The organism is Rhizobium sp. CB3090 (genome assembly GCF_029714285.1).
GTDB lineage: Bacteria > Pseudomonadota > Alphaproteobacteria > Rhizobiales > Rhizobiaceae > Rhizobium.
In genome coordinates, this window is the sequence record NZ_CP121662.1 from 3,537,501 (window position 1) to 3,594,446 (window position 56,946).

Genomic DNA, 56,946 nt, shown 5'->3' on the forward strand with positions numbered 1-56,946 from the left:
AGTAGGGCGGGACACGAGAAATCCTGTCTGAACATGGGGAGACCACTCTCCAAGCCTAAGTACTCGTGCATGACCGATAGCGAACCAGTACCGTGAGGGAAAGGTGAAAAGCACCCCGACAAGGGGAGTGAAATAGAACCTGAAACTGGATGCCTACAAACAGTCGGAGCCCGAAAGGGTGACGGCGTACCTTTTGTATAATGGGTCAACGACTTAGTGTAACAAGCAAGCTTAAGCCGGTAGGTGTAGGCGAAGCGAAAGCGAGTCTGAATAGGGCGATATAGTTTGTTGCATTAGACCCGAAACCGAGTGATCTAGCCATGAGCAGGTTGAAGGTTGGGTAACACCAACTGGAGGACCGAACCCGCATCTGTTGCAATAGATTGGGATGACTTGTGGCTAGGGGTGAAAGGCCAATCAAACTCGGAAATAGCTGGTTCTCCGCGAAATCTATTTAGGTAGAGCGTCTGGCGAATACTCCCGGGGGTAGAGCACTGGATGGGCTATGGGGACTCACCGTCTTACTGATCCTAACCAAACTCCGAATACCGGGAAGTACTACCAGGCAGACACACGGCGGGTGCTAACGTCCGTCGTGAAAAGGGCAACAACCCTAACCTCCAGCTAAGGTCCCCAAGTCATGGCTAAGTGGGAAAGGATGTGAGGATCCCAAAACAACCAGGATGTTGGCTTAGAAGCAGCCATCATTTAAAGAAAGCGTAACAGCTCACTGGTCTAGTCAAGGGTCTTTGCGCCGAAAATGTAACGGGGCTAAAGCCATGCACCGAAGCTGAGGATTCCTCTTTGAGGAGTGGTAGCGGAGCGTTCCGTAAGCCTGTGAAGGGACAGCCGTGAGGCATCCTGGAGGTATCGGAAGTGCGAATGTTGACATGAGTAACGATAAAGAGGGTGAGAGACCCTCTCGCCGAAAGACCAAGGGTTCCTGCTTAAAGTTAATCTGAGCAGGGTTAGCCGGCCCCTAAGACGAGGCGGACACGCGTAGTCGATGGGAACCACGTTAATATTCGTGGGCCTGGTGGTAGTGACGGATTGCTCAACTTGTAAGGTCTTATTGGATTGATCTTGCAGGGACGCGGTTCCAGGAAATAGCTCCACCGTATAGACCGTACCCGAAACCGACACAGGTGGTCAGGTAGAGTATACCAAGGCGCTTGAGAGAACTATGTTGAAGGAACTCGGCAAATTGCACGCGTAACTTCGGAAGAAGCGTGACCCTTTTTTACGCAAGTAGGAGAGGGTGGCACAGACCAGGGGGTAGCGACTGTTTACCAAAAACACAGGGCTCTGCGAAGTCGCAAGACGACGTATAGGGTCTGACGCCTGCCCGGTGCTGGAAGGTTAAGAGGAGGGGTGCAAGCTCTGAATCGAAGCCCCAGTAAACGGCGGCCGTAACTATAACGGTCCTAAGGTAGCGAAATTCCTTGTCGGGTAAGTTCCGACCTGCACGAATGGCGTAACGACTTCCCCGCTGTCTCCAACATAGACTCAGTGAAATTGAATTCCCCGTGAAGATGCGGGGTTCCTGCGGTCAGACGGAAAGACCCCGTGCACCTTTACTATAGCTTTACACTGGCATTCGTGTCGGCATGTGTAGGATAGGTGGTAGGCTTTGAAGCAGGGACGCCAGTTCTTGTGGAGCCATCCTTGAAATACCACCCTTATCGTCATGGATGTCTAACCGCGGTCCGTCATCCGGATCCGGGACAGTGTATGGTGGGTAGTTTGACTGGGGCGGTCGCCTCCGAAAGAGTAACGGAGGCGCGCGATGGTGGGCTCAGACCGGTCGGAAATCGGTCGTCGAGTGCAATGGCATAAGCCCGCCTGACTGCGAGACTGACAAGTCGAGCAGAGACGAAAGTCGGTCATAGTGATCCGGTGGTCCCGCGTGGAAGGGCCATCGCTCAACGGATAAAAGGTACGCCGGGGATAACAGGCTGATGACCCCCAAGAGTCCATATCGACGGGGTTGTTTGGCACCTCGATGTCGGCTCATCGCATCCTGGGGCTGGAGCAGGTCCCAAGGGTTTGGCTGTTCGCCAATTAAAGCGGTACGTGAGCTGGGTTCAGAACGTCGTGAGACAGTTCGGTCCCTATCTGCCGTGGGTGTAGGAATATTGACAGGATCTGTCCCTAGTACGAGAGGACCGGGATGGACATATCTCTGGTGGACCTGTTGTCCTGCCAAGGGCATAGCAGGGTAGCTATATATGGAATGGATAACCGCTGAAGGCATCTAAGCGGGAAACCAACCTGAAAACGAGTGTTCCCTATCAGAGCCGTGGTAGACGACCACGTCGATAGGCCGGGTGTGGAAGTGCGGCAACGCATGAAGCTTACCGGTACTAATAGCTCGATTGGCTTGATCGTTCCCATTGCTCATGCTCATCAAAGGATGAGCGTCCAAAGACGTGTTCAAATAGACAAAATGAAGTGATCAGCGTAAACCGCAAAGCGGTTTGTCGCGACTTCGCCAGCTTCTCAAGGGCATAAACCGCTGGCGCGGTTTAGCCCGAAGTTGCGCTTCGCTGACCTGGTGGTTATGGCGGGGTGGCTGCACCCGTTCCCTTTCCGAACACGGCCGTGAAACGCCCCTGCGCCCATGGTACTTCGTCTCAAGACGCGGGAGAGTAGGTCGCTGCCAGGTCTGCCAATCGCAACTTCAAAGCAAACCCAATAAGGTTTGTCCGATTACAATCTTCTCTGATCAACAAACGGCCTAGCCGTGCTACAATAGGCCGCTCAACAGCGGCCTTTGTCGCTTCCGAAAAGCAAGCAATTATACCCTCGGCCCCGAAATATCGGGCCACGGGAACACGGGACAAACCGCAAAGCGGTTTACGCTGGTAACGCGGGGTGGAGCAGCCCGGTAGCTCGTCAGGCTCATAACCTGAAGGCCGCAGGTTCAAATCCTGCCCCCGCAACCAAATGCAAAAAAGCCCGCCATCGCGCGGGCTTTTTGCATTGGGTAACGCGTCGAGGAGTTAACCCCTGCTCAGGGGGACCGCAACGAGCCAAAGCCGACGCACCACGACTGAAAACAAATCCTGCCCCAAAACCAACCATCCCTCCAAGGCAACATCGCTCGACCCAACACTTCAGCGCCGCTCGCGAAAGCCCCAAAAGGCCTCTTGCGCTTCTGGGCTCTGTTTCCGGGTAACGCCACCACTGCCCCTCAACATCGAGATCCCTCAACTATCCACGTCCATCGGCCAAGGATGCTGGTTTGTCGTGCAACACCGTTGGCAGCGCCGGCTGGCGTCCACCTCGTTGGCGTGAAAATATTGTGCCTTCCCTCAGTTGAAACACTTTTCGGGTGGGCCGTGGCCGGTATTTCGACTGATATGCAGATATCAGAGGAGCAGCGGATTCGCAGCGATCGGATGAAATAGAGGGATAGGATCGCTTCGCTGATCCGATTCCAGTAAAAGGATATCAACATGGCCAGGACGGCGCGAAGTGCGCAGAAGGATTATGTCTACAAGATCGTGAACTCACCTGTCGGCAAGTTGAAGCTCGTCGCCAGTCGCGAGGGCTTGGCTGCGATTCTCTGGGACAACGACCGGCCGAACCGTGTTCGGCTGAATATCGTCGCCGAGGATGCGAGCCATCCTGTTCTCATAGAGACGGAACGGCAGTTGCAGGAATATTTTGCCGGCGAACGACAAGTTTTTGATCTGCCGCTCGATTTCACCGGCACCGAATTTCAAAAGAAGGTTTGGCAGGCGCTGCTCACAATCCCTCTTGGAGAGACCCGCTCCTATGCTGAAATTGCCGCGCAGATCGGGGCTCCCAAGGCCATCCGAGCGGTCGGCGCCGCCAATGGCAGGATAGCGCCGTGCCATCGGGTCGTCGGACCGGCCGGTGACCTGAGGGGATTTGCTGGCGGCCTGGAGCGGAAGACCTATCTTCTGGAGTTCGAAGGCTCGGAAACAAAAAGGTTCAATTTCGCGGCGTGAGGGGTAAATACGTCCACCCGACAAGAGATTGATCTGATAGCAAAAAAACAGCCCGCTTGTCGGACCAAGCGGGCTGTTTTTGTTTTCTGCCTCATACCAACGCTCAATGATTAGAACTCATTGGCCCATTTTCTGTGGCCGATTGACATGACGCGCCAAGGCTGGCGTTGGAGCTTGTGCCAAGCATCGCAGCAGTGATCGACGATGTCCTCGTAAGATTTGAAGACGCGGTTGGAGAGCCAGTTTTCGCGCATGAACTGCCAGAGGTTTTCAACCGGGTTGAGTTCGGGCGACTTTGGCGGCAGCGGCAAGATGGTGACGTTTTCGGGCACGGTGAGATTGTTGGACATGTGCCAGCCCGCCTGATCCATGATGAGGATAGCGTGGGCGTCTTCGGCGACATGGCGGGAGATTTCCATCAGATGCTGGTTCATGGCATAGGTGTCGCACCACGGCATGACGAGTGCGGCGGCCTTGCCGAGCTTCGGGCAAATCGCACCGAAGATATAGGCCGATCTCGTGCGCTGGTCGTGCGGCGCTGAGGGCCGTGTTCCGCGCTTGGCCCAGCGACGGGTGATCTTGTTCTTCTGGCCGATGCGGGCTTCGTCCTGGAACCAGATTTCTATTCGTTTTCCTTTAGCGGCTCCGGCAGCGATTTCCGCCACTGCGGCGGGGAAGTTTTTTTAAATTCCTCGATCGCTTGCGGGTCTTGTGCATGGTGCTTGGGACGTGCGGTGAGTTTGCGATAGCCCATGGCATTCAACTCGCGCCCCAGCGTCTGGCGGCTCACCAAGACACGATGCTCCTGCCAAAGCCATTGCACCAGATCAACGAGCCTCCAGCGCACGACGCCATCGAGATAGGGAACAGGACCTTTCTCGACCGCCTCGGCAAGCGCCTTGCGCTGCTTGTCATCGAGCAAGGGCTCCCGCCCCGTCGCCTTGCCTGTCTTCAGACCATCAGGACCGTGCAGATTGAAACGCTCAACCCAATCGCGGATGATCTGCAAACCCACCCCGCCAATCGACGCCGCCTGGCTCCGCGAACCGCCCTCGTAAATGACCGACAAGGCAAGCAACCGGCGGGACCAATCTGCATCCCGGCTCTGCCTCGCCAGCCGACGCAATTCATCAGCCGTATAGTCCTCGCGGATCTTCAGTGCTGTTCCCATGGCGAAATCTCCTTCCGCCATGTTGAATCATGATTTGACCAAAAACGGAATCCGTTGAGTCAACATCATTGAGCCTCGGTATCAGTCGTGTGAGCGGTCAGCCCCGTTCCCCGAGCCGGCCACGGTCTTGCATCAGCCTTCAAGCCATTTCACCTGCTCCGGCGTCAGCTTGATGTCGAGCGCAGACAGGCTGTCTTCCAGCTCGGCGATCGTGCGCGGGCCGATCAGCGGGATGACGGGGAAGGGCTGGGCGACGACATAGGCGAGCGCGATATGGATCGGGTTGCGGCCGAGCTTCTGTGCCAGTTCGATCGCCCGGTCGCGGCGGCCGAAGTTGCGGTCGGAATACCAGACGCGGACCAACTCCTCGTCGCTGCGCTTGTCGCGGCCGGCGCGGTCGGTGAAGAAGCCGCGGCCCTGGCTCGACCACGCGAAGTTCGGAATCTGCTTGGCATTCAGCCAAGTCTTCCATTCCTCGTCGGAGGCGGCGATGCATCCGGCCCAGATCGGATCAAGCATCTCCGCCAGCGAGAAATTGTTGGAAAGAGCTGCCGGCGCCGCCTTGCCGTTCTTCTCGGCATAGGCAATCGCCTCGTCGAAACGGGCACGAGTCCAGTTGGAGCCGCCGAAAATGCCGCGAATGCGGCCGGCCCTGACTTCGGCGTCCATGGCATCGACGAATTCGCCGACCGGAATGGCCGTGTTGTCGCGATGCATGAAATAGATATCGACATAGTCGGTCTTCAGCCGGTTCAGCGATTGATCGAGCTGCTTGGTGATCATGTCCGGATAGCAGAGCGGCGAATGCGCGCCCTTGCCGATTAGCACGATCTCCTCGCGCGGAACCTTGCGGCTGGTGTGCCAGTCGCCGAATATGCTCTCCGTCTTGCCGCCGCCATAGACATAGGCCGTATCGAAGGCATTGCCGCCGGCTTCATAGAAGGCGTCGAGCGTCAGCGATGCGGCGGCGAAATTCGGGAAGAATTCGAAGCCGAGCGTGACGAGCGAGGCCGGCTTGGCAATGCCGGGAATGCTGCGCTTCGGAATGCTGTTGCCCATGGTGACCGGCGCACCGACGATATTCGTCGTCCGTCGCGTCGCCTTCTCGACCTCATATTCGAGACCGATGGTGGCGCGCCACTGATCGAGAGCGCGCAGGTTTCCGATCGAATCGGCCCAGTTGATGCCCGGATAAGCGAATTCCGTCTGACCGGCGCGAATGGCGTCGCCCGCGGCGTCGACTTCGAAGGAATAGAGCCAACGGTCTTCCTTGACCTCGATGACCTGCGTTTCCGCGCCTTTGATGAGCTCGATCCTGCCGATGCCACCCTTATGGCCGGAGGCGAACCAGAAATCCTTGACTTCCAGGCGGCCATCGGAACCGATGATACGCAGCGTATTGTCCTGATTTGCCATGATCGAGCAGGAGACTTCGGCGATGATATTGTTCGGGAATTTCAATACCGCCGAAGCCCATTCGTCGACGCCGGTCTGGCCGAGATGGGCAACGCCCGAGACTTTTTCCGGGTCGAGGAATGGCTTGCCTTCGACGGCACCGGCAATGAGCCGTGCCATCGAGACCGGATAGCCGCCGACATCCAGAATGCCGCCGCCGGCCGTGTCGTTGGCGAACAGCCGGTGTTCCGGCTTGACCGTGCCCATATTGAAGCCGAAGGACGAGCGGATGATGCGGATCTCGCCGATTACGCCGCTTTTCACCAGCTCGATCAGCTTGGCCGTCTGTGGATGCACGCGGTACATGAAAGCTTCGCCAGCGAAGACGCCAGCCTTCTTGGCTTCGTAATAGATCGCTTCGGCATCATAGGCGGACAGCGCGATCGGCTTTTCGACGAGGACATGCTTGCCGGCGCGGATCGCCTTGATGGCCCATTCGGCATGGCCGGTATGGGGCGTGGCGATATAGATCGCGTCGATTTCCTTGTCAGCCAGCAGAGCCTCATAGCCGTTAACGATGCGCGCACCGGGGAAATTATCGCCGAGACCCGGCTTATCGGGATTGCGGCTGGCGATGGCCACCAGTTTGCCGCTGCGGGAGTGAGCGACACCTTCGGCAAAAGTCTGTGCGATCCTGCCGGGGCCGATGATGCCCCAGCGGATGGATGTCTCGGTCGTCATGAATTGGTCCTTTCCTAGATCTGCATGCTGTCTTGGGAGTGGCGTGACTTGGGAGCGGTGGAACTGGGGAGCGGTGGTAAGAGGGCGCCTATCGCAATCGGTTGCCGGCGCCGTCGAACAGGAATGTCTTGGCTGCGGAGAGCGCGACGGTCAGCGTGTCGCGATTGCTGGTGTTGCGGGATTCCTCCCGCTCGATGATGATCTGCTCGCCGCCGGCGATATTGGCATAGATGTAGCTGGTATTGCCGAGATGCTCGGCGACATCGACATCGACGGTGACATCGATATCGCCACGGCCAGCCTCGAGAAAATGTTCCGGCCGCACACCGAGCGTCACCATCTGGCCGGTTTCGACTTGAGCCGTGGTGATCGGCAGCGACAGACGGACATCGCGCTTATTTTTCAGGGCCACCGTTACACTGCCATCCTGCTTGCTAATGATCTCGGCCGGTAGAAAATTCATTTTCGGTGATCCGACGAAGCCGGCGACGAACTGGTTGGCGGGATCGTCGTAAAGATCAAGCGGTGCACCCACTTGTTCGATATTGCCGCTGCGCAACACGACGATCTTGTCGGCCAGAGTCATCGCCTCGGTTTGGTCGTGCGTCACATAGATCATTGTCGTGCCGAGCTTCTTGTGGAGCCGCGAGATTTCGACGCGCATCTGCACGCGCAGTTCCGCGTCGAGGTTGGAAAGCGGCTCGTCGAACAGGAATATCTGCGGTTCGCGCACAATGGCGCGGCCGATAGCGACACGCTGGCGCTGGCCGCCGGAAAGCTGCTTCGGCCGGCGCTGCATCAGCTCGGTGATCTGCAGGATCTCGGCCGCCTGCTTTACGCGGCGATCGGTATCGGCCTTCGGGTTGCCGTTCATGCGCAGGCCGAAATTGAGGTTCTGCTCGACCGTCAGATGCGGATAGAGGGCATAGGACTGGAAGACCATGGCGATGCCGCGATCGGCCGGCTCCATGTCGTTGACGACGCGGCCGCCGATCTTCAGTTCGCCGCCGGAAATATCTTCGAGACCGGCGATCATGCGCAGCAGCGTGGACTTGCCACAACCGGACGGCCCGACGAAGACGACGAATTCGCCGTCCTTCACGTCGAGATTGGCGCCGTGAATGATTTCAAGAGTACCGTAGCGTTTGACGACATTGGTAAGGGACAGTTCAGCCATACGGGTCTCCGGAATTATTTGATTGCGCCGGCGGCGATGCCGGCGATGAAGTGGCGCTGCAGGAGAACGAAGACGATAAGGATCGGCGCCGTCAGCATGACGGCACCGGCCATGATGCCGCCCCAGGATACCCTGGTAAGGCCGATCAGCGTTCCGAGCGCCACGGGCGCCGTCATCATGCCCGGCCGGGAATTGATGAGCAGCGGCCAGAGGTAGTTGTTCCAGGAGTGCAGGAACAGGATGATGGCGAGAGCCGCCATGGTTGGCCTTGCAAGCGGCAGGGCGATGCGCAGGAAGATCTGCCATTCCTTGACGCCCTCGACGCGGGCGGCGTCAAAGAGCTCGCCCGGCATCATCGAGAAGGCCTGGCGCATGAACAGCACCCCGAGCGAGTTGAAGAGCGGCGGAACGATCAGCGCGACCCATGAATTGGCCAATCCGAAATCGCGCGCCACCATGATGAATTGCGGGATGACGACGACGGAGTAGGGCAGCGTGATCGTGCCGAGGATGATGCCGATGACGACCGAACGGCCGGCAAACTGGTAGCGCACCAGAGCCCATCCGGCCATCGAGGTCAGCAGCACCGACAGGAAGGTATAGACGACGGCAACGACGATGGAGATCGTCATGGCGCCGATGAAGTTGGTGTCGGCCTGCAGGTTCCGGACGTTGTCCAGGAAAGCTGTCGACGGTGTCAGGACAATGCCGGGGCTGAAAATGCCATAATCGGGCATGGTCGAGAAGACGAACATCATCCAGAGCGGAAACAGCCAGATGATGGCGAGCGGCGCCAACAGGCCGTGCAAGGCGAGCGAGCGGATCAGAGTGGATTTGGACTTCGATTTCATTTCGGTTCGCGCCCCACCCAGAGATTGAGGAGAGAGATGACTACGGCGAGCGCCGCCATCGTGTAGGCGATTGCGGAGGCATAGCCGAAGTTGGTCGACTGGAAGGCCTGGCGATAAAGCAACAGGCCGAGCGTCTCCGTCCCGCCGCCGGGGCCACCCCTATTGGTGATCAGATAGGGTTCGGTGAAAAGCTGCATGGTGCCGATGACGGACAGGACCACACAGAACAGAATGATCGGCTTCAACAGCGGCAGGGTGATGTGGATGAATTGCTGGAAGCGGTTGACGCGGTCAAGCGTCGCGGCCTCGTAAACATCCTCGGGGATCGATTGCAGCCCGGAAAGGATAATGATGGCGTTATAACCCGCCCAGCGCCAGGTGACGGCGATGATGATGAGCACCATTGCGGCATGCGATTCGGCGAACCACGACACCGGTGCGAAGCCGACCATGCCGAGCAGCTTGTTGACGATGCCGAAATCGACGTTGAACATCAGGCGGAAGATAGCGGCATAGGCCACCTCACCAACGACGACGGGTGCGAAGAAAGCAAAGCGAAAAATGCCACGGGCTCTCAGCAGCGGTGAATTCAGCAGCACCGCCATGACCGTGGCGAGCGTGATCATGACGGGTACCTGGACGATCAGGATGATCAGCGTGTTTTGAAGCGCGTTGTAGAAGGCCGGGTCGCCGACCAGGCGCCCCCAATTGAGCGACAAGTTAAAGACCCACGGATTGACCCGGGTGTTCTGGAACGAGATCAGGAACGAATAGATGATCGGCCAGACCCAGAAAGCGGCGAACACCAGAAGATAGGGTGCAAGGAACGCATAAGCGCTCCGGTTTCGCAACCGCATGAAAGCCTTCTCCTTTATACGCAGTGAATTGACGCGTGACACCGCATCCCCGCCACCCCTAGAGCGTGCCGCCGAAAAGTGCAGGCGGGTTTCGGACGACGTCACGCTCTATTCGCGGATTTAGATTTTAGGTCGAACAGACCTAAAATCATCCTGCTCTAGGGTGGCGGGGATGCCGGGCGTGGCTTGGGATGCGCGCCCGGCAGTGTCACTCATTTCGCGAGCGGCAGACCTGTCGCCGAGGCGATCTGCTGGGCCGCATCGTCAAGCGCAGCCTTGCCGTTCGGATAGCCGCCGGCAAGATATTTTGTCTGGACGGCCTTTATGATCTCATCGGCGTCGCTGAAATACTGGGTGCCGGGGCTCGGGCGGATTTTCGGCAGGGTGGCGAGGATATCGGCCCAGACCTTCTGCCCGCCCCAATAGGGCTGCGGCTGGTTGACGAAGGGATCTTGAACCGCCGTCAGCAGCGACGGCACGAGCCCGTAGGACTTCAGCATGGTAACCTGGCCCTCATTGGTGCCAAGCGTATATTCGAGGAATTTCCAGGCTGCTTCCTTGTGCTTGGAGCCGCTGGCGATCGCGAGCGAAGAACCGCCGAGATTGGCCGCATGCGGGCCGTCGGCTGTCATGCTCGGCATCGGATAGACGCCCCATTTGCCGGCAAGATCCGGCGAGGTGGAGCGGATAGTGCCTTCATACCAGCCGCCGTAGAGCTGCGATGCCACTTTGCCGGCCGTGTTCGCCTGAATTTTCTCGTTCCAGTTCGCCGCGCTCATCAGGCCCGCGTCTTTGATCTCCTTCACCTTGTCCAGCGCCTTCACGCAGGCCGGTTGGTTGACGGTGATGCTCTGGCTGTCATACGAGAAATAACCGCAGCCCTGTTCGTTGGCGAGCATGCGGAACCATTCGGTGTCGCCGTTGAGATCGGCCTGTGTCATGATCACGCCCGGATTGGCGGCGGAGATCTTCTTGCCGGCGGCAATGAAATCGTCCCAGGTCTTGATCGTTGCCGGATCGACGCCCGCCTTTTCATAGAAATCGCGGCGGTAGAACATGGTGACCGGGCCGGAATCCCAGGGCATTGCATAGGCGGCATCGCCGACTTCGAGTTCGGCACGCTTGAAGTCAGGGAACTGCTTCTTGAGCTGATCCGTGTAGCCGAGCTTCGTCAGATCGGTCAGGCAGTCCGGAAAGCGGTTCCAGAAGATCGATGCCTTGTGATTTTCGATCGACATGACGTCGGGCAGACCGTCGCCGCCGGCGGCGCAAGCGGCCAGCATCTTGTCGAAGACCTGCGGATTGCCGATGTCCTGAACATCAACCTTGATGTCAGGATATTTCTTGTTGAACCCCTCGACCGTGGATTTCAGCGCCGACGCGGCGATGTTCCAGCTCCAGACTGTGATGGTGGTTTGTTCGGCGTAAGCAGAACCGGAAGCGAGCAGGGCAGCAAGTGCAGCCGCTCCCGCGAGTTTTAAACGCATTGAAAATCCTCCCTTTTCAATTGCCGTCCTCTATCGAACACGCTTAAACTAGCTTCCAGTGCACTTCTGTCTCCTAAAAAAGGAACATTGACTTGGCGGAAAGTAAGGTGGGTCATCGAGCGGTTTATCAGCCGGGTGCGAGCAGCATCGAAGGGCTGCCGACGACCCTGCAGATGTTTCATACCCATCCGCCCCTGATGGTGAAGCCGCATTGGCATGCGCAGGTCGAGGTGAATTACCTTATACGCGGCACGGTTCACTACCGCATGAACGACCATGAAATTCAGCTCCGTGCCGGCGATATCTGCGTGTTCTGGGGTGGGCAGCCGCATCAGATGGATGATTCGTCGGAAGATTCGATCTATGCCGGCGCGCATCTGCCGCTGGTGCATTTCTTCCGCATGCGCCTGCCGCTCGATATTTCCGGCCGCCTGATGCGAGGCGAGACCCTGGTCACCTCCGCGACGGATGCCGCCGACAACGAGAATTTCGCCCGCTGGTATCGCTATGCCCGCTCCGGCGATCCGGCCAAGGCAGAACATGCGGTTGCCGAACTCCTGCTGCGCCTGGAGCGCATCGCCTTCGAGCCCTATCGTATGCTGCCGGAAAAGCGGGAGCACCAGCCGAGCGAACAGGTCCATTCGCAGTCGTCGCGCAGCCTGGCGCGGATGTGCGATTTCATTGCCGGCAATTTCCTGCACGATATCGATACGGTCGATATCGCCAAGGCGGCGGATCTGCATCCGAAATATGCGATGAACCTTTTCAAGAAATCCACCGGCATGACGCTCAGCAAATATGTCAACCTGCTGCGCCTGTCGCGCGCCCAGGCCATGCTGATGCGCGAGGGCGCCAATGTGCTGCAGGTAGCGATGGACAGCGGCTTCGGCTCGATCAGCGCCTTCAACAAATCCTTCCGGCATATTGCCGGCATGTCGCCTTCGGATTTCCGCCGGGACATGCGCATGGTTACGGCAATGAGCGTCGAAGGCGCCCAGCCTGCGCTACGCCGGTCTGCCCAACAATTGTGACCACTGGCCTCTTGCTGCCGCTGCCGATGAGGCGCACGCCGCCGCAGGGTATGTTCTTTGGAGGAGGGTCTTCATGCGGCAATTTTCGGCATGTATCGAATGGCTATTCGCCCGCGAAGGCGACGATTTTGTCGACCGTATTCGGCTGGCGCATCAGGCCGGATTGAGCGCAGTCGAGTTCTGGCGCTGGACGAACAAGGATCTGGATGCGATCGCATCCGTGGTCGAGGAGACGGGGATCGCTATCTCGGGCATAGTCGCCGAGCCGATGATAGCGCTGACGAATCCGGCGAATAAAGATGCCTGGCTGGAGGGGTTGCAGGCGTCCGCCGGTGTAGCGGAGCGCCTGGGTGCCACGGTTTTGATCGCGCAAGCGGGTGACGATTTGCTGGAGTTTTCACGCGCCGAACAGCGCGAAGCTTTGATCTCCGCCTTGAGCGCCGGCGCCGATATCTTGAGCGGTTCGGCCATACGTCTCGGCCTGGAACCGCTGAATACCAGGATCGATCATATCGGCTACTATTTGTCCTCGACGGCGGAAGGCTTGGATATCGTCGATCAGGTAGATCGACCGGAAATCGGTATCGTCTACGATATCTACCATTCGGCCGTTATGGGCGAACGGACGGAAGATGTAGTCGCCGAACGCGCCGACCGCATAGTCCATGTCCACGTCGCCGATCACCCAGGCCGAAACGATCCCGGCACCGGCAGTATCGATCTGCGTAATCGCCTGAATTGGCTGTTTGCCCATGGTTATAGCGGCAGGGTCGGGCTCGAATACAGGCCGAAAACGGAGGATGCAGAGGCGGTTCGTGCGGTGGTGAGGGCGCTGTCGGCCTGACGGTCAGACGGGTTCGAGCATGCCGAAGACGGCGACCAGCGCGATGACGGCGATACCGAGGACGATCTCGGCAATACTGCCGCGGCGGATGGCGCTCAAAGCCCGAGCCCGATCATGCCGCATCCGGGGCACGAGGATGTAACGGTTGATGATCGCCAACAGGCTCATTCCGGCGACAAGCACGATCTTGACGGCAAGCAGCGCCTGATAGGGGGATGACCAGTTGGTCGGCAGGCGCTGAAGGACCAGCATCGTATTGACGAAGCCGGAGGCGATGACCAGCGCCACGGCACCATGCCCGACGGCGGAGAAGCGCCGAAGCGCCAACAGCGCCTCTGCCCGCTCTTCAGGTGTGTTCAGAAGCCGGAGGATCGGGACGAGAGGCACCAGGGCACCCAGCCAACCGCCGCCGGCCAGGACGTGAAGGATGTCATTGGAGCGATGGGCGAGCCTCAACCAACCTTCATGCATTGAGGCGTGACCGGTCAGCATGAGGGCGGCAAGGCCGAGACCGGAACCGAGCGCAACGCCGGGGCGTCGCCAGCGCGCTGATGGCAGAAAGGCAAGAACGAGGATGAGGGCGGCGGCGGCTTGGGCAAGCCACGCCTGACCGACCGTGGTTTCGAACAGAATGTCGTGGATCGTGCCGGCATCGAAAGCATCGCTCCAGCCATTGCCGATGGTGGCGCTTGCAAGCGGCAGCGAGGCAAGCATGGTCAGCCCGGCAACCAGCACCGCAAGGAAAGGGGCGATGCCGAACATCCGCCACACCTTCTCCGCCAACACTGTCGGCACCAGAAAGCAGAGAAAGGCCGAGGCGCCCCACAGAAGCATCAGGGATGCATCGTGAAAGAAGCGGCACGCCTCGATCGCTGTGTTCGGATCGATCAAGGTTTTACTGTGAAGGTGTAGCTGCCATTGGTTTTATGGCCGTCAGCGGAAAGGGCATGCCATTCGACGGTATAGGTGCCGGCGCCAAGCGTTCCGGAGACGGGAACCATCAGCACGGTGTCGTTCTGCATCAGCATGGCATCGCCGAGCTTGACGACTGCCTTGTCGGGGCCGGTCACTTTGATGCCGGAGAATTTCAGGTTCAGGCCTTCGCTGAAGGTGAGGTCCAGTTCGCTGGGTGAAGTTTTGATGGTGCTTTTGTCCGCAGGGGTTGCCGACTTCAGATGTGCGTGCGCAAAAGCCTGACCCGCAAGGCCGAGGGCGAGAATGGCGGCGATGCCGAGTCTGGTAATGGTCTTGGTCATGAAAAGTCCTCCTGTCAGGTTACCGAGCGCGATAGAATTGTGGACATGCTATGTCAATTTTCACAATACGAAATGGCTGTGTTCGGGACGCTTTGCCGCAAGGTAATGCTTTATTGGTGACTTCCGTCGACATAGACATCGGGCTGAAGCGCTTATTCCCGTATTCGGCAAAGAATTGTCGCTTTTCGATTATTTTTGCTTAGGAGGGTAGCGCGCTCGGGATGGTGACATTTCGATGAGGGAGTTTCATGGCGGCAAGTATCATACGCGAGAAAGTGGCTCGCGGCTTCAGCCCGCGCCGGCGTCGCGAGCGCCTCGATATCCTGGATACGCCGACCTATGTCATCGGCGATGTGCATGGCCGCTACGATCTCCTGAGTGCACTCGAACGCAAGATTTTCGCCGATGCTGCCGCACTGCCCGGCCGCAAGCTGATCATCATGCTTGGCGATTTCATCGATCGTGGTCCGGCCTCTGCACAGGTCGTTACTCGGCTGATGGCGCCGCTGCCGAATGGTTTCGACCGGATCTGCCTCACCGGCAATCATGAAATGGCCATGCTTGCTTACGCCGATGGTGAAATATCCCTGGATGACTGGGTCGCGCTCGGCGGCGAGGCGACGCTGAATTCCTATGGTGTGGATATCCAGACCCTACGGCAGCAATATCCCCGGCAGAAAAAACTCGATACCTTCATCCGGACCTGGCTACCCGACGATCATCTCAACTTTCTCCGCCGGCTGCCGATCCTGCTGGATACGCCGCAGGTGCTGTTCGTCCATGCCGGTATCGATCCCGAACGGCCGATCGCGGCGCAGGAGGACGACGACCTCGTTTTCATCCGCTCGCGCTTTTACGACAGCGCGCAGCCGCTGCCGAAGCTGATCATTCACGGCCATACGCCGGTGAAACAAGCCGAAGCGCATGGGCTTCGGCTCAATCTCGACACCGGCGCCTACCGTTCCGGAAAGCTGACGGCGGCGCGACTGTGGCAAGGCCATATCCACATCACCTCGACTTGAGGCCGGACGAGGTCTGTATCCGCCGCCGACATTTTAAGCTTGCGCAGTATCGTTATCTCCTTGTCTGTTCTATAGAACAGGACGAAAACGAATTCAGACGATAGAGCAGGGAGAGCTTCATGGCCGCGACCATCCGTTATCACGAAGGCGATATTTCCGCTGCCGATGCCGCCCGCTATACCGGCGCCATAGCAATCGATACCGAAACCCTCGGCCTTATCCCGCGCCGCGACCGACTCTGTGTCGTGCAGCTTTCGCCGGGTGACGGCACCGCTGATGTGATCCGCATCGCCGCCGGCCAGAAGGAGGCGCCGAACCTTGTCGCCATGCTGGCCGATCCTGCGCGCGAGAAGATCTTTCACTACGGCCGCTTCGATATCGCCGTGCTGTTCCACACGTTTGGCGTCACCACCATGCCGGTTTTCTGCACCAAGGTTGCCTCACGCCTCTGCCGTACCTATACGGACCGCCATGGCCTCAAGGACAATCTCAAGGAGATGCTCGAGGTCGACATTTCCAAGGCGCAGCAGTCTTCCGACTGGGCGGCCGAAACGCTTTCGCCGGCGCAGCTCGAATATGCCGCCTCCGATGTGCTTTACCTGCATGCGCTGCGCGACAAGCTGAAGGAGCGCCTTGTGCGCGACGGCCGTATCGAGCATGCCAATGCCTGCTTCACGTTCCTGCCGACGCGAGCGAAGCTGGACCTGCTCGGCTGGGAAGAGACCGATATTTTCGCACATAGCTGATCGGCCGAGTCAAAAACAGATTGAAATGAAAAAGCCGGTGCCGCGGATGTGGCGTCGGCTCGTTGGAGCAATTCCAGGAAAAGTGCGAAGCGGTTTTCCGTCCGGAATGCGTAAAAACAAAGGGATAGAGCGGAAAAGCGATTCCGTGGAACGCTGAACCGCTCTGGTTAGCAATCTGTTAAGAGACATCCTGCTATTCTACCCCTGATTTCATGCATTCGACCGACGTCTTCCCGCGTCGACCAGCCAGTCCACCGGCTTTCGAATCGCTGATGGCCGCATGAGCGGACCCCGACTGAACCTGCCTTCTGCTTCCGTCTTTTCAGACAAAGGAGCATCCCATGTTGTCTCCCGTGAGTGCCGTGTCCGCTTTGGGTATAGCCCTTGAAAAGCCGGCGGTTGCCACCGCCGAAACGTCTGGTGCGCAGGCGGCTGCGACGCCGCTTGCCGTGCTGCCGAATACCATGAACGCCAGTGTCGAAGGCAAGCTGAACATGCTGCTGGTGGCGGCGCGCGAGCGGATGTTCGACAGCCTGCTCTCCGTCATCGATGACGCCAGCGCGGCGCTGAATGTTGCGCGCGAGCCGGATGAGAGCAATTCCGCTTTGGCACAGCGGCTGGCCGATACGATCCGCAACCTGCCGCCGCAACAGCTTGCCGCAGCCCAGCAACTCATGGACATGCAGGCGGAAACGCCGCTGCCGCTGCCTCTCATTGCCGAGGTCCTGGCCAATCCGGATGGGCCGGAAGCCGTGCAAATCGCCATCAGCCTGGATGCGACACTGACACAGGAGCCCGATGCGGTCATCAAGGCTGTCGTCAATTCCTACGGCCAGAATGCCGGTGAAACAGAGGCGATCGAACCGCAGGCCCAAGTCCCGGCACAGGCGATCCAAAAGGCCCCGGACGCTGCTCCCGCGGCTGCTCCGGCAGCTCTGCCGGCTTCGCCGGAGAGCGCTGCAGCGCCAGCACCCGTGGCTGTCCTCGCCGCAATTGCCGCGCAGGTGCCTGAGGAAGTGCCGGTGGCGATTGCACCGGCGCAGGCAGTTCTCGTTGCTGCGGCGATTTTGGAGCCGGGGGTCTTGCCTGACGAATCCGCCTCGACTTCACAGGCCGTCCCAAATCAGCAATCCGCCCCGATTCCGCCGGCTGCAAACGCGCTTCTCATCGATGCCGGCGACGGCGAGACCGTCCATCCGCAAAACGCCATCCCCGTAGCGGGCAACATATCGTCAGCTACGCCGGCCGAGGAGAAGCTTCCCACGGAAATCGCTCTGATCAGATCCCCCGTTACGCCGCCGCCTGTACCGCGGGATATCCAGCAGATCAGGGCCGATATCAAGGAAGGGCTGCAAGTTGTCACAGGTCGCGCCATCGACGCCACCGGACCCGGGCTACTGCAGATTATCCAAGAGGACGCATCCTCGGCAGAACGTATCATCGCGCAGGCGCTTACCGCCAATACCGACGATCGGAAGAACGTGCTGTCGCTGCCGCAGACGGTCGCCAATGAGGGCACCCGAAATCTTGCCGCCACCATGGCAAGCCAGAACGCGGTCTCTCCCGATGAGATACCGAACGCGCCGGCTGCACTTCAGAGCAAATCATCGGGTGGTGCGCTGGCGGCGCTCGCCATGGATATGCCCGATGCCGCGGCGCAGATGGGAACGCAGGTCCCGCTGCCGCCGGGCATTCCTTTTGCCATCGCACAATATTTGCCGGCGGATGTCCCCATCGACGACGAGGACCTAGAAAGGGTCGATCGCGTCGACCCCGCCGATGAGGAGGAGCACGAGCAAGGGCAGGGCGGAGAAACGGCGCAGGACGAAAGTGAGGGGCATTCCCAGCCTGAGGAAGTGCATCAGCCGGCCGCAGAGGCATCCGACGAGGCCGACGCCGAAGCAGCGTCCTCAGAAGCCGGCGCCGTTGCGCCAGAACCGCTCGCGCTGCCCGCACCCGCACCGCTGGACTCCCTGCACGATCACGCCTTCGATTTCTATCAGCGCATGGTGGAATGGGAATAGCCGGGCCGCGTCAGAGCGCCGTGCGTTCATCTGAGCGCATAAAGAGGGCTCTGATCTTTGAACCTTGAGGCAGCGCCAAACAAAAGCCCGCCGGAGCGATCCGGCGGGTCTCTTTATCTCTAAGGCTTCAACCGAAGATTATTCGGCGTTGCGGTTCTTCAGAGCCGCACCCAGGATGTCGCCGAGCGAAGCGCCGGAGTCGGACGAACCGAACTGAGCGACTGCTTCCTTCTCTTCTGCGATTTCCAGAGCCTTGATGGACAGCATGATCTTGCGGTCCTTCTTGGAGAAGTTGGTGACGCGGGCGTCGACGGTCTGACCGACCGAGAAACGCTCCGGACGCTGCTCGTCGCGATCACGCGACAGGTCGGCGCGGCGGATGAAGGAGGTGATGTCGTCGTGGTTGACGAGCTTCACTTCGATGCCGCCATCGTTGATGGCGATGACTTCAGCCGAAACGACGGCATTCTTGCGCAGTTCGCCGGAAGCAGCGGCTTCGCCGACTGCATCCTTGCCGAGCTGCTTGATGCCGAGCGAGATGCGTTCCTTGTCGACATCGACGTCGAGAACGACGGCCTTGACGACATCACCCTTGTTGTACTCTTCGATGACCTGCTCGCCCGGACGGTTCCAGTCGAGGTCGGAGAGGTGCACCATGCCGTCCACATCGCCGTCGAGGCCGATGAACAGGCCGAATTCGGTCTTGTTCTTGACTTCGCCTTCGACTTCGGTGCCAGCCGGATGGTTGCGGGCGAATGCTGCCCACGGATTTTCCAGCGTCTGCTTCAGGCCGAGCGAGATACGACGCTTGGTCGGATCGACTTCGAGAACGACAACTTCGACTTCCTGGCTCGTGGACAGGATCTTGCCGGGGTGAACGTTCTTCTTGGTCCAGGACATTTCCGAGATGTGGATGAGGCCTTCGATGCCCGGCTCCAGCTCGACGAACGCACCGTAGTCGGTGATGTTCGTAACCGTACCGGAGATCTTCTTGCCTTCCGGATACTTGGCCTGGATGCCATCCCACGGATCGCTCTCGAGCTGCTTCATGCCGAGCGAGATGCGGTGGGTTTCCTGGTTGATGCGGATGATCTGTACCTTGACCTGCTGGCCGATGGACAGGATTTCCGACGGATGGTTCACACGGCGCCATGCCATGTCGGTGACGTGCAGCAGGCCGTCGATGCCGCCGAGGTCAACGAACGCACCGTAATCGGTGATGTTCTTGACGACGCCGTCAACAACCTGGCCTTCTTCGAGGTTCTGAACGATTTCAGAACGCTGCTCGGCACGGGACTCTTCCAGAACCGTACGACGCGAAACGACGATGTTGCCGCGGCGCTTGTCCATCTTGAGGATTTCGAAGGGCTGCGGGTTGTGCATCAGCGGCGTGACGTCGCGGATCGGACGGATGTCGACCTGAGAGCGCGGCAGGAAGGCGATAGCGCCATCCAGATCGACGGTGAAACCGCCCTTGACCTGGTTGAAGATGACGCCTTCGACGCGTTCGCCAGCTTCGAACTTGGCTTCGAGCTTGATCCAGCTTTCTTCGCGGCGAGCCTTTTCGCGCGACAGAACAGCTTCGCCAAGCGCGTTTTCGATGCGCTCGACATAGACTTCGACTTCATCGCCAACCTTGAGCGTGCCGTCCTTGGCACGTGCACCGAATTCCTTCAGCGCGATGCGGCCTTCGACCTTGAGGCCGACGTCCACAACGGCGACATCCTTTTCGATGCCGGTGATGATGCCCTTGGTGACATAGCCTTCAGCCAGATCGTTCTTGGCAAAGGATTCTTCGAGAAGGGCTGCGAAATCTTCGCGAGAGGGGGAAGTTACAGACATAAAATCTCCTGGCGTGTCTCAATCAGGATTGAGGACACTGATGCGCCGGTGGTTCGTGTTGAACAAGCCCGCATCCGTCCGCCTCCCCTTGGGAAAGCTATCCGGCGCTTGGACGGAATGTCAGGCTTTTAAATCAGCGGCTTCGTGCGCAAAGCACGCGAAGGCCGCTCGCATTTTCAGGCATTTCGGCTCAGACCGGCGTCGATGATCGATTTTGCCGTCTGAAACGCCGCTTCTATACTCATTTCTGAGGTATCAAGCAAGTACGCGTCTTCCGCTGGTCGCAAAGGGCTGTCGGCGCGGCCCATATCCCGCTCGTCGCGCCGTTTCACGTCCTCGAAAATCGCCGCATAATCGGCGCTGCCGCCGGCATTGACGATTTCGTCATAGCGCCGTTTTGCCCGGACATCCGCCGATGCCGTGACATAGATTTTCACCGGCGCATCCGGGCAGACGACGGTGCCGATATCGCGCCCATCCAAAACCGTGCCGGGCTCCCTCAGCGAAAAAGTCCGCTGCGCCTCGACCAACGCGCGGCGCACGGCTGGCATGAGGGCGATCTTCGATGCCGCCTCGCCGATCTCGTGCTTCGAGAGCACCGAGCGGTCGAGCCCGGAAAGATCGACCTTGCGCGCCATCGTCTCGGCAACCGTCTCGTCGTCCAACGGCAGGCCGGCATCGAGCAGGGCCTTGGCCGTTGCCCGATAGGTCAGGCCGGTATCGAGATGGTGAAAACCATATTCCTCGGCGATCCGGCGCGACAAGGTTCCCTTGCCTGCCGCAGCGGGTCCGTCGATGGCGATTGTAAACGGTGTCGTCACTGACCTATGCGTCCTTCCACTTCCATATTGGCGCCAAGCTTCGCCATCAGATCGAAAAACTCGGGAAAGCTGGTGGCGATCATGGCGGAATCATCTACCGCAACTGAATGTTCCGAGGCGAGCCCCATTACAAGGAAGCTCATGGCAATGCGGTGATCGAGATGAGTCTTGACCTGGCTGCCGCGAGCGTTGCCGAGACCTTTCCCGTCCGGCCTTCCGCGCACCGTCAGCGAATCCCTGCCTTCGGTGCAATCGACGCCATTGCGCGCCAGCCCTTCCGCAACCGCCGAGAGCCGGTCGGATTCCTTGACCCGCAACTCCTCCAGCCCAAGCATGATCGTCGTGCCCTCGGCGAATGCGGCCGCGACGGCGAGCACCGGATATTCGTCGATCATCGACGGTGCACGCTCGGCTGGCACGGTGACGCCTTTGAGCGCTGAGGAGCGCACGCGGAGATCCGCGACATCCTCGCCGCCGGCAAGGCGTCTGTCGAGAACCTCGATATCGCCGCCCATTTCCCGCAGCGTCAGGATCAGACCGGTGCGGGTCGGGTTCATCAGCACGTTGCGGATGGTGATATCCGAGCCGGGAACGATCAGCGCGGCGACCAGCGGAAAGGCCGTCGAGGAGGGATCGCCGGGAACGTCGATGATCTGGCCGGAAAGCTTGCCCTGGCCCTGAAGGCGGATGGTGCGCACGCCGTCCCGATCGGTCTCGACCGAAAGATCGGCGCCGAAGCCGGCCAGCATCTTCTCGGTATGGTCGCGGGTCATGACCGGCTCGATGACGGTGGTGATCCCCGGCGCATTGAGGCCGGCGAGCAGCACCGCGGATTTGACCTGCGCCGAAGCCATCGGCACACGATAGGTTATCGGGCTGGCTGTCTCCGGCCCATGCAGGGTCACCGGCAGCCGGTCGCCTTCGCTGGATCTGACCTGCACGCCCATCTGCCGCAGCGGATCCAGGATGCGGCCCATCGGCCGCTTGGAAAGCGAGGCGTCACCGATAAAGGTGGATTCGAAGTCATAGACGCCGACGAGGCCCATGGTCAGGCGGCTGCCGGTGCCGGCATTGCCGAAATCGAGCGGCGCTTCCGGGGCAAGCAGCGCGCCGTTGCCGACGCCCCGGATGATCCATTCGGTCCCGATCTTCTCGATCTTGGCGCCCATGGCTTGCGTGGCCTTGCCCGTGTTGAGCACATCCTCGCCTTCGAGCAGGCCGGTGATGCGGGTTTCGCCTGAGGCCAGGCCGCCGAACATGAGGGCGCGATGAGAAATGGATTTGTCGCCGGGAACGCGGACGGTGCCGGAAAGATTGGTCGAGCGGCGCGCCGTCGCGGGCCGCGGATGAATGTCGTGCGGCATGGGCAATTCCTTTGCGATGCCGTTATTTACGCCGCATTATCGCTGGCTTAGCTCCTGTTGCGCCAACTGACCTGCGGTTCACGCTTGCTCGTTACCACAGACCCGCTGCCCGGTCATCCCGGAATGCCGGGAAAACCAGTGCCGGCGTATATAAAGTTTGGCTTTGACAGAAAGAGCCGCAACGATTAAGGGGACCGGCTGATATTTCCCTTAAAACGCCGGTTTCTCCGGCATTGCCGAATCTTTATTCGGCCATTCATGAGGCTTTGACAGTGGCGAAAGCGGAACTTGGAACAAAACGTACCGATCCAGATACCGGCAAGAAGTTCTATGACTTGAACCGGGACCCGGTCGTCTCGCCCTATACCGGCAAATCCTGGCCCTTGTCCTTCTTCGAGGAGACCTCCGCTTCCAAGGAAGTTCCGGAAGAGGACGAAGTGGCTGAAGTCGATACCGAAAACACGGAAGTCGAGCTCGTGTCGCTCGAAGACGCCGACGAGACTGCTGCTGGCGACGATATCCCGGATATCGGCGATGACGATGTCGAAATCGGCGACGATGACGACGACACCTTCCTCGAAGCCGACGAAGATGAAGATGACGACGACATGAGCGACATCATCGGCGTTACCGGCGACGACGACGACGTTTGATTTGCGAACAATCGGCCCGGTGAACAAGAAAAATTTTCCGGGCCGAAAATTTCGGCTTGCTATCTGCAAAAACCAGAAGTAATAAGCCGCCACCCCGACGGGCGAAGCGCTCGGAAGGGACCCAGGGCCGGTCAACCGGCACCACCTTGATGGGGCTATAGCTCAGCTGGGAGAGCGCTTGCATGGCATGCAAGAGGTCAGCGGTTCGATCCCGCTTAGCTCCACCAAAAGATTTTTCAGAATTTTCGGTTGCTTGAGAGGGTTGTTAAATCCCTGCTGCTGTGCGGAGCTTTTGGCCCGAAAGGGCGCTCCCGATTTCGGCTTGAAATTTGCTTTTGGAAGGTGAGGCTCATGGCAGAGCTAGCACCTCAATCCGTCTTCACTCACGCGGATAGCGGAGTCTTTACATGTACTTAACCAAAAATTCTATCAAGCGATTGAATCTACTTGATTTTTCGCAAAAACTAGCTACACTATAGATAAATGGATTGGGGTTCGTTCCTGGTCGGCGTTGTGGCCTCGGTTTACCGGGGCCTTTCGCTTTTTAGGGAAACACTTTCAAGCCAAAGGCTTGGCTCCTGCCCAGAGGCCCCCTCCAAAGTTTTCCGCTAATCACATCGAAGGCCCGGTTCGGCTGGCCGCCTCTTAAAATCCGCAAACCTATTGGCCGCGCTATGAGATCCGCGATCTGCAGACCAGTGGAATTTGCCAGCTTGGATGCAAAGACTATATCGAAGCAAGGCATCTTGGAATCTTCCTTTCCACCTTGCAGATAATGGTCTCCCGCCGCGATTCGGCGGAACTCAAGCTCGAGAGCGGCATCTTCCTTGCCTTGGCCAGCCTTCTCCCGGGGGCTACGCGACTCACAGACGATATGACACTGTTGCTCGTGGTTGCCGTTGTGCTTGATGAAGGCGTGCGTCTTTTCCATGCAAAACAACAGACCGAGCTGATAGGGATTGTCAGGGCGCGTGTACTTTCGCTTCAAGTTCTCCTTTCGAATGACAGACGCGATGACCGTCATAGGCATGCGCTCGATAACCTCAGTAAGGTCATCCATGAAGCGCGATCGAATCTTGTCATATTGAAGGAAATGAAAAGGGCCTCGTCTTTTCACAATATCAGCTTCATGCATGACGACGGTGTCGTGCCCGAACCACCTGAACTTAAACTCCTGCATCGCAGGAACAGCGATGCGCACATAATCAGCCTTCTTGAAAACACAAAATGCCAGCGAGAATATTGGGTAATTCTCGTCGATTGACGTCATGCTGTGGTCGCCACTTTCATCGACGTACACAATGTATTCGCCAAACTCCAACAAAGCACCTTCGAATCAGCCACTTCACTCAGACTCTACTATGACGCTGGCGATTTCATAATCTCCCGTACCAAAAGATGTGACCTGCGCACAAACATTGCAATCGCGCATCATAGCCACATTGCAGCGCACAAAAATCTGCTAGGAAAAAACGAATCGTTTTCTGCCGTTGCTCTCAAGAGCTCCAGCTCGACACGCCCGAGGATGTATCTTGTTCGTTTTTTCCAAACTGGTCTGGATTTTTGGTCAGCCGCTGTCACTAGCGTTTTTCTTCGGCGTATTGGCGCTGATCGGCAGCCTTGTTCGCAGGCGCTTCATTGCGATCGTCTCCTCCCTGCTGTCGGTCCTGATCCTGTTCGTCGCGCTTTATACGACCGTCGGCGCCTATATCGTTCAGGGGCTGGAGGAGCGGTTTCCGCATCCGACTTCTGATCCTGCCGATCTCAAGTGCATGATCGTTCTCGGCGGTGCTACGCAGAACGAGGTGACGACGGCGCGGGGTGGGTATGAGATGGATTCGGCTGGAGATCGTCTCGTCGAGACGTTGCGGCTGGCGCAGAAGTTTCCGGAGGCGCGCATCGTCGTCTCCGGCGGTGATGGCTCGATCAGTGGCAAGTACGAGGGGGATGCGGTCATTTCCGAGCGCTTCTTTGTCGCGCTCGGCATTCCGAAGGACCGGCTTGTCGAGGACACGACCTCGCGCACCACGTTTGAGAATGCCGTCAACACCAAGCAGCTTCTCGCTCAGAACAGTCTTTCCGGCTGCCTGCTGATCACGTCCGGCTTCCACATGCCGCGCTCCATGGGCATTTTCCGCAAGCAGGGTATCGATGTCGTCCCCTGGCCGGTCGATTATCGCAGCACGGGCAAGGAAATGCTGGGTTTCGATTTCACCCAGCCGTCGCTGAACGCGCAGTTGTTGGCGACTGGCGTCCGCGAATGGATCGGTCTTGTCGGCTACTACGCCGCCGGCCGCACCTCGGCGCTTTATCCCAGCCCGTAACCACGTGGTCCCCGGCCCATAACCATGGGTCGGACCTTTTGGGGCGAAAGCACCTACTTTTTCGCGACTGTGACGAATTTCACGCCGCGGACGCGGACGGTGATTTCACACGGGTCGCCCTCGGTGCGGTCGCAGAAGTGCGGGTGCATTTTCATGACCAGCACCATGTTGCCGAAGCGCTGGATGAAATCGTAGCCATAGATGTGCGCCGTGGCGACCAGGATATAACCGCCCTCGGCGACATGGATGTAGAAGTTGTAGGGGCAGCCCTCATCGGTGCAGTCGGGCCCCTTTTCCCCTTTGCAGGTGATCTCGCCCTCGTTGACGACGAGGTCGGTCAGCGAGTCGTTGTTGATGTCCCGCTCCGTAGCAAAGCCGTCGCCGAAGCTCGCCTGACCGCCGCAACGCTTGGTAAAGTGTTCCTTCTCGAAGGCCACCGGATCTTGCACGAGCGATTGCTGCGCTTGCGCCACGACGGGCATGATCACGAGCGCGATGAGATTGAGGATCACGATCAGCAGAGATTTCACCGGGCATTTCCTCTTGAAAGCGCTGGGACGGCCGCAGGGTTCCGCGACCGCTCGGACATCTTTACGCCTGCCTGCTTGCGCGGCCCTTGCCGCCGTGATTCACTTCGCCGAAAATCGCGCCGGCACTCTCCTGGAGCCTCGAATGTCGCTTCTTTCGTTTCTCGACTATGCTGGCGTTGCCCTCTTTGCCGCGACCGGCGCGCTGTCGGCCTCGCGCAAGCAGCTCGATCTGATCGGCTTCCTGTTTCTCGCGGCGGTTACCGGCATCGGTGGCGGTACGCTCAGGGATATCATCCTCGGCCGCGTGCCGGTCTTCTGGGTACAGAACCCGACCTATATCATCATCTGTGCCATTGCCGGCGTGCTGGTCTTCTTCACCGCGCATCTGTTCGAATCGCGCTATCGGCTGTTGATCTGGCTCGATGCGGTCGGACTGTCCGCCTATTGCGTCATGGGCGCGGCCAAGGGCATGGCGGCGACGGGCTCGCCGACGGTCGCGATCGTCACCGGCGCGCTGACGGCGACTTTCGGCGGCATCCTGCGCGATCTCCTGGCGAACGAGCCCTCGGTGCTGCTGCGGCCGGAAATCTATGTGACTGCAGCGCTCGTCGGCGCCGGCGTCTTCACCGCTGCCAATGCCACTACCATGCCGCTCTATGCCTCCGCGGCACTTGGCGTCACCGCAGCCTTCGTCGTACGCGGCGGCGCGCTCTGGTTCGGCTGGACCTTCCCGACCTACCATCATAAGCCCGGCCGCCATCCCGACGATGTGATGTAATTGGAGGCAATAGGAACTAGGCAATAGGTAATAGCAAACGGCCGGAAGACAATTCTACTGTCTACTGCTGCTTGCGGCGCAGGCGGATGACGACGTCGACATGGGCGATTTCCATGCCCTTCGGCGGTTCCGGCAGATTGCCGATCGACAGATTGCTGATCGGAATATCCAACACTTCGTTCTGGCCTTCGATGAAGAAGTGGTGGTGATCGGACACGTTGGTGTCGAAATAGGTCTTGGTGCTTTCGACGGCGAGTACGCGGATCAGGCCGGCCTCGGTGAACTGATGCAGCGTGTTATAGACGGTGGCGAGCGAAACCGGCACGCCGGCCGCAACAGCCTCTTCGTGTAGTTCCTCGACGGTCAGGTGGCGGTCGCCCTTGGCGAAAAGAAGGTCGCCGAGTGCGACGCGTTGCCGGGTCGGTCTCAGGCCCACGCCGCGCAGCCTGGTTTCGATCGCGATTTCGGCCTCTTCCGCCATTCAGGGAACTCCGGATTCCTGATCTCTATAAATCTTTACTAAGCCATATAACTTTTGCCTGGATTGCTTTCAATAGTTTCGATGGGGTGGGAAGGCGGCCAAAAGCCGTAAAAAGAAGGTTCTTGGCGCATTTGCCTCTGGTAGCAACCCTGGCCTTCCTGTATGCGACCACCACATAACAGTGAAGTGTGTCCGATGGGGCGATGGAATGCGAGCATCATGCTTGCGCTTCATTTTCTGTCGATCTTGCACTAAAGCTTCACATCAATCGGCATTTGCGCGGGGGAAACGGAACTTTATGACGACGAGACAATCCAGCTTCAACTATGAGGAAATCCTGGCCTGCGGCCGCGGCGAACTGTTCGGCCCGGGCAATGCGCAGCTTCCCCTGCCGCCGATGCTGATGGTCCATCGCATTACAGATATTTCCGAAACCGGTGGCGCCTTCGACAAGGGCTACATTCGCGCCGAATACGACGTGCGTCCCGACGACTGGTACTTCCCCTGCCATTTTGCCGGCAATCCGATCATGCCGGGCTGCCTCGGCCTGGACGGCATGTGGCAGCTGACCGGCTTCTTCCTCGGCTGGCTCGGCGAGCCCGGCCGTGGCATGGCGCTTTCCACCGGCGAGGTGAAGTTCAAGGGCATGGTCCGTCCGGATACGAAGCTTCTCGAATACGGCATCGACTTCAAGCGCGTCATGCGCGGCCGCCTCGTGCTCGGCACCGCCGACGGCTGGCTGAAGGCCGATGGCGAGGTCATTTATCAGGCGACAGACCTGCGCGTAGGACTGTCAAAAGACAAGACTGCCTGAGCTGCGGCATGGCCGCCCCACAAAGACAGAGCTTTTAGAAAAGGTCATCGACATGAGACGGGTAGTAGTTACGGGTCTTGGTATTGTCTCTTCGATTGGAAACGATGCGCAGGAAGTCACCGCCTCGTTGCGCGAAGCCAAGTCGGGCATTTCTTTCTCCTCCGATTTCGCCGAACACGGTTTCAAGTGCCAGGTCTGGGGTTCGCCGAAGATCGATACGACGGATCTGGTCGACCGCCGCGCCATGCGCTTCCTGTCGCAGGGCGGCGCATGGAACCATGTCGCTATGAAGCAGGCGATCGCCGACAGCGGTCTCGAAGAGAGCGACATCACCAATGATCGCACCGGTATCATCATGGGTTCCGGTGGCCCGTCGACCCGCACGTTGATTGAAGCCGCCGATATCACCCGCAAGAACAACAGCCCGAAGCGCATCGGTCCCTTTGCCGTGCCGAAATCGATGTCGTCGACGGCATCGGCGACGCTCGCCACCTGGTTCAAGATCCACGGCGTCAACTACTCCATCTCGTCTGCCTGCTCGACCTCGGCGCATTGCATCGGCAACGCCGCCGAGATGATCCAATGGGGCAAGCAGGACGTCATGTTCGCCGGCGGCCATGAAGACCTCGACTGGACGATGTCGAACCTCTTCGACGCCATGGGCGCCATGTCGTCCAAGTTCAACGAGGATCATCCGGAAGCCGCCTCCCGCGCCTATGATGCCAATCGCGACGGCTTCGTCATCGCCGGCGGTGCCGGCGTATTGGTGCTAGAGGAACTGGAACACGCCAAGGCGCGCGGCGCCAAGATCTATGCCGAGATCGTCGGCTATGGCGCCACTTCGGACGGCTACGACATGGTCGCGCCGTCGGGCGAGGGGGCTGTGCGTTGCATGCGCCAGGCGCTCGCGACCGTGAAGGGCGATATCGACTACATCAACACCCACGGCACCTCGACGCCGGTCGGCGACAGCAAGGAAATCGGCGCCATTCGCGAGGTGTTCGGAGCCAAGATCCCGCCGATCCAGTCGACCAAGTCGCTGACGGGCCATTCGCTCGGCGCAGCCGGCGTGCAGGAATCGATCTATTCGATCCTGATGATGCAGGAGCGCTTCATCGGCGAAAGCGCTCATATCACCGAACTCGACCCGGAATTCGAAGGTGTGCCGATCGTGCGCAAACGCATCGACGATGCCAAGATCGACATCGCTCTTTCCAATTCCTTCGGCTTCGGCGGCACCAACGCCACGCTCGTCTTCCAGCGCTATAACGGATAAAGCAATGACGGGAATCATGCAGGGTAAGCGCGGCCTCATCATGGGCGTCGCAAACAATCACTCGATTGCCTGGGGTATTTCAAAGGCGCTTGCAGCCGAAGGCGCGGAATTGGCTTTCACATTCCAGGGCGAAGCGCTCGGCAAGCGCGTCAAGCCGCTCGCCGCCGAAGTCGGCTCCGATTTTCTTCTGCCTTGCGATGTCGAGGATATCGCTTCTGTCGATTCCGTCTTCGACCAGATCAAGGAACGCTGGGGGAGACTGGACTTCATCGTCCATGCTATCGGCTTTTCCGACAAGGCCGAGCTGAAGGGGCTCTATGCCAACACCACGCGGGACAATTTCACCCGCACCATGGTGATCTCCTGCTTCTCCTTCACCGAGATCGCCAAGCGCGCCGCCGACCTGATGGTCGAAGGCGGCAGCATGCTGACGCTGACCTATAACGGCTCGACGCGCGTCATCCCGAACTACAACGTCATGGGTGTCGCCAAGGCGGCTCTGGAAGCCTCCGTGCGCTATCTCGCCGCCGATTACGGCCCGCGCGGCATCCGCGTCAACGCCATTTCCGCCGGTCCGATCCGCACGCTCGCCGGCGCCGGCATTTCCGACGCCCGCGCCATCCTCTCGTGGAACCAGCGCAACGCGCCGCTGCGCAAGTCGGTCACCATCGACAATGTCGGCTCATCGTCGCTCTATCTCCTGTCCGACCTATCGGCAGGCGTCACCGGCGAAATCCACTTCGTCGATGCCGGCTACAACATCACCTCGATGCCGACGTTGGAAACGCTGTCGAGCGCGGACACCGAGTAAGCTCCGGCATTCGAGTGCCGAACCTATCGCCTCGATAGCAAATTCTGTAACGTCTCAGGGCCGCCGCGAGCGGCCCTAAGCTTTTGGCGGAGGTCCGGTTTGGTCTGCGCCGCGGGGCGCATCGGATCGAAAACGATCGCTCAACGGGATCTGGGGCGACAAATGGCCTATGCCATTCTTGATCAGGAAGGGATGAAGAAAGCGCAGGCATAGCGGACTTTCGGGTTGCTATGCCGTACACACAAACCCGATTCCGCTATTTTTTCGCCCACAGCACCTTGAAGCGTGCATTGCGGCAGGTCTCGCCGTGCTCGCGGAAATTTTCGGCCAGCACCGGCTCGTAGGGCAGGCCGCGATTGGCGACCAGCATCAGGCGGCCGCCGCCGCGCAGGGCTGAGGATGCCGTCTTGATCATTGCCTGGCCGAGCGAAGGCTCGGCGGCATGGCCCTCGTGGAAGGGCGGGTTCATGATCACCAGATCGTATTTGTCCTTGACCGGCTCGCTTGCCAGATCGTGCCAGAAGAAGCGCTGGGCGACCTGCGGGCAGTTTTCCAGGAGATTGGCGCGGGCGGCCTCCAATGCGGCGTAGTGGGCCTCGTAGAGGTCCAGGCGGGCAATCCGCGGCGATCTGGTCGCCAGTTCCACGGAGAGATAGCCCCAGCCAGCGCCGAAATCGGCGGCGTCGCCGGAAAAATCGGTCGGCAGGCGCGATGACAGCAGTTCGGAGCCGGCGTCGATGCGATCATGCGAGAACATGCCGGCAGCAGTGGTGAACCGGCCGTCGATGCGCGCAGCGGGTTTCGCCAGTTGCGTTGTCAGCACGCCTGTGTCGGCCGGACGCGTAAACCAGAAGGCGACGCCGTGGTATTTCGGCATGTGCTCGACATCCAGGCCAAAACCTTCGATGCGCTTGCGCAGCGGCTGAATGCCGTCTTCCTTGCCGCCGGCGACGACGATCAGCCCGCCCGCCTTCACGCGCGTCAGCGCCTCGGCAATATGGGCTTCGTTCTCGCCCTTGTGCTTGGTGCAGAGCACCAGCGCGCCGTCATAGTCGCTACCCTCGATCTCCGGCGTCACGTTGACGCGCTGCGCCTGCAGTTGGCGATAGAACGGGCGGAAACCCTGGACGGCGGAAAGCTCGGCGGCAAAATCGCCCGGCAGCGCAAAGCCCGCTTCCGCGCCGAGAAAAAGCATCCGCTGACCCTCTCCAGGCGCGTCGACTGTGCCGGAAGCAAAGGGATGGAACAGGGTCTTCAAGGCATCGCGGCTCATGGGCGTGGTCTCGTTAGTGAAAATAGAGATTACCTGTCAAGCGAGTCCGGTTTTGAGACGAAGACCCCTCCCCAACCCTCCCCACAAGGGGGAGGGGGCTAACTTGCGGACGCCCCTCCATGAAAACGAGATCACTCTGCAATGTCGAAGCATAGTGCTTCTATTTTAGAGGTCGAGCCTATGCCGCAAAAGGTGCGGCCTAGAGCCCCTCCCCCTTGTGGGGAGGGTTGGGGAGGGGTTTTCGCAGGGGTACGCCAAACACGCCTGACAGAAACGATATAAAAAGGGCGCGGAAAAATCCCGCGCCCCGAAACGTGGATGAAGGCGCGGCTTATTCGGCCGCGTCGTCCTTCTTCTTGTCGGCAACGATTTCCTGGCCGGTCGTCTGGTCGACAACCTTCATGGACAGGCGGACCTTGCCGCGCTCGTCGAAGCCGAGCAGCTTGACCCAGACCTTGTCGCCTTCCTTGACGACGTCGGTCGTCTTGGCAACGCGCTCGGAGGCGAGCTGCGAGATGTGGACGAGGCCGTCGCGGGCGCCGAAGAAGTTGACGAAAGCACCGAAATCGGCAGTCTTGACAACAGTGCCTTCGTAGATCTGACCGACTTCCGGTTCAGCAACGATCGAGTGGATCCACTTGCGGGCCGCTTCGATTTCCTTGCCGGAGGACGAGGCGATCTTGACGGTGCCGTCGTCTTCGATGTTGATCTTGGCGCCGGTCTTTTCGACGATTTCGCGGATGACCTTGCCGCCGGAGCCGATGACTTCACGGATCTTGTCGACCGGGATGTTCATGACTTCGATGCGCGGTGCGAATTCGCCGAGCTGGCCGCGGCTTTCGGAGATGGCCTTGGCCATTTCGCCGAGGATGTGCAGACGGCCGCCCTTCGCCTGGTTGAGGGCCACCTTCATGATCTCTTCGGTGATACCGTCGATCTTGATGTCCATCTGCAGCGAGGTGATGCCAGCTTCCGTGCCGGCGACCTTGAAGTCCATGTCGCCGAGGTGGTCTTCGTCACCCAGGATGTCGGAGAGAACAGCGAAGCGCTCTTCTTCCTTGATCAGGCCCATGGCAATACCGGCAACCGGCTTTGCGAGCGGCACGCCGGCATCCATCAGCGCCAACGAGGTGCCGCAAACGGTCGCCATCGAGGAGGAGCCGTTGGACTCGGTGATTTCCGAGACCACGCGCAGCGTGTAGGGGAACTGCTCTGCCGACGGCAGCATCGGGTGGATGGCGCGCCATGCGAGCTTGCCATGGCCGATTTCGCGGCGACCCGGAGAACCCATCCGACCGGTTTCGCCGACCGAGTAGGGCGGGAAGTTGTAGTGCAGCATGAAGTTTTCTTTATACATGCCGGTCAGGCTGTCGACATACTGCTCGTCTTCGCCGGTGCCGAGGGTGGCAACGACAACTGCCTGCGTTTCGCCGCGGGTGAAGAGGGCGGAACCGTGCGTGCGCGGCAGCAGGCCGACTTCGGCAACGATCGGGCGGACCGTCTGCAGGTCACGGCCGTCGATGCGGCTGGACGTGTCGAGGATGTTCCAGCGAACGATCTTCGCCTGCAGGTGCTTGAAGATGGCGCCGACTTCTTCGGCCGTGTACCTGGCTTCGCCTTCAGCCGGCAGGAAGTGTGCCTTCACCTTGGCCTTGACGGCGTCGACGGCGGCGTAGCGATCGGCCTTCTGGGTGATCTTGTAGGCTTCGCGCAGTTCGGCTTCGGCAAGGCCGAGCATTTCGGTTTCGAGTTCAGAGAAATCGTCCGGCGTGAAATCGCGCGGTTCCTTGGCGGCAACTTCGGCGAGCTTGATGATCGCGTCGATCACCGGCTGGAAGCCGCGATGGCCGAACATGACGGCGCCGAGCATGACGTCTTCCGGCAGTTCCTTGGCCTCGGATTCGACCATCAGGACGGCTTCCTGTGTGCCGGCGACGACGAGGTCGAGGCTCGATTCGTCCATCTCGTCGAGATGCGGGTTGAGCACGTATTCGCCGTTGATGTAGCCGACGCGGGCGCCGCCGATCGGGCCCATGAACGGAATCCCCGACAGCGTCAGGGCAGCCGAGGTGGCGACCATGGACAGCACGTCCGGATCGTTTTCGAGGTCATGCTGGATGACGGTGACGACAACCTGCGTGTCGTTCTTGTAGCCTTCCGGGAAAAGCGGGCGGATCGGACGGTCGATCAGGCGGGAAACGAGGGTTTCGTTTTCGCTCGGGCGTCCTTCGCGCTTGAAATAGCCGCCGGGAATCTTGCCGGCTGCGTAGGTCTTTTCCTGGTAGTTGACGGTGAGCGGGAAGAAATCCTGGCCCGGCTTCGGCGACTTGGCGGAAACGACGGTGGCGAGAACGACGGTTTCGCCGTAGGTGGCGATGACGGCACCATCGGCCTGGCGGGCGATCTTGCCGGTCTCGAGCTTCAGGGGGCGGCCTGCCCACTCGATTTCGACGGTATGGATATCGAACATATCTTGTCCTTGCGTGGTGCGGGAAAAGGCGCCGTCGTCCATATCGGCAAGGCGCATCTTCAACCGCAGGAAATGTGACGCATCACGGGCAAGACAACGAGAGGCTTTCGAAGATCGGCCGAAGCATGAAGCTTCGGCTGAAAGCATCCGGCAATCCTGCCCCATGACAGGTCAACGGTTGGTGTTGGCAGAACCGGCCCATCCGGCCTGCCGGCTGTCTCACTTCGCGCAAACGAAGAGCGCGACGGAAACAAGTCTGACGGGTTTCAAACCCTTCATAAGCATCCGGCGGACGTTCGTGCGAACGCCCGCCGGAAATTTGATTAGCGACGGATACCGAGGCTGGAGATCAGCTTGGTATAACGGCCTTCGTCCTTCTTCTTGAGGTAGTCAAGAAGCGAGCGCCGGCTGGAAACCATCGTCAGGAGGCCACGGCGGGAGTGATTGTCCTTCTTGTGGTCCTTGAAGTGGTTGGTGAGGTTGTTGATGCGCTCGGTCAGGATCGCAACCTGGACTTCCGGAGAACCGGTGTCGCCTTCGGCGGTAGCGTATTCCTTGATCAGCGCAGCCTTGCGCTCAGCAGTAATCGACATCGGATGGTCCTTTCTATGAGAGGAAATAATGTCGCCAAACGCCGGGATGTCGTCCAGCATTGGCCGCGAATGCAATCGGGCAGGCCCGATGCTGGCGCTGCCTATAGACTATTTGGGGGGTAAAGGGAAGAGACTCAGTTTTACCTTCGCCCCAGCGGGGAGAAGGTCGGGCGGAGCCCGGGTTGAGGGGGCAATGCACCGTAAGGCGACGGTTGGTTTCCCGCAACTCCCCCTCATCCGCCCTTCGGGCACCTTTTCCCCGAGGGGAGAAGGGAAAACTCATCCAAAAACCCGCTTCGGCCGGAATTCGCCCTGGCCGATCTCGCCGATGGCGATCAGCTTGCCGCGTGCCGTGGCATAGGCCTCGCTCTCGGCAACCGGTGCATCGCGTCCACGCACGAGGATAGGGTTGCCCATTTTCAGGCGGTGTGCCTGGTCATCGTTGATCACGAGATGCGGTAGCGCCGACAGCGCTTCCGCCGTATCGATCAACAAGGCGTCCAGGGCGGCGAGCCTTTCGTCCGCATCCTCGATCGCCTCAAGCGCGACGAGATCGGCGAGCGGCACCATCGTCTCCTCGGCAAAGGGAGCGACGAAGCTGCGGCGCAGGCCGGAAATATGGCCGTAGCAGCCGAGGTCGCGGCCGAAATCGCGGGCGAGCGCCCGGACATAGGTGCCCTTGCCGCATTCCACTTCGAAATGCGCCGTATTGGCGTCGGGGCAGGCGAGCAGCGTCAGGCGAAAAATTTCCACTTCGCGCGACGGAATTTCGACCGTTTCGCCGTCACGGGCGAGATCATAGGCGCGCTCGCCGGCGATCTTGATCGCGGAAAACTGTGGCGGGATCTGATGGATGACGCCCGCATATTTCGGCAGCAGCGCGCGAATATCCTCTTCGTTCGGACGCTTGTCGGAAGTCTCGGTTACCTCGCCTTCGAGGTCGTCCGTAGCGCGCTCCTCGCCCCAGGTGACGGTGAATTCATAGATCTTCCGGCCGTCCATGACATAGGGAACGGTCTTGGTGGCGTCGCCAAGCGCGATCGGCAGCATGCCGGAGGCAAGCGGATCGAGCGTGCCGGCATGGCCCGCTTTCTGCGCCTTAAACAGCCACTTGATCTTGGAAACGGCCTCTGTCGAGCCGAAGTCCACCGGCTTGTCGAGGATCAGCCAGCCGGAAATCGGGCGGCCCTTGGGCTTGCGTGGTTTGGACATTCTCTGTCTCTGTTTATCGATCTTTGTCGGTATCGGTATCGCCATCTTCGAGATCGCGCTGGACCTCCGGCGAGCGCAGCAGCGCATCGATTTTCTGGTAATTGTCGAAGCTGGTATCGTCGCGGAAGCGGACTTCGGGCATGTATTTCATCTGCCGAAGCTGCGGTCCGAGACGGCCGCGGATGAATTTCGCATGGCGATTGAGCGTCTCGATGACGATCTGATGATCGGCGACGCCGAGCGGCGTCACATAGGCAGTGGCGATCTTCAGATCCGGCGACATGCGCACTTCGGAAATGGAGATCACGGTGCGCTCGATCAGATCGTCGCGCACTTCGCCGCGCTGCAGAACCTGGGTGATCGCGGCGCGCACCTGCTCGCCGACGCGAAGCATGCGCTGCGAGGGCGCGGAAGAAGTTGGTCTTGTTGCCATTTGTCTTGATCCCAAAAGGTTCGGGCGCCGGACTGGATGTTCCGGCGCCCGTCCCAATGTTTCAATCTATCCTGCCTTACAGCGTGCGGGTGATGTGCTCGACGCGGAAGCATTCGATCGTATCGCCAACGCGAATGTCTTCGTAGTTCTCGAACGCCATACCGCATTCCTGGCCGACATTGACCTCGGCGACTTCGTCCTTGAAGCGCTTGAGCGTCTTGAGCTTGCCTTCGTGGATGACGACGTTGTCGCGCACCAGACGGACGCCGACGCCACGCTCGACCTTGCCTTCGGTGACGCGGCAACCCGCGACCTTGCCGACCTTCGTGATGTTGAACACCTCGAGGATCTCGGCATTGCCGAGGAAGGTTTCGCGACGTTCCGGAGACAGCAGGCCCGACATCGCTGCCTTCACGTCATCCACCAGATCGTAGATGATGTTGTAGTAGCGGATTTCGATACCCTGACGCTCGGCGAACTGACGTGCCTGGGCATTGGCGCGGACGTTGAAGCCGATGATCGCCGCGTTGGAGGCTTCGGCCAGCGAAACGTCCGACTCGGTGATGCCGCCTGCGCCCGAATGGACGATGCGGGCACGAACCTCGTCGGTGCCGAGCTTTTCGAGCGCGCCGGCAATGGCTTCGATCGAGCCCTGCACGTCGCCCTTGATCACCAGCGGGAATTCCTTCACGCCGACAGCCTGGAGCTGGGTCATCATCTGTTCGAGCGAGCCGCGCTGGCCGGACTGACGGGCAGCCGCCTTGTCGCGTGCCAGACGCTGGCGGTATTCGGAAATCTCGCGAGCGCGGCTTTCGCTTTCGACGACGGCGAATTTGTCGCCTGCCGCCGGCGTGCCCGAGAGACCGAGAACCTCGACCGGCGTGGCCGGCGTTGCTTCCTTCACATGCTCGCCCTTGTCGTTGACCAGTGCGCGCACACGGCCCCACTGATCGCCGGCAACGACGATCTGGCCCGGACGCAGCGTGCCCTTCTGCACGAGGACGGTGGCGACGGCGCCGCGACCGCGATCGAGCTGGGCTTCGATAACGGTGCCTTCCGCCGTACGGTTCGGATTGGCCTTGAGGTCAAGGATTTCCGCCTGCAGCAGGATAGCTTCCAGCAGCTTGTCGAGGTTGGTGCGGTTCTTCGCGGAGACTTCCACGTCGAGCACTTCACCGCCCATGGATTCGACGAAGACCTCGTGCTGCAGCAGTTCCGTGCGGACCTTCTGCGGATTGGCTTCGTGCTTGTCGATCTTGTTGATCGCCACGATGATCGGCACACCCGCCGCCTTGGCATGATTGATCGATTCGATCGTCTGCGGCATCACGCTGTCGTCGGCTGCTACCACCAGAATAGCGATGTCGGTCGCTTGGGCGCCGCGGGCGCGCATTGCCGTGAAGGCTGCGTGGCCGGGCGTGTCGATGAAGGTGATCTTCTGACCGTTCTGCTCGACCTGATAGGCGCCGATATGCTGGGTGATGCCACCGGCTTCACCGGCCACCACGTTGGCGTGGCGGATGGCATCAAGCAGCGAGGTCTTGCCGTGGTCGACGTGACCCATGATGGTGACGACGGGCGGGCGAGAAATCAATTCGCCTTCTTCGTCGACAACATTGAAGATGCCCTGTTCGATATCGGATTCCGAAACGCGCTTGACGGTATGGCCGAATTCGCCGGCGATGAGCTCGGCCAGATCGGCGTCGATAACGTCGCCCGGCTTCATCATCTGGCCTTCCTTCATCAGGAACTTGATGACGTCGACGGCGCGTTCGGACATGCGCTGCGACAGTTCCTGGATGGTGATGGTTTCCGGCAGCACGACCTCGCGCGAGATCTTCTCGCGCGTTTCCTGCATCTGGCTGCGGCGGAACTTTTCCTGGCGGCGGCGCATGGCCGAAAGCGAGCGGCCGCGGGCATTGCCGTCTTCGTCGACATCGGCCGTCGTCACCGTCAGCTTGCCGCGGCGGCGGTCATCGTCGGTCTTCGGGCGCGTGGTAACGGGCTTTGCCGGTTCGGGGCGCACGAGCTTGCCGCGTACCGGGCCGCCACGCGACGGGCCGCGATCGTCTTCCTCGTCATTGACACGGCGGCGGTTGACCGGCGCTTCCATGGCAGCAGCGCCGGGGCGTGCAGCCTGGGGAGCCGCATCCGGGCGACGGGCAACGACGGGCGCTGCGGCCGGCTGTGCGGCTGGCTTCGGTGCTTCCACTTTGGCTTCGACCGGTGCCGGCGCCTCAACCTTGGCTTCGGCGGCACGGACAGCCTCTTCAGCGGCGCGGCGGGCAGCTTCAGCCTGTTCGGCGATGCGGCGTGCTTCTTCTTCCTGCTGGCGGCGAGCCTCTTCCTCGGCGCGGCGGATCGCATCGGCGGCATCGCGTGCCTGGGCTTCGGCGAGTGCGCGGCGGCGCGCATCCATTTCGCCGGCCGACAGATGGTTGAGAACCACCGGCCGCGACGAACGGTCCTGCTGCGGGCGCTGCTGGTTGTTCTGGTTGGATTGCTGCGGCCGCTGCTGCTGGCCACCCGGCTGATGAATGCGCGGAGCCGGCTGCGGCGGGCGCGGCGGCTGCGGTGTCGGTTCCGCGACGCGCGTCACGGATGCCGTTGCGGCAGCCGTCGTCGTCGGGGTGATCATCGGCTTTTCGTCTTCAGGGCGTAGCGGGCGGCGCTTGCGCGTTTCGACCACGACCGCCTTGGTGCGACCGCGGCCCATGTCCTGGCGCACGGTGCCCTGGTTCACGCCTGAAGGCTTCAGGGTGAGGGTCTTCTTACCCGAAACACTCAGCGTCTTGTCGTCTTTATTGTCGGTCATTCCGTTCCCGTTCCTTCGGACAGGGTACGGAATCGTCCGTCAAACCCTGTCGTTCAATGCATGTACCTTAATGAGGCGTCCGGCATCGGCCGGTGACCGCGTCATTGTTTTCGCCGGCCAGCGCCGCCCGTTGCCCGGGACTGACCGCCGTTGCGGTACCGTTCGAGCAGGTTTGCGCGCTTCACTACACCCTCACCCGCCTGCCCTGCAAGCGCTGCGGCATGGATAAAAGCGTTCTGGCCCATCAGTTCTTCCATTTCCGCCTCCGTGAAGACACGGAATGACGGTATTTCCTTTTCAGTCTCCATGCCAAGATGCCAGGCCTTGCGGGCCTGATCGATCTTGCGAACGCCGTCGGCGGCGGCATCCATCGCATGGAACACGGCAAGCGCCGAGCCGTTGCGAACGGCACCATCGACCTTCGACGAGCCGCTGACGAACTGGCCCGCCTTGCGCGCCATGTTCATCATCCCGGCGAGTTGCGCCGCAAGAAGCCGGTCGACGATGGCGCCGAGATCGCTCGGTGCCGTCACCTCCGCCTTCAGGGCGCGAGAAAACAGTCTCTTCGCCACTGCCTTGTCCACGAGCGCCCGGTCGAGTTTGACCCAGCAGCCGCGTCCCGGCAGTTGCCGCTTCAGATCGGGAACCACGGTCCCGTCCGGAGCGGCCACGAAGCGGATCAGCTCATCCGTAGATCCGCTTTCGCGTGTTACGATGCACATACGGCCGTTCAGGTCGCCACCGCTGAGATCGTCGTCTTCAGGCGATGCGTCCGGTCCCCCGATGCTCATCATGCTTCCTGCTCGGCCTCATCCTCCGTTGCCTCTTCCGCTTCGGCGGCGAGATCGGCTTCGGTGATCCAGCCGGCCAACAGGCGGGCCTGCACGACCATCTGCTCAGCCTCGACGCGTGACACTTCGAGCTTGGAGAACAGGCCTTCGAACTTCTTCGTTTCGCCGTTCTTGCGTTCGGTCCAGCCGACGAGATCGTCGGCGGCGCAGCCGGCGAAGTCCTCGATCGTCTTGATGCCGTCCTCGCCGAGGGCAACCATCATCTGCGCGGTCATGCCATTGATCTGGCGCAGCTCGTCGGCAACGCCGAGTGTCTTGCGCTTCTCATCCATTTCGGCTTCCAGGCGCTCCAGATATTCGCGGGCGCGATCCTGGATTTCCTGGGCGGTTTCTTCATCGAAACCGTCGATGGACGAAATTTCGTCGAGATCGACATAGGCCAGTTCCTCGACGGCGGCAAAGCCTTCGGAGGCCAGAACCTGGCCGACCATCTCGTCGACGTCGAGCGCGTCCATGAACAGATTGGTGCGCTCGTTGAATTCCTTCTGACGGCGCTCGGATTCTTCCGCTTCCGTCATGATGTCGATGTCCCAGCCGGTGAGCTGCGAGGCGAGCCGGACGTTCTGGCCGCGGCGGCCGATGGCGAGCGAGAGCTGCTCGTCCGGAACCACGACTTCGATACGCTCGGCATCTTCATCGAGAACGACCTTGGCGACCTCAGCCGGTTGCAGCGCGTTGACGACGAAGTTCGCCGGCTCGTTGGACCACGGGATAATGTCGATCTTTTCGCCCTGCAGTTCGCCGACGACGGCCTGGACGCGCGAACCGCGCATACCGACGCAGGCACCGACCGGATCGATCGACGAGTCGTTCGAAATGACGGCGATCTTGGCGCGCGAGCCCGGATCGCGGGCAACCGACTTCACCTGGATGATGCCGTCGTAGATTTCCGGCACTTCCATGGTGAAGAGCTTGACCATGAACTGCGGATGCGTACGCGACAGGAAGATCTGCGGGCCGCGCTGCTCGCGGCGCACGTCGTAGACATAGGCGCGGACGCGGTCGCCGTAACGGAAGTTTTCGCGTGGGATCATCTCGTCGCGGCGGATGATGCCTTCGCCACGTCCGAGGTCGACGATGACGTTGCCGTATTCGACGCGCTTGACGGTGCCGTTGACGATTTCGCCGACGCGATCCTTGAATTCGTCGAACTGGCGGTCACGCTCGGCTTCGCGCACCTTCTGCACGATGACCTGCTTGGCCGACTGGGCGGCGATACGGCCGAAATCCATCGGCGGCAGCGGATCGGCGATGAAATCACCAAGGGCGGCGTCGGGATTGCGGTCGCGAGCCAGCTCCAGCGGGATCTGCGTGGAATAGTCCTCGGCCTTTTCGACCACTTCGAGCAGGCGCTGCAGACGGATTTCGCCGGTCTTCGGGTTGATGTCGGCGCGGATGTTCGACTCCGTGCCGTAGCGCGAGCGCGCGGCTTTCTGGATCGCGTCCGCCATTGCGGCAAGCACGATCTCGCGGTCGATGACCTTTTCGCGCGCCACTGCATCTGCGATCTGCAGAAGTTCTAGCCGGTTCGCACTGACTGCCATTGTCTTTAGTCTCCGTCTTCCTGCCCTGGGGGTTCCCGTCCCGTACGGCGGTTCGTTGATCGGTTATTCTTCTTCGTCGTCCGCTTCGTTCTGGTTCGCAGCCTCGGCTTTCGCCAGCTTGTCGGCGCGCAGCGCATCGCGGATGAGATCATCCGTCAGGATCAGCTTGGCCTCAGCCAGCGTGCTGAACGGAATGGTCACTTTCGGCTCTTCGCCGTAAGCAACCTGGTCGCGCTCGATCGTAAAGCCATCGGCGCTGACATCGGCGATCTTGCCGCGGAACCGCTTGCGGTTATCCACCAGGATCGAGGTCTCGCACTTGATGAGATGGCCGATCCAGCGGCTGAAATCCGACTTGCGCACCATCGGACGATCGATGCCGGGCGAAGACACTTCCAGATGATACGCTTTATCGATCGGATCTTCCACATCCAGCACCGGCGAAATCGCCGTCGAGACCTCTTCGCAATCCTCGACGGTCATGGTGCCGTCGTTGCGCTCGGTCATGATCTGCAATGTCAGGCCGTTCTGATTGAGAAGGCGCACGCGCACCAGGCGGAAGCCCATGCCGACGAGCACGGGCTCGATGATGGCGGCAATCCGCTGGTCGAGGCCGGTTTCGACGATCAGCCGCGGTTCATTGACATTGTCTGCGTTTGTCTCTTCCGACAAGCGTTCACTCCTGCATTGTCCATGCAATTTGGAGATCGAGCTAATAAAAAAGAGCGGGTCCTCGCGGCCCACTCTTCATCACACGATCAAGAATTTGATGCCGATATAAGCCCGTTCCCATCAAATTGCAAGGTCTTCGCGCTGAAACCCGGCTTTGGCGGTTATTTCCGGAATTCTGTGGTGAGTGTCACCAGGTCTTTCGAAGCATTATTGACGGCAATTTTGCGTCAATGGCGGTCGTCTCTCTTGGCCGGTCTGCTTCGCGAATTTCGATAAACAAAAGTTGTTTGGGACCGCTCTTCCTCGGCGTGAAATCAATCGGCATGGTGCGAGCTGGACGCGTGGAGGACGACATGCCTGTATTCTTAAGAATTGTAGCAGCCGTGGTTGCCGTCATGTTCGCATCTCAAGCGTTCGCCGTCGGCTTTCAATATCTCTCAATTCCTGACGATGCGGGCCGACCAATCGAGATCGGCATTTGGTATCCGAGCAAATCGACAATGGCGTCCACGACGATTGGCATGGTTGCCCAGAGTGTCGCCCTCAACGGAGACATAGATGGAAGCGGCCTGCCTACGGTGATTTTCTCGCACGGCAGCGCCGGATGGTTCGGAGACCGATCCGACATGGCGCTCGCCTTTGCTCAGCAAGGGATTGTTGCTGTCTCGCTGACTTATCCCGGCGACAACTACAGGGACAGCAATGATCGAGTCCTTCGACAAATGACGAGCCGCCCCGTGGTTACTAGCCAGGTTCTTGACTACGTACTGGAGACTTGGAGCGACCGCGAGCACCTTGATAAGTCTGAAGTAGGCTTCTACGGCTTTTCAGCGGGTGGTTTTACTGGCCTGATTGAACTCGGCGGCGTGCCAAATTGGACGCTATTTTCTCAACATTGCGCCGCCGATCCGACTGAGCCTGTTTGTAAGGAAGGTGCTGCGACGTTCTTGTCCAGTCCGAAGGCCGCAGCCATGCCGACTTCAATTTGGCACCATGATCCACGCATCAAAGCGGCAGTGCTGGCATCTCCAGGGTTCAGCTTCACATTCGATCCGACGTCGCTGGAGGCAATTAAAACACCTGTTGAGCTATGGGGCGGCAGCAACGACGAATTCGTTCCCTACGCGAGCAATGTGAGCTATCTCAAAGACCACATGCCGAATGTCCTGCGGACGCATGAAGTAGAGAACGCCAAGCACTATGCGTTCCTGCGCCCTTGCAGCGCAGCCTCGAAGGCCAAAACGCCCGATTATTGCACGGACTTGCCGGAATTTGACCGTGTTGCATTCCAGCAAAGTTTCAATCGCGAAGTGCTTCAGTTCTTTCAGGCCGAGTTAAGGCGAAAAGCCCGTTAGTGGGCAGGAGCCGAAAACCTTTAAGGGCCGAAAGCTGCCCTTGGCGGTTCTGCCGCCGAATTCCGCCTATTTCAGTACACCAAGCATCGAGCTGTCGGGATAGCAGGTGGGCTTGCGGCCGCTCTTTTCCTGCCATTGGCCGATTGAGCGGCGGGTCTTGTAACCCGGCAATCCGTCGGTGCCGCCGACATCGTATCCCTTGTGCTCCAAGGTCACCTGCATGCCGGCGACATCTGACCGCAGCATCTTGCCGACATCGCCCCATTGGCCCTGGAAGGCGCCGGAACCATAGGCGATGCGGTCGGCGAGATTGCCGATATAAAGGCCATAGAGGTCGGAATTATTGTATTCCTTGATCACGTAGAAATTCGGCGTGACGATGAATTCCGGCCCGTCGCGCCCGGCGGGCACCAGCATCATGCCGCTGGCGCGCAACTCGTCTGATGGAAAAGCCTTGCCGGAAATCCTGGTAATTCCGAGCGAGGTCCAATGTGAAATCGGCTTGGCGAGGTCCGGCCCCTCCTGCGCGCAGGAAATGTTTGCCGGGATCGTCACCTCATAGCCCCAGCCGCGGCCGCGCTGCCAGCCCTTCTGAACCAGATAGTTGGCTATGGAAGCAAGCGTATCCGGCACAGACGTCCAGATATTGCGATGGCCGTCACCGTCGAAATCAACGGCATATTTCAGATAGCTGGTCGGCATGAACTGCGGTTGACCGAGCGCGCCGGCCCAGGAACCCATGAACTGATCGGGCGTAACGTCGCCATGCTCGAGAATGCCGAGCGCCGCGATGAGTTCGGTGCGGAACATCTCCTTGCGCGTCGACATGAAGGCCTTGGTCGCCAGCACCTGGATCGCCGAATTCGGCAGCTTCGCCGCTCCGAAGCCGGTCTCCCGGCCCCAGATTGCCAGCACGATCGGCCCGGGCACGCCATAGACCTTCTCGATCCTTTTCAGCGTCGGACCATATTGCGAAGCGAAGCTGCGCCCGGTCGCCGCCAGTCTCTGCAGCCGCGCCTCGTTGAAATAGGGAGCGGGCGAGGAGAATTCCGCCTGCGTCTGCGGCTGTTCCTTAGGCTTTGGAAAACCCGGCGGCACGAGATCCGGCAGATCCCAATTCAGCGTCACGCCGGAAAAAGCGGCCTTGAAGGTCCCTTCGGAAACGCCGTCCTTCTTTGCCTCCGGCCAGAGGTTCTGTTGGACCCAGCTCTGGAACTGCGCTTCGACATCGGCCTTGGAGGCGGCGAGCGCAGGGAGAGGGAGGAGGAAGCAAAGGAGCGAAAAGAAACCCAGAATCTGCCGCACCGCCGACACCCCCCTCTGTCGCTTTCGCGACATCTCCCCCACAAGGGGGGAGATCGTTGGGAGTTTGACGCGCCTTTCACGAGCCCGATATGCTTTAGTCTCTTCGGAGACAATCTCAGTTTGAGGTGGAGCGGTGCCGCAGGTTACCTCTCGGAGAGATGTCATGAAATGACAGAGGGGGGTGTGCACTCTCCTCATACTCTGTCTCTCCCTCAAATCGCCGTCCGTGCCCGCAACGCCGCGGTCAGCGTGCCTTCGTCGAGATAGTCGAGTTCGCCGCCGACCGGGACGCCATGGGCGAGGCGGGTGATTTTTACCTCAAGACCTGCAAGCTGGTCGGTTATATAGTGTGCTGTGGTTTGCCCTTCGACCGTCGCATTGACGGCGATGATGATCTCGCGGACGCCGCCCTCGCTGACGCGTTCGATCAGCCCGCGGATGTTGAGATCGTCCGGGCCGATGCCGTCGAGCGGCGACAGCACGCCGCCAAGCACATGATAGGCGGCGTTCATCGCGCCGGCGCGCTCCAGTGCCCAGAGGTCGGCGACATCCTCGACGACGATGATGACGGACTGATCGCGCCGGTCGTCGGTGCAGACGGTGCAGGGGTCGACGGTATCGACATTGCCGCAGCGCGAGCAGATCTTCACCTTGTCATAGGCGTCTCCCATGGCATGGGAAAGGGGGCCGAGCAACTGGTCCTTCTTCTTGATCAGGTGCAATGCGGCCCGCCGCGCCGAGCGTGGGCCGAGGCCCGGCACTTTTGCCAGGAGCTGGATGAGTTTTTCGATTTCGGGGCCGGTGACTCGCTTTGCCATGGGAGGCTTTTAGCTCATATGCTGACGGAACGGAATCGCGGAAGGGATGATCGCCCTATGAAAATTCTGGCCGTCTGCATCGGCGCCGCCGAAAAACTGCCCGGCAAGAGCTACAAGACCGGGATCAACAAGCATGCGGTCGGCGGTGCGGTCATGATCGACGCCGAGGGTATCATCGGCGACGCCGTCTGCAACGGTCAACATCACGGCGGACGCGATCAGGCCGTCTATGTCGAGGGTTCGCTGACACTGGATTGGTGGTCGAACGAACTGGGACGCAAATTGGAACCCGGTATGTTCGGCGAAAATATCGTCATCGAAGGGCTCGACAACCGCGAGGTCGCGGTGGGGGACAGATTCATAGCCGACGATCTGGTTTTGGAGGTAACCTCGGCCCGTATTCCCTGCGCAACGTTCGCGGCGAAGATGGGCGATCCGAAATTCGTCAAGCGCTATACGCAGGCAGGCCGCCCCGGCATCTACTGCCGCGTCATCAACAACAGCACTGCCATCATCGGAACGCCGGTGACCTATATCCCCTATGCCGGAGCCAAGGTCACCATGCCGGAATTGTTGGTAACCTTCGGCAGGCATTTGTCCCCGGAGGATCGGGCGCGTTATCTCTCCGCACCCATTCACTATAAGCTGAGAGCGCTTCTCAACGACCATCTCTAGGCAAGCCGGTGCGGAAACGGTCGAACAGCGCCCGCCCTTCCGGCCAATCGCCGATTCCGGACTTTGCATTGATATGGCCGAGCGCGCCGGCATTTATCAATTCGCTGCCCCAGACCGCAGCACTTTCCGTCGCATAGGCGAACGAGCCGTAGGGATCGTTGGTGCTTGCGACGAGAAGCGACCGAAACGGCAGTCTTTGGCGCGGCGGATTGGCGAAGCTCGGGGCCTCCGTCAGATAGACGTCTCCCGTGGGGTCGGGCGCCGAGACAAGAAAAGCGCCGAGGATTTTTGCCGGCGCGGATGCCGCCCAGTGCGCAACCAACTGGCAGGCGAGACTGTGAACGACGAGGACCGGCGGCGTTCTGGAACGGCTGATCTCCCGGTCGAGGGCGGCGAGCCAATCCGCCAATTCCGGCCTGTCCCAGCTCGCCGGCTGAAAGCGGCGCATCTCGGGATTCTGTCGTTCCCACAGGGTTTGCCAATGACCTTCGCCCGAACCGCCAAGGCCGGGCAGGACGATGATATCGCGCATGTCTTTCCTCTCGCACTGTGTTAACGGAGGGAAATTGGCACGGCGTATCGGCGGTTGACATCGCAATTCATCCGATAAAACTTGCGCTAGCCGATGAATTCAAGGTGCGAGAATGGAAAGCTACGAGAAGGACCTGGACCCGACCGATCTGTCGATGATCGAAATTTTGCAAGGTGATGGGCGGATTTCGGTATCGGAACTCGGCCGCCGGATCGGGCTTTCGCAGCCCGCCGCGTCCGAGCGTCTCAAGCGGCTTGAGGAGCGCGGCATCATTGCCGGCTACCGAGCAGTCGTCGATCCCGCCGCCGTCGGCCTCGGCATGATGGCCGTCATCCGGCTGCGGACGACCCATGAGCATATACGCCCCTGCCTGAAACAATTTTCGGAAATGCCGCAGATTATCGAGGTCCTGCGGCTGACCGGCGAGGATTGTTTCCTGCTCAAGGTGCTGGTGCCGACACCGTCAGACCTTGAAACCATCGTCGATTCCATTGCCCGCCACGGCGCCGTGACCACGTCGCTGGTGTTGCGGAACGAGCCGGCGAAAGCGATCGGCCGCGAGCTCATCCGTAAGACGATGGTGCGGTGAAAGGGGCGCTTTTCAGAAAGGCAGCTTGAAACCGGGCGGGATCGGCAGGCCCGCGGTCAATTCGCGGGTCTTTTCGGCGGCCAGCGCCTCGGCCTTTTCCTGTGCGTCCTTATTGGCAGCGACGATCAAGTCTTCGAGGATTTCGACATCGTCTTCCTTGAAGAGCGACGGATCGATCTTGAGGGACAGCATTTGGCTCTTGCCGTTCACGGTGACGGTAACGAGGCCGCCGCCGGCTTTGCCTTCGGCCCGGATGTCGGCGATTTCCGCCTGCATCTTTTCCATCTTGGCCTGCATTTCCTTCACTTTGCCCATCATGCCCATGATGTCGCGCATCGTTGCTGGTCCTTCTTTCTCGTCTTTGTCTTGTTATTTTTGGCTACAAACTAGGTCGAAAATCGCTTTCCGTTTTATAGTACGGCTCTTCGATTTAATATCATACCCTTAGAATTCGATATCATCGCCCGGCAGGATATCGCCGTCGATGGATTCGGCAGTCGCCGGAGCTGCGGTTTGTTCCTCTTCCTCCGGATCGGGCGCCCGCACACGAACGTCGATGATCTTTGCGCCCGGAAATTGCGAGAGGATTGCCGCCACATCGGGGTCCTGGCGGGCATCGGCGACCCGCTGCTGCTGCGCGTTCGCCTCGGCCTCCACCAGCGTCGGCTCACCTTCCTCGCGGCTGAGGCTGACGATCCAGTGGATGCCGGTCCATTCCTTCAGCTTGACGGCAAGCTCGTTCAGCAGCGTCCCCGGTGCACCCGGAGCCAGATTGACGTCGAGGCGGCCGGGCTCCAGCAGCACCGGGCGAACGAAGCTGCGCACCAGCGCCTTCACTTTTGGATCTCGCTTCTGGCCGGCAAGTTCCGCGATATCGGCCATCGAATTGACAGGAACCAGCGGCTTCGGCGCCTCAGCGGGTTTCGGCTCGATTCGGCCGACAAGGGGGCCTTCTTGCGGCTGCGTATTCGGAACCGAGCGCAGCATGGCGACCGGTGCAGCCGGCGACGGCGCAGGTCGGGATGGTGCGGTTTCGACCGCACGCGCCATGACGTTGCCCTGGTAGGAGACCGGCGTCCCCATGCCGTTGCCAGCCGACGGGGCGGGCGATGGACGGGTCCCGCCACCATTGCCATCCGAAAATTCGGCAAGTCGCCGCGCCGCATCTTCCGGTGCCGGCAGATGGGCGGCATGCGCCAGGCGGATCAGCACCATTTCGGCGGCGCCGGCCGTGCGGGCAGCAGTTTCGGTCTCCGGTATGCCCTTCAGCAGCATCTGCCAGAAGCGCGATAGCGTGGTCACCGCGACACCCTGCGCGAATTCGACTGCCTTCGTGCGCTCGACCTCGCTCAGCGACGGATCGCCGGCGGCATCGGGCACATATTTGAGGCGGGTGACGAGATGGGTGAAATCGGCAAGGTCGGTCAGCACGACGACAGGATTGGCGCCGGCTTCATACTGGCTGTTGAATTCCGCCAACGCGGCGGCGACATCGCCCTTGATGATATGGTGGAAGAGATCGACGATGCGCGCGCGGTCGGCAAGTCCCAGCATCGAGCGGACGGCATCGGCCGCAACCACGCCGCTGCCATGGGCGATCGCCTGATCGAGGAGCGACAGCCCATCGCGGGCCGAACCTTCGGCGGCGCGGGCGATCATGGCGAGCGCTTCCGGCTCCGCCTCGATGCCTTCTTTGGCGGCAATGGTGGTGAACAGGCCGACGAGATCGGAAGCGCTGATGCGGCGCAGGTCGAAGCGCTGGCAGCGCGAGAGCACCGTGATCGGCACCTTGCGGATTTCGGTGGTGGCGAAGATGAACTTCACATGCTCCGGCGGCTCTTCCAGCGTTTTCAGCAGCCCGTTGAAGGCGGCCGTCGACAGCATGTGCACTTCGTCGATGATATAGACTTTATAACGCGCCGAAACCGGGCGATAGCGCACCTGCTCGATGATCTCTCTGATATCGTCGATGCCGGTATGCGAGGCGGCGTCCATCTCGATGACGTCGACATGCCGGCCTTCCATGATCGCTTGGCAATGCTGACCCGGTTCGCGCAGGTCGATGGTCGGGCGGTCGATCTCGGCGGTCTTGTAGTTGAGGGCGCGTGCCAGGATACGGGCCGTCGTCGTCTTGCCGACGCCGCGCACGCCGGTCAGCATATAGGCTTGGGCAATACGACCGGTTTCGAACGCATTGGTCAGCGTGCGAACCATCGGCTCCTGCCCGACCATCAGGTCAGTAAAATCCTTGGGCCGGTATTTGCGGGCCAACACCCGGTAACCGGTGCCGGTGGAAGCGGCATCTTTTGCTTGTCGCTCGGTGTCGCTCATCGCCCTGCTTATTGCCCGCAGAAAGCCGGGCCTTGCTTTCGGAAAGGGTGGGAGGCTGGCACGATGACCCGTGCCGGGCTCGTTAGGGCTGCTTCCTTCCGGACCTGACCCGGTTGGCGAGTGGCTCGTCCACCACCAACCTCCCGGATGCACATATCGGCAATATCGGCATCAAAAGCAAGCCAAGGTCAAAAAAAACTGCTAAACATTTGATAAAACATCGGAGGAAGACCCATTGCAGGATTTTGCGCTCGACGATCGTCTGGCGAATGACAGTGTTTCCGTCGCCGTTACCGGCCTTTGCGACGTGCGGCTGATGAAGGATCGCCGCTGGCCATGGCTTGTGCTAATCCCCCGCCGGCCCGGCATATCGGAAATATTCGAGCTGACGCCGCTCGACCAGGTGCTGCTGACCTTCGAGACCAACAAGGTCGGCGCCGCCTTGAAGACGGTAACCGGAGCGACAAAAATCAACATCGGGGCTCTTGGAAATATCGTCCGTCAGCTTCATGTTCATGTCATTGCGCGGTTCGAAGGGGACGCGAACTGGCCCGGCCCGATCTGGGGCCACGGCAAGGCGGAACCCTATGCGGACGAAGACATGAACAGCTTCATAGCCAAGTTGCGGGACACGCTTTCACAATGAACCATTCCATCTTCTCTACGGATGCCCCCCACCCCGAAGCCAGCAGCCTTACCGCCTTTGCGGAAAACCAGCTTGCCCGGGATGCCGAGCATCGCGACGAGGAATCGATCAAGCACGCGCTCGCCAGGGAAGGCACGCATATCCTGGCATTCGCCCAGGATCGGCTTGTTTTGAAGCATGACGGACAGGTGCTCGACCCGCTGTTTGCCCGCTACGAGCTACAGGAGCTCGATCCGGACTGGGAAGCGGCGGTGCTGCTCGGCTACCGCAAGACCGGCGAGCCGCGGCTGGCCGTTCCGGTGCGCATCAATGCCGACGATCTCGCCAGCCATTACAAGCCCGCCGACATGCGCTCGCTCTGGCGTGACCTCCTGCTAGAAGGCGAAATCCTCGGCGAAGCTGCGCAAGGCATGAGCCTTATCCGCTGGAACAGCGACAACCGCTTCTGCGGCCGGTGCGGCTCGGTCATGGAGCTTCGCATCGGCGGCTACAAGCGCGTCTGCACGGCCTGCGAACATATGATCTTTCCGCGCACCGATCCGGTCGTCATCATGCTCACCATCGACGAGGAGAAAAATCTCTGCCTGCTCGGCCGCAGTCATCATTTTGCGCCGGGCATGTATTCCTGTCTCGCCGGTTTCGTCGAACCGGGCGAAACGATCGAAAATGCCGTGCGCCGCGAGACGCATGAAGAGTCCGGCATCCATATCGGCCGCGTTCGCTATCATGCCTCGCAGCCCTGGCCGATGCCACATTCCCTGATGATCGGCTGCTATGCCGAGGCGAAGTCGAGGGAGATTCATATCGATGCGAATGAGCTTGATGACTGCCGCTGGTTTACGCCGGAAGAGACGCTCGCCATGCTCGATCGCGTCTCGGCTTCCGGCAACACCTCGCCACCCAAGGGCGCCATCGCCCATCGCCTGATGCGCGACTGGGTGGAATGGAAGCGATAGGCGCTCGCCATGGCGCGCTCGGAACGGCTGCTAACCCTGCTGCAGACGCTCAGGCGCTACCGACGTCCTGTCAGCGGCGCGACGCTTGCCGAGGAGACCGGCGTCAGCCTGCGCACGCTTTATCGTGATATCGCCAGCCTCCAGACGCAAGGCGCCATGATCGAAGGCGAACCGGGCATCGGCTATGTTTTGAAGCCCGGCTTCATGCTGCCGCCGATGATGTTTTCGCAGGATGAGATCGAGGCGCTGGTGCTGGGGTCGAGATGGGTCGCCCGCGCAACGGATTCGCGATTGGCCGCAGCCGGCGCCGACGCCCTTGCCAAGATCGCTGCCGTGCTGCCCGCCGAAATGCGCGAGGCGGTCGATCAGGCGGCGGTGGTCGTCGCCACGCGGCGCATCACCGAGGACAAGGCCGATCTTTCCCTCATGCGCAAGGCGATCCGCACCGAACGCATGGTGCAATTGACTTATGGCGACGTAAACGGAGCCATCTCGACCCGCCGTATCTGGCCTTTCGCGCTCGGTTATTTCGACAATGCGCGCATTATCATGGCCTGGTGCGAGCTGCGCCAGGACTTTCGCCATTTCCGCGCCGACCGCATCGTCGATTTCGCGGTGCTGGAGGCGCGCTATCCACGCCGCCGTATTACCCTGGCCCGGGAATGGCATGCCCGCGAGGGCATGGTCCACGATTAATCCTTCGCGCGACGCTACTGCCAGAAACTGTCAGCAGGCACGACTATGATGGTCACCATCCCAAGCAGGAAGGAGGACCGATCATGGCAAGCCAGGCTTTCATCGTCACGAAACAAGCGCATCGCGACGTCATCGGGGCGCGCAAAGGCAAAGATCTTTCTATACCGCCATGGCCGATTCGCCTTCTGCAGTTTACGCTTGCCTATTTTGCCCGCCGCCGAGATCGCCTCGATCTCGATGGTACGGCAGATGCCATGAAGCGCGATCTGGGCTTCATGGACGGCCGTGCTCCGTACCGTGAGGAAGAGCGGATGCGCTAAAAACGCTTCTCGGTAAACTCCGCTGACAAATCCACCGGCAGGCTCCGCCCCGTCTGCCGGACCGCATCCTTCATGCCCCCATATCCCTTAAAGCAAGAGGAATATCCAAATGACCAGCCCGAATCTGATCATCTTCTACGTCAAGGATCCGGCCGAAAGCGTGCCATTCTACCGTGACCTGCTCGGCCGCGAACCAGCCGTTGCCGCACCGAATTTCGCTGCCTTCCCGCTCGACAACGGTTTCACCCTCGGCCTCTGGCGCCGCAGCAATGTCGAACCGCAGCCATCAGCCATCGGAAACCGCGGCGAACTCGCCTTCATGGTCGAGGGCGACGGCGCGGTCGCAGAACACTACAAGGACTGGAAAGCTCGCGGCCTGCCGATTGCGCAGGAGCTGACCACGATGGATTTCGGACCGACCTTCGTCGTGCTCGATCCCGACGGCCATCGTCTCAGGGTTTGTGAGCCGGATAAGTGAATTGTCCTTACCTTCTCCCCGACGGGGAGAAGGTGCCTCAAAGGGGCGGATGAGGGCGCGCTACTGGCAAAAGCGCACTGTCTTCAACGGAATTTGGCACATACGGGGGCCGTCTTACGGTGCAACGCCCCCTCAACCCGCGCGTACCGCGCGACGTTCTCCCCGCTGGGGCGAAGGTTATTTCCCTCAGAGATCACCCCGCATCGGATGGCCTTTGTAGACACCCAATATGCGGACTTTTTCGGAGAAGAATCGCAATTCCTCCAGCGCCCGGCGCACATGCGCATCGGAGGGATGGCCTTCGATGTCGGCGTAAAACTGCGTCGCTACAAAACGGCCACCGAGCTGATAGCTTTCGAGCTTGGTCATGTTGATGCCGTTGGTCGCAAAGCCGCCCAAGGCTTTGTAGAGCGCGGCCGGAATGTTGCGGACGTTGAAGACGAATGTGGTGACGATCTTCTCTTCGGCCGAGCTGCGCTGCGCCCAGTTCTCATCACGCGACAGCACCACGAAGCGCGTCACATTGCTTTCGGTGTCCTCGACATTTTCCGCAACGATTTCCAGCCCATAGAGATCAGCAGCCAGCCGCGGCGCAAGGGCGGCCATGGTACGGTCGCCGGTTTCGTGCACGAGCTTGGCCGCACCCGCCGTATCGCCGGCGATGATTGGTTTCCAGCCATTGGCGCGCACGACCTTGCGGCATTGGCCAAGTGCATGGATGTGGCTGTGCACCGTGCGGATCTCTTCCTTCTTCACGCCCGGCAGCACCATGAGCTGGAAGTGGATCGGCATGAAATATTCGCCGACGATGTGCAGCCGCGATTCCGGCAGCAGATGATGGATATCGGCGACCCGGCCGGCGATCGTGTTCTCGATCGGAATCATGCCGAGATCGGCTTCGCCATTGTCGACGGCGGTGAAGGCATCCTCGAAGGTCTGACAAGGCAGCGGCTCCATCGTCGGGAACATGTCACGGCTGGCCATGTCGGAATTGGCGCCGTAGTCGCCCTGGAAAGAGATCTTGTTGGTCTTGGTGATCATTGGACTGCCTTTGGGGAAATTCCGTCAGAGAGAGGCGCCGGAAAGGATGCGGCGGGCCTTTTCGAGGTCGGCGGGAGTATCGACACCGAGCGGTATCGTGTCAACGATCTCTACATCGATGCGCATGCCGGCCTCCAGCGCTCGCAATTGCTCCAGTGATTCGCGTCTTTCCAGCGTCGATGGGCCGAGGCTGACGAATTTCTCCAGCGCGGCGCGGCGATAGGTGTAGAGGCCGATATGATGATAAAGCGGCCCGTTGCCGTAGGGAGCCGTGGCGCGCGTGAAGTAAAGGGCGCGCAGGCGGCTGTTCGAAATGGCCGAGCCGACAACCTTGACGACACTCGGCAGCGTCTTTTCTTCCTCGTTCTTGATCTCGACGGTCAGCGTGGCGATATCGACGGCCGGATCTTCCAGCGGGCGCAGCGAAGCGCGGATGGTCTCGGGATCGATGGTCGGCAGGTCGCCTTGGACGTTGACAACGATCTCGGCGCGGCCCTCGGGATCCACGGCCTGCAGGGCCTCGTAGATTCGGTCCGAACCGGATTGATGATCGGTGCGCGTCATGACGACTTCGAAGCCCGCATTCGCAACGGCGGCAAAGGTGTCGTCATGGTCGACGGCGACGACGATGCGACCGATCGCCGCCTCGCGTGCGCGTTTGGCAACCTGTACGATCATGGGCAGGCCGCAAATATCGGCGAGCGGTTTGCCGGGCAGGCGTGTGGAGGCCATCCGGGCGGGAATGAGTACCAGCGTCTTGTCTAAGTTGGGATCTGTCATTGTTGGGCCTTCTATTCCCGCCGGAAAAGTGTCAAAAAGTCTCACAGTGGAGACCGTTTACAGAGTTGCAAGAAACAGCCAAAAGACATAGGTTTCGCGCGAATTCAAGATGGGCCGGCAGCCGCTGCCGGGGGCGAGGGGAGCATAGCAGATGAATTCATCCTACGTGAACATGGGTGTCGGGGCACTTCTGGCCACACTTTTTGTACTGAAGTCCGTGTCGCTCGCGTCAGGATTTATTTTCCATTCAGAAACACCGGAAAAGCCGGGCTTTGCAATTATCGCCGCTGAAGAGACGTCTGGCGGAGCAGGCGACAAGGCCGCTGCTGCCAAGCAGGAAACGCCGATCGCGCAATTGCTGCAGAAGGCCGACGTCAAAGCCGGCGAATCGATCTTCAAGAAGTGTCAGGCCTGCCATGACGGCACCAAGGGCGGGCCGAACAAGGTCGGTCCTAATCTCTGGGGTGTCGTCGATCGCCCGATCGCCTCGCATGAAGGTTTCGGCTATTCCGCCGCCATGAAGGATTTTTCCAAGGGCAGCAGCGAAAAGTGGACCTACGATCATCTCTACCACTTCCTCGAAGCGCCGAAGAAATTCATCTCCGGAACGGCGATGGGCTTCGCCGGCCTCCCGAAGGAAGAAGATCGCGCCAATGTCATCGCATATCTGCGCACGCTGGCCGACACGCCTGAGCCGCTGCCCGATGCGAACGCTCCGGCAGCGACCAACTGAGCTGCGTCAAGCGAACACACGCAAAAGCCCGGTCGATTCGGCCGGGCTTTTGCATGCCGGCCAGCCACTCGCCGGCAGCGAGTTCACGCAAAGTCGCCCGGCACCTTTCTGAGATCACGCTTGTAACGCCGCGCCTTCAATGGATGCGCGCAGCCGCTCTCGTTGCTAGCCAAGCACATAGGCCCAGAGTGACACCGAAATTACGCCGAGGGCCGTTGTCAGCGTGATCGTCGAAGCGGCGAGACTGTGGCCGACACCAAAGCGATTGGCAATCAGCCAGGCGTTCACACCTGTTGGAACCGATGAAGTGAGCACCAGTGCTTTTCGCCATTCCGGGCTCAGGCCGAGAAGGTAACCGGCCGCGAGCACGCAGGCTGGCAACAACAAAAGCTTGAAGGCCGAAGTGACGCTGGCAACGCCGAGATTGCCGGAAATCCCATATTGCCGCAGGGCCATGCCGAGTGAAATCAATGCGGCCGGGCCTGCCGTATTGGCGATGCTGTCGACGACGGTGCCGAGCGTTGCCGGCAAGGGAATGCCGATAAGGTGCACGACAAGCCCGGCGACAAGTCCGATGACCAGCGGATTGCGGACGAGATTTCTGCCGACCTGCTTCAGGAGTTCGCCCGTGCTTCGCCCCGTGCCGCCGTTGGCCTTGCGCTCAGCCTGTTCCATCAGCATTGTGCCTGCGATCATCATGACGGGCAGATGCACGGCAATCAGGATCGATAGCGCCACGATGCCGTCGGCACCGACCACACGGCTCACCAGCGGCAGCCCGATGAAGACATTGTTGGCGAAGGCTGACGAGACACCGGCGAGCACCCCGATCCGCGCATCCCGCCCGAACAGCCGCGTCGCCGCCAGATGGCCGGCCGTCCAAGCGACCGCGACACCGGAAAAATAGGCGATCCACAATCGGAACGGCGAAGCTCCGTGAAAATGCGCGCCCGCAATGGTCTGGAACAGCAGCAGCGGCACGGCGATCTTGAAGACGAACTCGCTCATCGCCTCGCCAACGCTGGCCGTCAATATGCCGCCACGCACGATCAGCCAGCCGACGAGGATCAGCAGGAAAATCGGCAAGACATCGGAAAAGATTTCGGACATGCCGGGCGAGAAGGACTTGATGTGGCAGGGTCTTGCGGATTGATCCCTGAGTTGTAGCAGCTTGCCGTATTGTGAGAAGCCGAAAAGCGGTTGGAAACAAAAAAAGCGGGCTATGCCCGCTCAGACTGCTGACAAACCCGTCGATATTTTCGGCGGGTTTTATTTTATGACCATGGGTTGTTTTAAGTTGGGCTGTGCGGCGAGGGGAAGTTGGCGGCCTCTGGCCCTCACGCCAGGCTCGGTTTGGGTGCTTTGGTGAGCGCCATGGCGATCTTCTTGATGTTCTGCGCTGCTGCCGCCAGCAGGCACTGGCAGGCGACGCGGGTGAGACTTCGGAAGCGGGCATAGCGGTGCCCGTGCAGTTGCTTGGCATCGGCAAAGGAGCGTTCGACCGTCTCCTTGCGGCGCTTGTAGATAGCCCTTCCCCAGGGGGTGAGACGGTGGG

Annotated in this window: 53 protein-coding genes, 2 tRNA genes, 2 rRNA genes and 1 other RNA gene (2 of these 58 running past the window's edge); 25 read left to right on the plus strand and 33 right to left on the minus strand. The window is 60.1% G+C overall.

Translation table 11 applies throughout. The features are described from left to right. From QA646_RS16960 to QA646_RS16975, 4 genes are all read left to right on the plus strand, one after another. Positions 1-2,388, plus strand: a 23S ribosomal RNA gene (locus QA646_RS16960); it begins 575 nt to the left of the window's first position. A gap of 162 nt (positions 2,389-2,550) precedes the next feature. After that, a 5S ribosomal RNA gene (gene rrf, locus QA646_RS16965) occupies positions 2,551-2,665 on the plus strand. Positions 2,666-2,868: 203 nt separating this feature from the next. Beyond that, positions 2,869-2,945, plus strand: a tRNA-Met gene (locus tag QA646_RS16970). Positions 2,946-3,458: 513 nt separating this feature from the next. Then, a complete protein-coding gene (locus QA646_RS16975; protein WP_283056558.1) occupies positions 3,459-3,977 on the plus strand; it encodes a methylated-DNA--[protein]-cysteine S-methyltransferase in 519 nt (172 codons plus the stop codon). Positions 3,978-4,087: 110 nt separating this feature from the next. On the opposite strand, the gene QA646_RS16980 is transcribed toward QA646_RS16975, so the two are convergent. From QA646_RS16980 to QA646_RS17005, 6 genes are all read right to left on the minus strand, one after another. Beyond that, positions 4,088-5,169, minus strand: a protein-coding gene (locus QA646_RS16980; RefSeq protein WP_283056559.1) for an IS630 family transposase whose coding sequence is annotated in 2 segments (ribosomal slippage) — positions 4,088-4,630 and positions 4,633-5,169 — 1,080 coding nt in all. Because the reading frame shifts where the segments join, the coding sequence is not laid out codon by codon here. Positions 5,170-5,280: 111 nt separating this feature from the next. Then, on the minus strand, positions 5,281-7,284 hold the full coding sequence (locus tag QA646_RS16985; protein WP_283056560.1) for an aldo/keto reductase: 2,004 nt from the start codon (positions 7,282-7,284) through the stop codon (positions 5,281-5,283). Positions 7,285-7,372: 88 nt separating this feature from the next. Further along, the gene (ugpC, locus tag QA646_RS16990) at positions 7,373-8,461 is read right to left on the minus strand and encodes a sn-glycerol-3-phosphate ABC transporter ATP-binding protein UgpC (protein ID WP_283056561.1); all 1,089 of its coding nucleotides are present in this window, start codon (positions 8,459-8,461) and stop codon (positions 7,373-7,375) included. Positions 8,462-8,475: 14 nt separating this feature from the next. Continuing rightward, complete coding sequence (locus tag QA646_RS16995) at positions 8,476-9,312, minus strand: carbohydrate ABC transporter permease (RefSeq protein WP_283056562.1); 837 nt, start codon at positions 9,310-9,312, stop codon at positions 8,476-8,478. Next, positions 9,309-10,169, minus strand: coding sequence for a sugar ABC transporter permease (locus tag QA646_RS17000; protein ID WP_283056563.1), 861 nt, complete (start codon positions 10,167-10,169; stop codon positions 9,309-9,311). The genes QA646_RS16995 and QA646_RS17000 overlap by 4 nt, the downstream gene beginning before the upstream one ends. A 212-nt stretch (positions 10,170-10,381) precedes the next feature. Further along, positions 10,382-11,656 carry a sugar ABC transporter substrate-binding protein gene (locus QA646_RS17005; RefSeq protein ID WP_283056564.1) on the minus strand — a complete coding sequence of 425 codons (1,275 nt, stop codon included), beginning with the start codon at positions 11,654-11,656 and terminating at the stop codon, positions 10,382-10,384. 86 nt (positions 11,657-11,742) lie between these two features. Here QA646_RS17005 and QA646_RS17010 point away from each other — a divergent pair, with 86 nt between their 5' ends. After that, complete coding sequence (locus QA646_RS17010; RefSeq protein ID WP_283058900.1) at positions 11,743-12,687, plus strand: helix-turn-helix domain-containing protein; 945 nt, start codon at positions 11,743-11,745, stop codon at positions 12,685-12,687. A gap of 73 nt (positions 12,688-12,760) precedes the next feature. After that, a complete protein-coding gene (locus QA646_RS17015; protein ID WP_283056565.1) occupies positions 12,761-13,531 on the plus strand; it encodes a TIM barrel protein in 771 nt (256 codons plus the stop codon). A 3-nt stretch (positions 13,532-13,534) separates the two neighbouring features. Here QA646_RS17015 and copD read toward each other — a convergent pair whose 3' ends face one another. Both copD and copC read right to left on the minus strand, forming a co-directional pair. After that, positions 13,535-14,365, minus strand: coding sequence for a copper homeostasis membrane protein CopD (gene copD / locus QA646_RS17020; protein ID WP_283056566.1), 831 nt, complete (start codon positions 14,363-14,365; stop codon positions 13,535-13,537). 53 nt (positions 14,366-14,418) lie between these two features. Continuing rightward, the gene (copC, locus tag QA646_RS17025; RefSeq protein WP_283056567.1) at positions 14,419-14,787 is read right to left on the minus strand and encodes a copper homeostasis periplasmic binding protein CopC; all 369 of its coding nucleotides are present in this window, start codon (positions 14,785-14,787) and stop codon (positions 14,419-14,421) included. A 248-nt stretch (positions 14,788-15,035) separates the two neighbouring features. Here copC and QA646_RS17030 point away from each other — a divergent pair, with 248 nt between their 5' ends. From QA646_RS17030 to QA646_RS17040, 3 genes are all read left to right on the plus strand, one after another. Continuing rightward, entirely contained in the window at positions 15,036-15,809 is a 774-nt protein-coding gene (locus QA646_RS17030; protein ID WP_283056568.1) for a metallophosphoesterase, read from the plus strand. Between the two features lie 119 nt (positions 15,810-15,928). Next, positions 15,929-16,555, plus strand: coding sequence for a ribonuclease D (locus QA646_RS17035; RefSeq protein WP_283056569.1), 627 nt, complete (start codon positions 15,929-15,931; stop codon positions 16,553-16,555). 341 nt (positions 16,556-16,896) lie between these two features. Next, positions 16,897-18,579: a hypothetical protein gene (locus QA646_RS17040; RefSeq protein WP_283056570.1), complete on the plus strand. Its 1,683-nt coding sequence runs from the start codon at positions 16,897-16,899 to the stop codon at positions 18,577-18,579. Between the two features lie 138 nt (positions 18,580-18,717). Here QA646_RS17040 and rpsA read toward each other — a convergent pair whose 3' ends face one another. The 3 genes from rpsA to aroA form a co-directional block, all read right to left on the minus strand. Beyond that, on the minus strand, positions 18,718-20,421 hold the full coding sequence (gene rpsA, locus QA646_RS17045; RefSeq protein ID WP_028754676.1) for a 30S ribosomal protein S1: 1,704 nt from the start codon (positions 20,419-20,421) through the stop codon (positions 18,718-18,720). Positions 20,422-20,597: 176 nt separating this feature from the next. Next, positions 20,598-21,242 carry a (d)CMP kinase gene (gene cmk / locus QA646_RS17050; protein ID WP_283056571.1) on the minus strand — a complete coding sequence of 215 codons (645 nt, stop codon included), beginning with the start codon at positions 21,240-21,242 and terminating at the stop codon, positions 20,598-20,600. Continuing rightward, on the minus strand, positions 21,239-22,606 hold the full coding sequence (aroA, locus tag QA646_RS17055) for a 3-phosphoshikimate 1-carboxyvinyltransferase (protein ID WP_283056572.1): 1,368 nt from the start codon (positions 22,604-22,606) through the stop codon (positions 21,239-21,241). Before aroA ends, cmk begins: the two co-directional genes overlap by 4 nt. A gap of 272 nt (positions 22,607-22,878) precedes the next feature. Between aroA and QA646_RS17060 the strand changes: the two genes are divergently transcribed. Both QA646_RS17060 and QA646_RS17065 read left to right on the plus strand, forming a co-directional pair. Beyond that, entirely contained in the window at positions 22,879-23,259 is a 381-nt protein-coding gene (locus QA646_RS17060) for a TIGR02300 family protein (RefSeq protein ID WP_283056573.1), read from the plus strand. A gap of 151 nt (positions 23,260-23,410) precedes the next feature. Continuing rightward, positions 23,411-23,486 (plus strand) — tRNA-Ala (locus QA646_RS17065). 317 nt (positions 23,487-23,803) lie between these two features. Here QA646_RS17065 and QA646_RS17070 read toward each other — a convergent pair. After that, positions 23,804-24,529: a DUF3800 domain-containing protein gene (locus tag QA646_RS17070; RefSeq protein WP_283056574.1), complete on the minus strand. Its 726-nt coding sequence runs from the start codon at positions 24,527-24,529 to the stop codon at positions 23,804-23,806. Positions 24,530-24,791: 262 nt separating this feature from the next. Between QA646_RS17070 and QA646_RS17075 the strand changes: the two genes are divergently transcribed. Continuing rightward, on the plus strand, positions 24,792-25,583 hold the full coding sequence (locus QA646_RS17075; protein ID WP_283056575.1) for a YdcF family protein: 792 nt from the start codon (positions 24,792-24,794) through the stop codon (positions 25,581-25,583). A 53-nt stretch (positions 25,584-25,636) separates the two neighbouring features. On the opposite strand, the gene QA646_RS17080 is transcribed toward QA646_RS17075, so the two are convergent. Then, positions 25,637-26,113, minus strand: a complete 477-nt coding sequence (locus tag QA646_RS17080; RefSeq protein WP_283056576.1) for a hypothetical protein — start codon at positions 26,111-26,113, stop codon at positions 25,637-25,639. Between the two features lie 142 nt (positions 26,114-26,255). Here QA646_RS17080 and QA646_RS17085 point away from each other — a divergent pair, with 142 nt between their 5' ends. Next, on the plus strand, positions 26,256-26,891 hold the full coding sequence (locus QA646_RS17085) for a trimeric intracellular cation channel family protein (protein WP_283056577.1): 636 nt from the start codon (positions 26,256-26,258) through the stop codon (positions 26,889-26,891). A gap of 61 nt (positions 26,892-26,952) precedes the next feature. Here the strand turns inward: QA646_RS17085 and irrA are convergent, their stop codons facing one another. After that, positions 26,953-27,372, minus strand: coding sequence for an iron response transcriptional regulator IrrA (gene irrA / locus QA646_RS17090; protein ID WP_283056578.1), 420 nt, complete (start codon positions 27,370-27,372; stop codon positions 26,953-26,955). A gap of 298 nt (positions 27,373-27,670) precedes the next feature. On the opposite strand from irrA, the gene fabA reads away from it, so the two are divergent. From fabA to fabI, 3 genes are read left to right on the plus strand one after another with little or no spacing between them, the layout of a single operon-like run. Further along, a complete protein-coding gene (gene fabA, locus QA646_RS17095; RefSeq protein ID WP_028754668.1) occupies positions 27,671-28,186 on the plus strand; it encodes a 3-hydroxyacyl-[acyl-carrier-protein] dehydratase FabA in 516 nt (171 codons plus the stop codon). A 52-nt stretch (positions 28,187-28,238) separates the two neighbouring features. Then, complete coding sequence (fabB, locus tag QA646_RS17100; protein ID WP_283056579.1) at positions 28,239-29,462, plus strand: beta-ketoacyl-ACP synthase I; 1,224 nt, start codon at positions 28,239-28,241, stop codon at positions 29,460-29,462. A gap of 4 nt (positions 29,463-29,466) precedes the next feature. Continuing rightward, a complete protein-coding gene (gene fabI / locus QA646_RS17105) occupies positions 29,467-30,273 on the plus strand; it encodes an enoyl-ACP reductase FabI (RefSeq protein ID WP_283056580.1) in 807 nt (268 codons plus the stop codon). Positions 30,274-30,529: 256 nt separating this feature from the next. Here fabI and QA646_RS17110 read toward each other — a convergent pair whose 3' ends face one another. The 9 genes from QA646_RS17110 to rimP all read right to left on the minus strand — a co-directional run bounded on the left by QA646_RS17110 (position 30,530) and on the right by rimP (position 42,136). Continuing rightward, positions 30,530-31,546, minus strand: a complete 1,017-nt coding sequence (locus QA646_RS17110) for a class I SAM-dependent methyltransferase (protein ID WP_283056581.1) — start codon at positions 31,544-31,546, stop codon at positions 30,530-30,532. 331 nt (positions 31,547-31,877) lie between these two features. Continuing rightward, the gene (gene pnp, locus QA646_RS17115; RefSeq protein WP_283058901.1) at positions 31,878-34,016 is read right to left on the minus strand and encodes a polyribonucleotide nucleotidyltransferase; all 2,139 of its coding nucleotides are present in this window, start codon (positions 34,014-34,016) and stop codon (positions 31,878-31,880) included. Between the two features lie 323 nt (positions 34,017-34,339). After that, complete coding sequence (gene rpsO / locus QA646_RS17120; RefSeq protein WP_104821516.1) at positions 34,340-34,609, minus strand: 30S ribosomal protein S15; 270 nt, start codon at positions 34,607-34,609, stop codon at positions 34,340-34,342. A 279-nt stretch (positions 34,610-34,888) separates the two neighbouring features. After that, on the minus strand, positions 34,889-35,821 hold the full coding sequence (gene truB, locus QA646_RS17125) for a tRNA pseudouridine(55) synthase TruB (RefSeq protein ID WP_283056582.1): 933 nt from the start codon (positions 35,819-35,821) through the stop codon (positions 34,889-34,891). 13 nt (positions 35,822-35,834) lie between these two features. After that, complete coding sequence (rbfA, locus tag QA646_RS17130) at positions 35,835-36,254, minus strand: 30S ribosome-binding factor RbfA (protein ID WP_283056583.1); 420 nt, start codon at positions 36,252-36,254, stop codon at positions 35,835-35,837. Positions 36,255-36,330: 76 nt separating this feature from the next. Beyond that, complete coding sequence (gene infB / locus QA646_RS17135; protein WP_283056584.1) at positions 36,331-39,069, minus strand: translation initiation factor IF-2; 2,739 nt, start codon at positions 39,067-39,069, stop codon at positions 36,331-36,333. A gap of 101 nt (positions 39,070-39,170) precedes the next feature. Next, the gene (locus QA646_RS17140; protein WP_283056585.1) at positions 39,171-39,863 is read right to left on the minus strand and encodes an RNA-binding protein; all 693 of its coding nucleotides are present in this window, start codon (positions 39,861-39,863) and stop codon (positions 39,171-39,173) included. Continuing rightward, positions 39,860-41,464 (minus strand): transcription termination factor NusA, encoded by a 1,605-nt coding sequence (nusA, locus tag QA646_RS17145; RefSeq protein WP_283056586.1) that lies wholly within the window; start codon positions 41,462-41,464, stop codon positions 39,860-39,862. The genes QA646_RS17140 and nusA overlap by 4 nt, the downstream gene beginning before the upstream one ends. Before the next feature lie 63 nt (positions 41,465-41,527). Further along, positions 41,528-42,136, minus strand: coding sequence for a ribosome maturation factor RimP (rimP, locus tag QA646_RS17150; protein ID WP_283056587.1), 609 nt, complete (start codon positions 42,134-42,136; stop codon positions 41,528-41,530). 353 nt (positions 42,137-42,489) lie between these two features. On the opposite strand from rimP, the gene QA646_RS17155 reads away from it, so the two are divergent. Then, entirely contained in the window at positions 42,490-43,491 is a 1,002-nt protein-coding gene (locus QA646_RS17155; protein ID WP_283056588.1) for a hypothetical protein, read from the plus strand. A gap of 66 nt (positions 43,492-43,557) precedes the next feature. Here the strand turns inward: QA646_RS17155 and QA646_RS17160 are convergent, their stop codons facing one another. Together QA646_RS17160 and recR are read right to left on the minus strand one after the other, a co-directional pair. Beyond that, a complete protein-coding gene (locus QA646_RS17160; RefSeq protein WP_283056589.1) occupies positions 43,558-44,994 on the minus strand; it encodes a lytic murein transglycosylase in 1,437 nt (478 codons plus the stop codon). Between the two features lie 14 nt (positions 44,995-45,008). After that, positions 45,009-45,614, minus strand: a complete 606-nt coding sequence (gene recR / locus QA646_RS17165; RefSeq protein ID WP_283056590.1) for a recombination mediator RecR — start codon at positions 45,612-45,614, stop codon at positions 45,009-45,011. An 18-nt stretch (positions 45,615-45,632) separates the two neighbouring features. Between recR and QA646_RS17170 the strand changes: the two genes are divergently transcribed. Then, a complete protein-coding gene (locus QA646_RS17170) occupies positions 45,633-46,289 on the plus strand; it encodes an MOSC domain-containing protein (RefSeq protein ID WP_283056591.1) in 657 nt (218 codons plus the stop codon). On the opposite strand, the gene QA646_RS17175 is transcribed toward QA646_RS17170, so the two are convergent. Further along, a complete protein-coding gene (locus QA646_RS17175; protein ID WP_283056592.1) occupies positions 46,273-46,821 on the minus strand; it encodes an alpha/beta fold hydrolase in 549 nt (182 codons plus the stop codon). The genes QA646_RS17170 and QA646_RS17175 overlap by 17 nt on opposite strands. A gap of 112 nt (positions 46,822-46,933) precedes the next feature. On the opposite strand from QA646_RS17175, the gene QA646_RS17180 reads away from it, so the two are divergent. Next, entirely contained in the window at positions 46,934-47,410 is a 477-nt protein-coding gene (locus QA646_RS17180; RefSeq protein ID WP_283056593.1) for an Lrp/AsnC family transcriptional regulator, read from the plus strand. Between the two features lie 12 nt (positions 47,411-47,422). Here the strand turns inward: QA646_RS17180 and QA646_RS17185 are convergent, their stop codons facing one another. The 3 genes from QA646_RS17185 to ffs all read right to left on the minus strand — a co-directional run bounded on the left by QA646_RS17185 (position 47,423) and on the right by ffs (position 49,885). Continuing rightward, positions 47,423-47,746 (minus strand): YbaB/EbfC family nucleoid-associated protein, encoded by a 324-nt coding sequence (locus QA646_RS17185; RefSeq protein ID WP_028754649.1) that lies wholly within the window; start codon positions 47,744-47,746, stop codon positions 47,423-47,425. Positions 47,747-47,854: 108 nt separating this feature from the next. Continuing rightward, positions 47,855-49,741: a DNA polymerase III subunit gamma/tau gene (locus QA646_RS17190; protein ID WP_283056594.1), complete on the minus strand. Its 1,887-nt coding sequence runs from the start codon at positions 49,739-49,741 to the stop codon at positions 47,855-47,857. A gap of 47 nt (positions 49,742-49,788) precedes the next feature. Next, positions 49,789-49,885, minus strand: an RNA gene (gene ffs / locus QA646_RS17195) — signal recognition particle sRNA small type. Positions 49,886-49,976: 91 nt separating this feature from the next. Between ffs and QA646_RS17200 the strand changes: the two genes are divergently transcribed. The 5 genes from QA646_RS17200 to QA646_RS17220 all read left to right on the plus strand — a co-directional run bounded on the left by QA646_RS17200 (position 49,977) and on the right by QA646_RS17220 (position 52,837). Continuing rightward, complete coding sequence (locus QA646_RS17200; RefSeq protein ID WP_283056595.1) at positions 49,977-50,387, plus strand: HIT family protein; 411 nt, start codon at positions 49,977-49,979, stop codon at positions 50,385-50,387. Then, complete coding sequence (nudC, locus tag QA646_RS17205; protein ID WP_283056596.1) at positions 50,384-51,343, plus strand: NAD(+) diphosphatase; 960 nt, start codon at positions 50,384-50,386, stop codon at positions 51,341-51,343. The genes QA646_RS17200 and nudC overlap by 4 nt, the downstream gene beginning before the upstream one ends. A gap of 9 nt (positions 51,344-51,352) precedes the next feature. Continuing rightward, entirely contained in the window at positions 51,353-52,039 is a 687-nt protein-coding gene (locus QA646_RS17210) for a YafY family protein (RefSeq protein ID WP_107106471.1), read from the plus strand. A gap of 83 nt (positions 52,040-52,122) precedes the next feature. Then, the gene (locus tag QA646_RS17215) at positions 52,123-52,359 is read left to right on the plus strand and encodes a hypothetical protein (RefSeq protein ID WP_283056597.1); all 237 of its coding nucleotides are present in this window, start codon (positions 52,123-52,125) and stop codon (positions 52,357-52,359) included. A gap of 109 nt (positions 52,360-52,468) precedes the next feature. Further along, a complete protein-coding gene (locus QA646_RS17220; RefSeq protein WP_283056598.1) occupies positions 52,469-52,837 on the plus strand; it encodes a VOC family protein in 369 nt (122 codons plus the stop codon). Between the two features lie 186 nt (positions 52,838-53,023). Here QA646_RS17220 and QA646_RS17225 read toward each other — a convergent pair whose 3' ends face one another. Then, positions 53,024-53,878: a prephenate dehydratase gene (locus QA646_RS17225; protein WP_283056599.1), complete on the minus strand. Its 855-nt coding sequence runs from the start codon at positions 53,876-53,878 to the stop codon at positions 53,024-53,026. 24 nt (positions 53,879-53,902) lie between these two features. Next, on the minus strand, positions 53,903-54,658 hold the full coding sequence (locus QA646_RS17230; RefSeq protein WP_283056600.1) for a 3-deoxy-manno-octulosonate cytidylyltransferase: 756 nt from the start codon (positions 54,656-54,658) through the stop codon (positions 53,903-53,905). Positions 54,659-54,809: 151 nt separating this feature from the next. Here QA646_RS17230 and QA646_RS17235 point away from each other — a divergent pair, with 151 nt between their 5' ends. Beyond that, positions 54,810-55,391, plus strand: a complete 582-nt coding sequence (locus QA646_RS17235; protein ID WP_283056601.1) for a cytochrome c family protein — start codon at positions 54,810-54,812, stop codon at positions 55,389-55,391. 165 nt (positions 55,392-55,556) lie between these two features. Here QA646_RS17235 and QA646_RS17240 read toward each other — a convergent pair whose 3' ends face one another. After that, positions 55,557-56,501 (minus strand): AEC family transporter, encoded by a 945-nt coding sequence (locus QA646_RS17240; protein WP_283056602.1) that lies wholly within the window; start codon positions 56,499-56,501, stop codon positions 55,557-55,559. A gap of 227 nt (positions 56,502-56,728) precedes the next feature. Continuing rightward, on the minus strand, positions 56,729-56,946 hold the 3' end of the coding sequence (locus QA646_RS17245) for an IS1182 family transposase (protein WP_283055236.1). Its footprint extends 1,153 nt past the window's final position; 218 of the gene's 1,371 nt are visible here — the last part of the coding sequence; the start codon falls outside the window, past its right edge; it ends in the stop codon at positions 56,729-56,731.

Excerpts from the sequence above, each read along its gene's own strand:
- nusA (WP_283056586.1), bottom strand. The coding sequence starts at position 41,464 with ATGGCAGTCAGTGCGAACCGGCTAGAACTTCTGCAGATCGCAGATGCA.
- QA646_RS17230 (WP_283056600.1), bottom strand. The coding sequence starts at position 54,658 with ATGACAGATCCCAACTTAGACAAGACGCTGGTACTCATTCCCGCCCGG.
- rpsA (WP_028754676.1), bottom strand. The coding sequence starts at position 20,421 with ATGTCTGTAACTTCCCCCTCTCGCGAAGATTTCGCAGCCCTTCTCGAA.
- truB (WP_283056582.1), bottom strand. The coding sequence starts at position 35,821 with ATGTCCAAACCACGCAAGCCCAAGGGCCGCCCGATTTCCGGCTGGCTG.
- copD (WP_283056566.1), bottom strand. The coding sequence starts at position 14,365 with ATGCTTCTGTGGGGCGCCTCGGCCTTTCTCTGCTTTCTGGTGCCGACA.
- QA646_RS17155 (WP_283056588.1), top strand. The coding sequence starts at position 42,490 with ATGCCTGTATTCTTAAGAATTGTAGCAGCCGTGGTTGCCGTCATGTTC.
- QA646_RS17210 (WP_107106471.1), top strand. The coding sequence starts at position 51,353 with ATGGCGCGCTCGGAACGGCTGCTAACCCTGCTGCAGACGCTCAGGCGC.
- QA646_RS17225 (WP_283056599.1), bottom strand. The coding sequence starts at position 53,878 with ATGATCACCAAGACCAACAAGATCTCTTTCCAGGGCGACTACGGCGCC.
- QA646_RS17030 (WP_283056568.1), top strand. The coding sequence starts at position 15,036 with ATGGCGGCAAGTATCATACGCGAGAAAGTGGCTCGCGGCTTCAGCCCG.
- QA646_RS17160 (WP_283056589.1), bottom strand. The coding sequence starts at position 44,994 with ATGAGGAGAGTGCACACCCCCCTCTGTCATTTCATGACATCTCTCCGA.
- aroA (WP_283056572.1), bottom strand. The coding sequence starts at position 22,606 with ATGCCGCACGACATTCATCCGCGGCCCGCGACGGCGCGCCGCTCGACC.
- QA646_RS17085 (WP_283056577.1), top strand. The coding sequence starts at position 26,256 with ATGTCGCTTCTTTCGTTTCTCGACTATGCTGGCGTTGCCCTCTTTGCC.
- QA646_RS17110 (WP_283056581.1), bottom strand. The coding sequence starts at position 31,546 with ATGAGCCGCGATGCCTTGAAGACCCTGTTCCATCCCTTTGCTTCCGGC.
- nudC (WP_283056596.1), top strand. The coding sequence starts at position 50,384 with ATGAACCATTCCATCTTCTCTACGGATGCCCCCCACCCCGAAGCCAGC.
- QA646_RS17015 (WP_283056565.1), top strand. The coding sequence starts at position 12,761 with ATGCGGCAATTTTCGGCATGTATCGAATGGCTATTCGCCCGCGAAGGC.
- QA646_RS17215 (WP_283056597.1), top strand. The coding sequence starts at position 52,123 with ATGGCAAGCCAGGCTTTCATCGTCACGAAACAAGCGCATCGCGACGTC.
- infB (WP_283056584.1), bottom strand. The coding sequence starts at position 39,069 with ATGACCGACAATAAAGACGACAAGACGCTGAGTGTTTCGGGTAAGAAG.
- QA646_RS17185 (WP_028754649.1), bottom strand. The coding sequence starts at position 47,746 with ATGCGCGACATCATGGGCATGATGGGCAAAGTGAAGGAAATGCAGGCC.
- QA646_RS17180 (WP_283056593.1), top strand. The coding sequence starts at position 46,934 with ATGGAAAGCTACGAGAAGGACCTGGACCCGACCGATCTGTCGATGATC.
- fabA (WP_028754668.1), top strand. The coding sequence starts at position 27,671 with ATGACGACGAGACAATCCAGCTTCAACTATGAGGAAATCCTGGCCTGC.
- QA646_RS16995 (WP_283056562.1), bottom strand. The coding sequence starts at position 9,312 with ATGAAATCGAAGTCCAAATCCACTCTGATCCGCTCGCTCGCCTTGCAC.
- rbfA (WP_283056583.1), bottom strand. The coding sequence starts at position 36,254 with ATGGCAACAAGACCAACTTCTTCCGCGCCCTCGCAGCGCATGCTTCGC.
- pnp (WP_283058901.1), bottom strand. The coding sequence starts at position 34,016 with ATGTTCGATATCCATACCGTCGAAATCGAGTGGGCAGGCCGCCCCCTG.
- irrA (WP_283056578.1), bottom strand. The coding sequence starts at position 27,372 with ATGGCGGAAGAGGCCGAAATCGCGATCGAAACCAGGCTGCGCGGCGTG.
- QA646_RS17070 (WP_283056574.1), bottom strand. The coding sequence starts at position 24,529 with ATGACGTCAATCGACGAGAATTACCCAATATTCTCGCTGGCATTTTGT.
- QA646_RS17005 (WP_283056564.1), bottom strand. The coding sequence starts at position 11,656 with ATGCGTTTAAAACTCGCGGGAGCGGCTGCACTTGCTGCCCTGCTCGCT.
- QA646_RS17175 (WP_283056592.1), bottom strand. The coding sequence starts at position 46,821 with ATGCGCGATATCATCGTCCTGCCCGGCCTTGGCGGTTCGGGCGAAGGT.
- fabB (WP_283056579.1), top strand. The coding sequence starts at position 28,239 with ATGAGACGGGTAGTAGTTACGGGTCTTGGTATTGTCTCTTCGATTGGA.
- QA646_RS17190 (WP_283056594.1), bottom strand. The coding sequence starts at position 49,741 with ATGAGCGACACCGAGCGACAAGCAAAAGATGCCGCTTCCACCGGCACC.
- QA646_RS17235 (WP_283056601.1), top strand. The coding sequence starts at position 54,810 with ATGAATTCATCCTACGTGAACATGGGTGTCGGGGCACTTCTGGCCACA.
- copC (WP_283056567.1), bottom strand. The coding sequence starts at position 14,787 with ATGACCAAGACCATTACCAGACTCGGCATCGCCGCCATTCTCGCCCTC.
- QA646_RS16985 (WP_283056560.1), bottom strand. The coding sequence starts at position 7,284 with ATGACGACCGAGACATCCATCCGCTGGGGCATCATCGGCCCCGGCAGG.
- QA646_RS17220 (WP_283056598.1), top strand. The coding sequence starts at position 52,469 with ATGACCAGCCCGAATCTGATCATCTTCTACGTCAAGGATCCGGCCGAA.
- QA646_RS17240 (WP_283056602.1), bottom strand. The coding sequence starts at position 56,501 with ATGTCCGAAATCTTTTCCGATGTCTTGCCGATTTTCCTGCTGATCCTC.
- rpsO (WP_104821516.1), bottom strand. The coding sequence starts at position 34,609 with ATGTCGATTACTGCTGAGCGCAAGGCTGCGCTGATCAAGGAATACGCT.
- QA646_RS17170 (WP_283056591.1), top strand. The coding sequence starts at position 45,633 with ATGCTGACGGAACGGAATCGCGGAAGGGATGATCGCCCTATGAAAATT.
- QA646_RS16975 (WP_283056558.1), top strand. The coding sequence starts at position 3,459 with ATGGCCAGGACGGCGCGAAGTGCGCAGAAGGATTATGTCTACAAGATC.
- QA646_RS17000 (WP_283056563.1), bottom strand. The coding sequence starts at position 10,169 with ATGCGGTTGCGAAACCGGAGCGCTTATGCGTTCCTTGCACCCTATCTT.
- QA646_RS17040 (WP_283056570.1), top strand. The coding sequence starts at position 16,897 with ATGTTGTCTCCCGTGAGTGCCGTGTCCGCTTTGGGTATAGCCCTTGAA.
- recR (WP_283056590.1), bottom strand. The coding sequence starts at position 45,614 with ATGGCAAAGCGAGTCACCGGCCCCGAAATCGAAAAACTCATCCAGCTC.
- QA646_RS17035 (WP_283056569.1), top strand. The coding sequence starts at position 15,929 with ATGGCCGCGACCATCCGTTATCACGAAGGCGATATTTCCGCTGCCGAT.
- QA646_RS17140 (WP_283056585.1), bottom strand. The coding sequence starts at position 39,863 with ATGATGAGCATCGGGGGACCGGACGCATCGCCTGAAGACGACGATCTC.
- ugpC (WP_283056561.1), bottom strand. The coding sequence starts at position 8,461 with ATGGCTGAACTGTCCCTTACCAATGTCGTCAAACGCTACGGTACTCTT.
- fabI (WP_283056580.1), top strand. The coding sequence starts at position 29,467 with ATGACGGGAATCATGCAGGGTAAGCGCGGCCTCATCATGGGCGTCGCA.